This window comes from Mycobacterium sp. SMC-16, assembly GCF_046250085.1.
GTDB lineage: Bacteria > Actinomycetota > Actinomycetes > Mycobacteriales > Mycobacteriaceae > Mycobacterium > Mycobacterium phocaicum.
Map to the genome: position 1 here is coordinate 3637409 of NZ_CP176427.1, position 56998 is coordinate 3694406.

Annotated in this window: 54 protein-coding genes, 1 tRNA gene and 1 pseudogene (2 of these 56 cut by a window edge); 25 read left to right on the forward strand and 31 right to left on the reverse strand. The window is 67.3% G+C overall.

Annotation, left to right across the window (positions count from 1 at the left end; translation table 11 throughout):
• On the forward strand, positions 1-306 hold the final stretch of the coding sequence (locus tag ACJEIK_RS17605) for a LysE family translocator (protein ID WP_133427713.1). 327 nt of this gene lie to the left of the window's left edge; the window shows 306 of its 633 coding nt (coding positions 328-633); the start codon falls outside the window, past its left edge; the stop codon is at positions 304-306.
• 2 nt (positions 307-308) lie between these two features.
• Here the strand turns inward: ACJEIK_RS17605 and polA are convergent, their stop codons facing one another.
• Both polA and ACJEIK_RS17615 read right to left on the reverse strand, forming a co-directional pair.
• Entirely contained in the window at positions 309-2969 is a 2661-nt protein-coding gene (gene polA / locus ACJEIK_RS17610) for a DNA polymerase I (RefSeq protein WP_163693098.1), read from the reverse strand.
• 58 nt (positions 2970-3027) lie between these two features.
• The gene (locus ACJEIK_RS17615; protein ID WP_406802416.1) at positions 3028-3915 is read right to left on the reverse strand and encodes a LysR family transcriptional regulator; all 888 of its coding nucleotides are present in this window, start codon (positions 3913-3915) and stop codon (positions 3028-3030) included.
• Positions 3916-3985: 70 nt separating this feature from the next.
• Here ACJEIK_RS17615 and ACJEIK_RS17620 point away from each other — a divergent pair, with 70 nt between their 5' ends.
• A complete protein-coding gene (locus tag ACJEIK_RS17620; protein WP_406802415.1) occupies positions 3986-5125 on the forward strand; it encodes an FAD-dependent monooxygenase in 1140 nt (379 codons plus the stop codon).
• Here the strand turns inward: ACJEIK_RS17620 and ACJEIK_RS17625 are convergent.
• A pseudogene (locus tag ACJEIK_RS17625) lies at positions 5120-6338 on the reverse strand (FAD-dependent monooxygenase). The gene ACJEIK_RS17620 and the pseudogene ACJEIK_RS17625 sit on opposite strands and share 6 nt — an antisense overlap.
• Entirely contained in the window at positions 6335-6901 is a 567-nt protein-coding gene (locus ACJEIK_RS17630; RefSeq protein WP_406802414.1) for a TetR/AcrR family transcriptional regulator, read from the reverse strand. Before ACJEIK_RS17630 ends, ACJEIK_RS17625 begins: the two are co-directional and overlap by 4 nt.
• Positions 6902-7019: 118 nt before the next feature.
• On the opposite strand from ACJEIK_RS17630, the gene ACJEIK_RS17635 reads away from it, so the two are divergent.
• From ACJEIK_RS17635 to ACJEIK_RS17675, 9 genes are all read left to right on the forward strand, one after another.
• Complete coding sequence (locus tag ACJEIK_RS17635) at positions 7020-7460, forward strand: Zn-ribbon domain-containing OB-fold protein (protein WP_406784329.1); 441 nt, start codon at positions 7020-7022, stop codon at positions 7458-7460.
• A gap of 35 nt (positions 7461-7495) precedes the next feature.
• Positions 7496-8659, forward strand: coding sequence for a lipid-transfer protein (locus ACJEIK_RS17640; RefSeq protein WP_166428135.1), 1164 nt, complete (start codon positions 7496-7498; stop codon positions 8657-8659).
• 78 nt (positions 8660-8737) lie between these two features.
• Positions 8738-8959, forward strand: coding sequence for a DUF167 domain-containing protein (locus tag ACJEIK_RS17645; protein WP_406784328.1), 222 nt, complete (start codon positions 8738-8740; stop codon positions 8957-8959).
• 144 nt (positions 8960-9103) lie between these two features.
• The gene (locus ACJEIK_RS17650; RefSeq protein WP_406784314.1) at positions 9104-9796 is read left to right on the forward strand and encodes a hypothetical protein; all 693 of its coding nucleotides are present in this window, start codon (positions 9104-9106) and stop codon (positions 9794-9796) included.
• Entirely contained in the window at positions 9793-10314 is a 522-nt protein-coding gene (locus tag ACJEIK_RS17655) for a hypothetical protein (protein WP_406784313.1), read from the forward strand. The genes ACJEIK_RS17650 and ACJEIK_RS17655 overlap by 4 nt, the downstream gene beginning before the upstream one ends.
• Positions 10311-10784: a hypothetical protein gene (locus tag ACJEIK_RS17660; protein WP_406784312.1), complete on the forward strand. Its 474-nt coding sequence runs from the start codon at positions 10311-10313 to the stop codon at positions 10782-10784. Before ACJEIK_RS17655 ends, ACJEIK_RS17660 begins: the two co-directional genes overlap by 4 nt.
• Before the next feature lie 13 nt (positions 10785-10797).
• Entirely contained in the window at positions 10798-11589 is a 792-nt protein-coding gene (locus ACJEIK_RS17665) for a hypothetical protein (RefSeq protein WP_406784311.1), read from the forward strand.
• 101 nt (positions 11590-11690) lie between these two features.
• Positions 11691-13043, forward strand: a complete 1353-nt coding sequence (locus tag ACJEIK_RS17670) for a hypothetical protein (protein ID WP_406784310.1) — start codon at positions 11691-11693, stop codon at positions 13041-13043.
• Positions 13044-13101: 58 nt separating this feature from the next.
• The gene (locus tag ACJEIK_RS17675; RefSeq protein WP_406784309.1) at positions 13102-13611 is read left to right on the forward strand and encodes an O-acetyl-ADP-ribose deacetylase; all 510 of its coding nucleotides are present in this window, start codon (positions 13102-13104) and stop codon (positions 13609-13611) included.
• Between the two features lie 177 nt (positions 13612-13788).
• On the opposite strand, the gene ACJEIK_RS17680 is transcribed toward ACJEIK_RS17675, so the two are convergent.
• The 6 genes from ACJEIK_RS17680 to ACJEIK_RS17705 all read right to left on the reverse strand — a co-directional run bounded on the left by ACJEIK_RS17680 (position 13789) and on the right by ACJEIK_RS17705 (position 19748).
• On the reverse strand, positions 13789-14544 hold the full coding sequence (locus ACJEIK_RS17680) for an ABC transporter ATP-binding protein (RefSeq protein WP_133427719.1): 756 nt from the start codon (positions 14542-14544) through the stop codon (positions 13789-13791).
• Positions 14531-15376: an ABC transporter ATP-binding protein gene (locus ACJEIK_RS17685; RefSeq protein WP_061006305.1), complete on the reverse strand. Its 846-nt coding sequence runs from the start codon at positions 15374-15376 to the stop codon at positions 14531-14533. The genes ACJEIK_RS17680 and ACJEIK_RS17685 overlap by 14 nt, the downstream gene beginning before the upstream one ends.
• Complete coding sequence (locus ACJEIK_RS17690) at positions 15373-16566, reverse strand: branched-chain amino acid ABC transporter permease (protein ID WP_061006304.1); 1194 nt, start codon at positions 16564-16566, stop codon at positions 15373-15375. The genes ACJEIK_RS17685 and ACJEIK_RS17690 overlap by 4 nt, the downstream gene beginning before the upstream one ends.
• The gene (locus tag ACJEIK_RS17695; protein WP_061006303.1) at positions 16563-17600 is read right to left on the reverse strand and encodes a branched-chain amino acid ABC transporter permease; all 1038 of its coding nucleotides are present in this window, start codon (positions 17598-17600) and stop codon (positions 16563-16565) included. Before ACJEIK_RS17695 ends, ACJEIK_RS17690 begins: the two co-directional genes overlap by 4 nt.
• A gap of 92 nt (positions 17601-17692) precedes the next feature.
• Positions 17693-18907: a branched-chain amino acid ABC transporter substrate-binding protein gene (locus tag ACJEIK_RS17700; protein ID WP_061006302.1), complete on the reverse strand. Its 1215-nt coding sequence runs from the start codon at positions 18905-18907 to the stop codon at positions 17693-17695.
• Positions 18908-19115: 208 nt separating this feature from the next.
• Positions 19116-19748: an ANTAR domain-containing response regulator gene (locus ACJEIK_RS17705; protein WP_061006301.1), complete on the reverse strand. Its 633-nt coding sequence runs from the start codon at positions 19746-19748 to the stop codon at positions 19116-19118.
• A gap of 107 nt (positions 19749-19855) precedes the next feature.
• Here ACJEIK_RS17705 and ACJEIK_RS17710 point away from each other — a divergent pair.
• The 3 genes from ACJEIK_RS17710 to ACJEIK_RS17720 all read left to right on the forward strand — a co-directional run bounded on the left by ACJEIK_RS17710 (position 19856) and on the right by ACJEIK_RS17720 (position 20770).
• Positions 19856-19932: transfer RNA gene (locus tag ACJEIK_RS17710), tRNA-Leu, on the forward strand.
• Between the two features lie 23 nt (positions 19933-19955).
• Entirely contained in the window at positions 19956-20228 is a 273-nt protein-coding gene (locus ACJEIK_RS17715) for a hypothetical protein (protein WP_064860627.1), read from the forward strand.
• Between the two features lie 2 nt (positions 20229-20230).
• Complete coding sequence (locus ACJEIK_RS17720) at positions 20231-20770, forward strand: hypothetical protein (protein WP_409430050.1); 540 nt, start codon at positions 20231-20233, stop codon at positions 20768-20770.
• 64 nt (positions 20771-20834) lie between these two features.
• On the opposite strand, the gene ACJEIK_RS17725 is transcribed toward ACJEIK_RS17720, so the two are convergent.
• Positions 20835-22838: a cellulase family glycosylhydrolase gene (locus ACJEIK_RS17725; RefSeq protein ID WP_409430051.1), complete on the reverse strand. Its 2004-nt coding sequence runs from the start codon at positions 22836-22838 to the stop codon at positions 20835-20837.
• A gap of 555 nt (positions 22839-23393) precedes the next feature.
• On the opposite strand from ACJEIK_RS17725, the gene ACJEIK_RS17730 reads away from it, so the two are divergent.
• A complete protein-coding gene (locus ACJEIK_RS17730; RefSeq protein ID WP_138249716.1) occupies positions 23394-24752 on the forward strand; it encodes an adenylate/guanylate cyclase domain-containing protein in 1359 nt (452 codons plus the stop codon).
• Here ACJEIK_RS17730 and ACJEIK_RS17735 read toward each other — a convergent pair.
• The 5 genes from ACJEIK_RS17735 to ACJEIK_RS17755 are packed head-to-tail and all read right to left on the reverse strand — an operon-like array spanning position 24725 to position 29128.
• The gene (locus ACJEIK_RS17735) at positions 24725-25348 is read right to left on the reverse strand and encodes a response regulator (RefSeq protein ID WP_082934892.1); all 624 of its coding nucleotides are present in this window, start codon (positions 25346-25348) and stop codon (positions 24725-24727) included. The genes ACJEIK_RS17730 and ACJEIK_RS17735 overlap by 28 nt on opposite strands.
• Before the next feature lie 16 nt (positions 25349-25364).
• A complete protein-coding gene (macS, locus tag ACJEIK_RS17740) occupies positions 25365-26522 on the reverse strand; it encodes a MacS family sensor histidine kinase (RefSeq protein WP_064860631.1) in 1158 nt (385 codons plus the stop codon).
• Complete coding sequence (locus ACJEIK_RS17745; protein WP_174814008.1) at positions 26522-27274, reverse strand: amino acid ABC transporter ATP-binding protein; 753 nt, start codon at positions 27272-27274, stop codon at positions 26522-26524. The genes macS and ACJEIK_RS17745 overlap by 1 nt, the downstream gene beginning before the upstream one ends.
• A gap of 5 nt (positions 27275-27279) precedes the next feature.
• On the reverse strand, positions 27280-28233 hold the full coding sequence (locus ACJEIK_RS17750; RefSeq protein ID WP_061006294.1) for an amino acid ABC transporter permease: 954 nt from the start codon (positions 28231-28233) through the stop codon (positions 27280-27282).
• Positions 28217-29128, reverse strand: a complete 912-nt coding sequence (locus ACJEIK_RS17755) for an ABC transporter substrate-binding protein (protein ID WP_110767662.1) — start codon at positions 29126-29128, stop codon at positions 28217-28219. Before ACJEIK_RS17755 ends, ACJEIK_RS17750 begins: the two co-directional genes overlap by 17 nt.
• 203 nt (positions 29129-29331) lie before the next feature.
• On the opposite strand from ACJEIK_RS17755, the gene ACJEIK_RS17760 reads away from it, so the two are divergent.
• The 6 genes from ACJEIK_RS17760 to ACJEIK_RS17785 all read left to right on the forward strand — a co-directional run bounded on the left by ACJEIK_RS17760 (position 29332) and on the right by ACJEIK_RS17785 (position 36193).
• Entirely contained in the window at positions 29332-29937 is a 606-nt protein-coding gene (locus tag ACJEIK_RS17760; RefSeq protein ID WP_064860637.1) for an HdeD family acid-resistance protein, read from the forward strand.
• A gap of 135 nt (positions 29938-30072) precedes the next feature.
• A complete protein-coding gene (locus tag ACJEIK_RS17765) occupies positions 30073-31521 on the forward strand; it encodes a cytochrome ubiquinol oxidase subunit I (RefSeq protein WP_133427724.1) in 1449 nt (482 codons plus the stop codon).
• An 11-nt stretch (positions 31522-31532) separates the two neighbouring features.
• The gene (gene cydB, locus ACJEIK_RS17770) at positions 31533-32588 is read left to right on the forward strand and encodes a cytochrome d ubiquinol oxidase subunit II (protein WP_135357898.1); all 1056 of its coding nucleotides are present in this window, start codon (positions 31533-31535) and stop codon (positions 32586-32588) included.
• Between the two features lie 35 nt (positions 32589-32623).
• Positions 32624-34231 carry a thiol reductant ABC exporter subunit CydD gene (gene cydD / locus ACJEIK_RS17775; protein WP_409431717.1) on the forward strand — a complete coding sequence of 536 codons (1608 nt, stop codon included), beginning with the start codon at positions 32624-32626 and terminating at the stop codon, positions 34229-34231.
• On the forward strand, positions 34188-35744 hold the full coding sequence (locus ACJEIK_RS17780; protein WP_409431718.1) for an ATP-binding cassette domain-containing protein: 1557 nt from the start codon (positions 34188-34190) through the stop codon (positions 35742-35744). Before cydD ends, ACJEIK_RS17780 begins: the two co-directional genes overlap by 44 nt.
• The gene (locus ACJEIK_RS17785) at positions 35741-36193 is read left to right on the forward strand and encodes a DUF4190 domain-containing protein (protein ID WP_133427728.1); all 453 of its coding nucleotides are present in this window, start codon (positions 35741-35743) and stop codon (positions 36191-36193) included. Before ACJEIK_RS17780 ends, ACJEIK_RS17785 begins: the two co-directional genes overlap by 4 nt.
• A gap of 16 nt (positions 36194-36209) precedes the next feature.
• Here the strand turns inward: ACJEIK_RS17785 and ACJEIK_RS17790 are convergent, their stop codons facing one another.
• From ACJEIK_RS17790 to ACJEIK_RS17800, 3 genes are all read right to left on the reverse strand, one after another.
• Positions 36210-37070 (reverse strand): acyl-CoA thioesterase II, encoded by an 861-nt coding sequence (locus ACJEIK_RS17790; RefSeq protein ID WP_133427729.1) that lies wholly within the window; start codon positions 37068-37070, stop codon positions 36210-36212.
• A 14-nt stretch (positions 37071-37084) separates the two neighbouring features.
• Positions 37085-38503, reverse strand: coding sequence for a pyruvate kinase (gene pyk / locus ACJEIK_RS17795; protein WP_064859560.1), 1419 nt, complete (start codon positions 38501-38503; stop codon positions 37085-37087).
• A gap of 111 nt (positions 38504-38614) precedes the next feature.
• On the reverse strand, positions 38615-39013 hold the full coding sequence (locus tag ACJEIK_RS17800; RefSeq protein ID WP_061007347.1) for a DUF2752 domain-containing protein: 399 nt from the start codon (positions 39011-39013) through the stop codon (positions 38615-38617).
• A gap of 122 nt (positions 39014-39135) precedes the next feature.
• Here ACJEIK_RS17800 and ACJEIK_RS17805 point away from each other — a divergent pair, with 122 nt between their 5' ends.
• Entirely contained in the window at positions 39136-40290 is a 1155-nt protein-coding gene (locus ACJEIK_RS17805; protein WP_406784302.1) for an LLM class flavin-dependent oxidoreductase, read from the forward strand.
• Between the two features lie 97 nt (positions 40291-40387).
• On the opposite strand, the gene ACJEIK_RS17810 is transcribed toward ACJEIK_RS17805, so the two are convergent.
• From ACJEIK_RS17810 to ACJEIK_RS17855, 10 genes are all read right to left on the reverse strand, one after another.
• On the reverse strand, positions 40388-40621 hold the full coding sequence (locus ACJEIK_RS17810) for a hypothetical protein (protein WP_409430052.1): 234 nt from the start codon (positions 40619-40621) through the stop codon (positions 40388-40390).
• Between the two features lie 50 nt (positions 40622-40671).
• Positions 40672-41607 carry an IS3 family transposase gene (locus tag ACJEIK_RS17815; RefSeq protein WP_409430053.1) on the reverse strand — a complete coding sequence of 312 codons (936 nt, stop codon included), beginning with the start codon at positions 41605-41607 and terminating at the stop codon, positions 40672-40674.
• Positions 41604-41894 carry a transposase gene (locus ACJEIK_RS17820; RefSeq protein ID WP_409430054.1) on the reverse strand — a complete coding sequence of 97 codons (291 nt, stop codon included), beginning with the start codon at positions 41892-41894 and terminating at the stop codon, positions 41604-41606. Before ACJEIK_RS17820 ends, ACJEIK_RS17815 begins: the two co-directional genes overlap by 4 nt.
• Positions 41895-41903: 9 nt before the next feature.
• Entirely contained in the window at positions 41904-42281 is a 378-nt protein-coding gene (locus ACJEIK_RS17825; RefSeq protein ID WP_409430055.1) for a TetR/AcrR family transcriptional regulator, read from the reverse strand.
• A 762-nt stretch (positions 42282-43043) separates the two neighbouring features.
• Positions 43044-44816 carry a prolipoprotein diacylglyceryl transferase gene (gene lgt / locus ACJEIK_RS17830; protein ID WP_409430056.1) on the reverse strand — a complete coding sequence of 591 codons (1773 nt, stop codon included), beginning with the start codon at positions 44814-44816 and terminating at the stop codon, positions 43044-43046.
• Positions 44813-45604 carry a tryptophan synthase subunit alpha gene (trpA, locus tag ACJEIK_RS17835; protein ID WP_060999605.1) on the reverse strand — a complete coding sequence of 264 codons (792 nt, stop codon included), beginning with the start codon at positions 45602-45604 and terminating at the stop codon, positions 44813-44815. The genes lgt and trpA overlap by 4 nt, the downstream gene beginning before the upstream one ends.
• Entirely contained in the window at positions 45601-46872 is a 1272-nt protein-coding gene (gene trpB / locus ACJEIK_RS17840) for a tryptophan synthase subunit beta (RefSeq protein ID WP_060999607.1), read from the reverse strand. The genes trpA and trpB overlap by 4 nt, the downstream gene beginning before the upstream one ends.
• A gap of 38 nt (positions 46873-46910) precedes the next feature.
• Positions 46911-47729 carry an indole-3-glycerol phosphate synthase TrpC gene (gene trpC / locus ACJEIK_RS17845; RefSeq protein ID WP_060999609.1) on the reverse strand — a complete coding sequence of 273 codons (819 nt, stop codon included), beginning with the start codon at positions 47727-47729 and terminating at the stop codon, positions 46911-46913.
• Between the two features lie 94 nt (positions 47730-47823).
• Positions 47824-48402: a TIGR02234 family membrane protein gene (locus ACJEIK_RS17850; protein WP_060999626.1), complete on the reverse strand. Its 579-nt coding sequence runs from the start codon at positions 48400-48402 to the stop codon at positions 47824-47826.
• Positions 48403-48446: 44 nt separating this feature from the next.
• Complete coding sequence (locus ACJEIK_RS17855; RefSeq protein ID WP_409430057.1) at positions 48447-49952, reverse strand: anthranilate synthase component I; 1506 nt, start codon at positions 49950-49952, stop codon at positions 48447-48449.
• A gap of 44 nt (positions 49953-49996) precedes the next feature.
• On the opposite strand from ACJEIK_RS17855, the gene ACJEIK_RS17860 reads away from it, so the two are divergent.
• On the forward strand, positions 49997-50452 hold the full coding sequence (locus ACJEIK_RS17860) for a peroxiredoxin (protein WP_409431719.1): 456 nt from the start codon (positions 49997-49999) through the stop codon (positions 50450-50452).
• A 19-nt stretch (positions 50453-50471) separates the two neighbouring features.
• On the opposite strand, the gene ACJEIK_RS17865 is transcribed toward ACJEIK_RS17860, so the two are convergent.
• Entirely contained in the window at positions 50472-51500 is a 1029-nt protein-coding gene (locus ACJEIK_RS17865) for an XdhC family protein (RefSeq protein WP_409430058.1), read from the reverse strand.
• 189 nt (positions 51501-51689) lie between these two features.
• Here ACJEIK_RS17865 and ACJEIK_RS17870 point away from each other — a divergent pair, with 189 nt between their 5' ends.
• Both ACJEIK_RS17870 and ACJEIK_RS17875 read left to right on the forward strand, forming a co-directional pair.
• The gene (locus ACJEIK_RS17870) at positions 51690-53294 is read left to right on the forward strand and encodes a glutamate synthase-related protein (protein ID WP_234785403.1); all 1605 of its coding nucleotides are present in this window, start codon (positions 51690-51692) and stop codon (positions 53292-53294) included.
• Positions 53291-55234 (forward strand): thiamine pyrophosphate-dependent enzyme, encoded by a 1944-nt coding sequence (locus ACJEIK_RS17875; protein ID WP_409430059.1) that lies wholly within the window; start codon positions 53291-53293, stop codon positions 55232-55234. Before ACJEIK_RS17870 ends, ACJEIK_RS17875 begins: the two co-directional genes overlap by 4 nt.
• Here ACJEIK_RS17875 and ACJEIK_RS17880 read toward each other — a convergent pair.
• Positions 55231-56998, reverse strand: partial view of an AAA family ATPase gene (locus ACJEIK_RS17880; protein WP_409430060.1) — the 3' portion only. It continues 1019 nt past the right edge of the window; the window shows 1768 of its 2787 coding nt (coding positions 1020-2787); its start codon lies off the right edge, out of view; it ends in the stop codon at positions 55231-55233. The genes ACJEIK_RS17875 and ACJEIK_RS17880 overlap by 4 nt on opposite strands.

Consider the following 56998-nt stretch of genomic DNA (forward strand, 5'->3'; position numbering starts at 1 on the left):
CGCGGCCGCACCCCGGGCGCGGCGTTCCGTGCCGCACTCGTGTCGATCGCCGCCAACCCGAAGGCCGCGGCCTTCGGGATCGTGGTGCTCCCCCAGTTCCTGCCGGCCGGCGGCCCCGTGCTGCCGACGCTGCTGGTGCTCGCCGCCATCCAACTCGTCATCGACACCTCGTGGTGCGTCGGTGTCGTCCTGGCGGCCGACCGGGCGCGGAACATCTTGAGCCGCACCCACGTTCGTCAGCGCATCGAACGCGCCATGGGCGCGATCCTCGTTGCGCTCGGGATCGGGTTGGCGGCCGACGCCTAGCCCTAGTGGGCGGCGGCGTCCCAACTCGGGCCGTATCCGACCGACACCTCGAGCGGCACGTCCAGCGGGTAGGCGCTGCCCATCTGCTCACGCACCAAGGTCTCGAGCGCATCCCGCTCGCCCTCGGCCACCTCGAACAGCAATTCGTCGTGCACCTGAAGCAGGATGCGTGACTTCAGCCCGGCGTCCTCCATCGCGCGGTCGACGTTGGTCATCGCGACCTTGATGATGTCGGCGGCACTGCCCTGGATGGGCGCGTTGAGCGCGGCCCGCTCGGCCGCCTCGCGGACGTTGCGGTTGCTGCTGTCGAGTTCCGGCAGGTAGCGCCGGCGCCCCAGCACCGTCGAGGTGTAGCCGTCCTTGCGGGCCTGTTCGACCACCGAGTGCAGGTAGTCGCGTACCCCGCCGAACCGGTCGAAGTACTGGTCCATCTGCTGCTTGGCTTCTTCGGTCGAGATCTTCAGCTGCGAGGCCAGGCCATACGCCGACAACCCGTAGGCCAGGCCGTATGACATGGCCTTGACCCGGCGGCGCAGTTCCGCGGTCACCTCTTCGCTCGGCACGCCGAAGGCCCGCGACGCGACGAAGGTGTGCAGGTCCTCGCCGGTGTTGAAGGCTTCGATGAGGCCTGCATCGCCCGACAGGTGCGCCATGATGCGCATCTCGATCTGGCTGTAGTCGGCGGTCATGAGCTCGGTGAAGCCCTTGCCGACGACGAACGCCTCACGGATCTGCCGGCCCGCTTCGGTGCGGATCGGGATGTTCTGCAGGTTCGGCTCGGTCGACGACAAGCGACCGGTGGCGGCGATGGTCTGGTTGAAGGTGGTGTGGATGCGGCCGTCGGACGCGACCGCGTTCAGCAGTCCGTCGACGGTGACCTTGAGCCGGGTCGCGTCACGATGCGCCAGCAGATGCTGCAGGAACGGGTGGCCCGTCTTGTCCAGAAGTGATTGCAGCGCATCGGCATCCGTGGTGTAGCCGGTCTTGGTGCGCTTGGTCTTCGGCATCTCGAGCTTGTCGAACAGCACCACCTGCAGCTGCTTGGGCGAGCCCAGGTTGATCTGCTCACCGATCGCCGCGTAGGCCGCCTCGGCGGCGTCGCGAATCTGGTCGGAGAACTGGCTCTGCAGCCGGCCGAGCAGTTCGATGTCGACGGCGATGCCGGCGTTCTCCATCTCGGCGAGGGCGCGCTGTACCGGAAGCTCCATCTGCCCGAGCAGCGCCAGCGAGTCGATCTTGGCGAGTTCCACGTCGAGCGCGTCGGCCAGATCGCCGACCGCCGCGGCACGCACGATCAGCGCCTGGACCGCGGCGTCGTCGACCTCATCGGGGTCGTCGAGCAGCGAAAGCTGTTGCTCCTCTTTGGTTTCCGCCCGTAGCTCGCGGCCCAGGTACCGCACCGACAGGTCGTCGAGGGCGAAGCTGCGCTGCCCCGGACGGACCAGATACGCCGCCAGTGCCGTGTCGGAAGTGACACCGGCGAGCGGCCAGCCGCGGCCGAGCAGGTCGTGCCACGCCAGCTTCGCCTCGTGCAGCGCCTTCGGCGGACCCGGATCGGCCAACCACGACGCCAGCGCCGCTTCATCCTCGGCGTCCAGCCGCGCGGTGTCGATGTAGACGCCTTCGCCGCTGGCCGACACGATCGCCACCGCGGTCGCGTCGGCGTCGAAGGCCTTGTGCGTGCCCGCGACGGCCATGCCGAAGCGGCTGCCGTTGCTGTGCTCGGCGAGCCAGGCCGCCAGGGTGCCCGGTTCGAGCAGTCCGCCGCGGACGTCGAAACCGAGCTCGACCTCGGGCTCCACGGGCGACAGCGTGTCGAACAGCCGGTCCCGCAGGACCCGGAACTCCAGGTCGTCGAACAGCTGGTGGATGCGGTCGCGGTCCCACGGCTGCACCCGTAGGGCCTCCGGGGTGTGTGCCAGCGGCACGTTCCGGACCAGGTCGGTCAGCTCACGGTTGAGGATGACGCTGGAGAGATTGGCCCGCAGCGAGTCGCCGACCTTGCCTTTGACCTCATCGACATGGTCGACCAGCGCCTGCAGCGAGCCGTACTGGTTGATCCATTTGGACGCCGTCTTCTCCCCCACACCGGGGATACCGGGCAGGTTGTCACTCGGGTCGCCGCGCAGGGCCGCGAAATCCGGGTACTGCGTCGGAGTGAGGCCGTACTTCTCCACCACGGCGTCGGGGGTGAAGCGGTGCAGGTCGCTGACGCCCTTCTTCGGGTACAGCACCGTCACGTCGTCGGTGACGAGCTGCAGCGAGTCGCGGTCGCCGGTGACGACCAGCACGCGGAAATCCTCCGCCTCGGCCTGCGTGGCCAGCGTGGCGATCAGGTCGTCGGCCTCGAACCCGTCTTCGGCCAGCACCGTGATGCCGAGCGCCCCCAGCACCTCTTTGGTGATGTCGATCTGGCCGCGGAACTCGTCGGGCGTGGCGGCCCGCCCCTCCTTGTACTCCGGGTACTTCTCTTTGCGGAACGTCTGGCGGGACACGTCGAAAGCCGCCGCGACGTGCGTCGGCTTCTCGTCGCGCAGCAGATTGATGAGCATGGCGGTGAAGCCGTACACCGCGTTGGTGGTCAGCCCGCCCTGCGTCTTGAAGTTCTCGGCGGGCAGCGCGTAGAACGCTCGGAACGCCAGTGAATTGCCGTCCAGCAGCATCAATGTGGGCTTGGTGGTGGGCGGGGCGTCCGTTGCGGTGGGGCTCACGGCTCTAACTCTATTCAGCCCCACCGACAGCCAGTAACCGCCGCGCCATGTTCACCAACTCCCGGGCCGCCGGGCTCATCGGCCCACCGGCCCGCCACGCGAACACCAGCCGACCCCGCAGTGCCGGTGTCAGCTTGATCAAGTGCAGATCGGTACGCGACCGCACCATCGCTTGCGGCAACACGGCGACCCCCAGACCCCGCGCGGCGAGGTCGGCCAGCGCCTGCGGTGTGCTCGCCTCGAAGGCGACGTGCACGTCGACGCCGACGGCGGCGCATGCGCCGTCGAACTGGTGCCGGATGCCGGTGCCGACGGGCAGCGCGATGACGGCGCGGCCGGCCAGCTCCGCCAGCCGCAGGGCCCGCCGCGTGTGCCAAGGATCGTCGAGGGCGACGGCGGCCACGATCGGCTGGTCGGTCACGACGACGGCTGCGAGCCCCGACGGCAGCGCGGCGCCGACCGACACGATGGCGGCGTCCAGCTGCCCGGTGCGTATCCCCTCGATCAACGCGTCCGAATTGGCGGTGCCGAGGGTGATGTCGACGTGTGGATGGGCCTCATGGAACCGGGCCAGCAGGCTCGGCACGTCGACGTCATGCGCGGCGACCGTGCCGATGGTCACGGAGCCGCGCACGAGGTCGCTCAATTCGGCGACCGCGGTCCGCGCATCGGCCGCCGCCGCGAGGGCCGCCCGCGCGTGCGGCAGCACCGCCTCTCCCGCGGCCGTCAACCGAACCTCTCGCCGGGCGCGGTCGAACAGCGGCTCGCCCAATTCGCGCTCCAGCCGGGCGATCTGGGCGCTGACCGCGGGTTGCGCGACGTGGATGCGCTCGGCGGCGCGGGTGAAGTTGGCTTCCTCGGCGACGGCGACGAAGTACTCGAACTGCCGCAGTTCCATAAGCAATGATTATAGTTTGTGGACCAGATCGATATTGGACTTATGGTTTTGGCGCGCTGAGGCTGGAGACATGACACCAGTACTCATCGCCGGCGCCGGTATCGGCGGACTCACCACAGCCTTGACCCTGCAAACGCGCGGATTCGACGCACTCGTGCTGGAACGCGCAAATGACCTGCAGCCGTTGGGCGTTGGAATCAATCTGCTGCCGCACGCGGTCCGCGAACTCACCGAGCTCGGCCTCGGTGACGCGTTGACCGCCATGGCCGTGGCCCCGTCAGCGATCCGCTTCTACACCCGTCGCGGCGATCTGTTGTTCACCGAACCCCGCGGACTGGCTGCGGGCGACGCCCACCCGCAGCTGTCGGTGCACCGTGGGCGGTTGCAGATGATGCTGCTCGACGCGGTGCGGGAACGTCTCGGCGCCGACGCGGTCCGCACCGGCAGCGGCGTCACCGGATTCCGGCAGCGCGCCGACGGTGTCGTCGTGGACACCGCGGCCGGCCCGGTCGCGGGCTCGGCCCTCGTCGGCGCCGACGGCATCAACTCCGTCGTGCGCGCGGCGCTGCATCGCGGCCCCGATCCCTTGCTCTCGTCCGGTATCACCATGTACCGCGGGGCCAGTGACATCACGCCGTTCCTCGACGGGCATACCATGGCAATCGTCAAGGCCGACAACGGGGTTGACCTCATCACGTATCCCATCGGCGGCGGTCAGGTGAACTGGGTACTGCAGGTGCCCACCGGGCTGCCCGGCCCGGTGGACGGCGACGCCAGGTGGAACGCACCCGCGACCGCCGACGATGTCCTGCCGCACGTCGCCGACTGGGATCTCGACTGGCTCGACATGAGTGCGCTGATCGGCCACAGCCCGGCGCTGTTCAGTTACCCCATGGTCGACAAGGACCCGCTGCCACACTGGGGCGCGGGTCTGGTGACGCTGCTCGGCGACGCCGCGCACCCGATGTACCCCGTCGGGGCCAACGGTGCGTCGCAGTCGATCGTGGACGCGCGGGTGCTCGCCGACGAACTGGCGGCCCACGGCTTCGACGGGCTCCGGAGTTACGAGCAGGCCCGGCGCGCCGAGACCGCCGATGTCATCGCCGCCAACCGCGAGATGCACGTCGCGGGGGCATCGCGGGCGCCGGCGGATCTGGCGCGGGTCACCACCCGGTACCGGGCCGAGACCGCGACGAGCACCCGGTCATGACGGGCTGCCCGCCCGCACCGGATCGAAGCGACGCAGCTGTTCGCGGATCGCTTCCGGCTGATCGGTGATCGCCGCGATGTGGCCGTCGGGCCGAACCAAGACGTAGGAGCCGTCCGGCACGTCGTAGTCCGGCCCGGAGCTCAGGCGGGCTTGCGGAACGCCGAAATCGGCTGCAGCTCTCCCGAATTCGAGCACCGTCCAGTGCGGTCCACGGAAGACGTCGAACAGCTGGCGACCGTCGGGCAACAGGCCGTCGGGTGCGCGGTCGCCGGCCTGCGAGGTTGTAGGCGTCCTGCACGCCGGTGTTGACGCCCTGTCCCCCGGCCGGTGAATGCACGTGGGCCGCGTCGCCGGCCAGCAGCACCCGGCCCATCCGGAACTGTTGCGCCATCAACAGATTCACGCGGTACTCCGAAATCCACCGCAGGTCCGACAGCACCACATCAGTCCGGCCCGAGCGCTGTTCGAGCAGTTCCTGCATCGCGGCAAGCGTCAGCGCCGGCGGTTGCTCACCTGGCGCCATCGTCACCACAAGCTGAAAGTGCTCGCTGCCCGGCAGGTTCCACAGCGAGAACCGCTTGGCCTGGTCACCGTCACGCGTCAGCAGGTGACAGCACCTGCCGTCGAGCCCGGTCACCCGGACGTCGCCCACGATGATGCGTTCCTCGGTCAACGCACCGCCGAGAAAATCGACGCCGGACACCTTGCGCACCGTGCTACGACCGCCGTCGGCGCCCACGAGGTAGGCGGCACGGATCGGGCCGCGACCGGTCTGTACGGTCACACCCTCGTCGTTCTGCGCGAAACCTGTTACCTCGGTATCGAATTCGATGGTCCCACCGAGTTCGGCGAACCGTGCCGCCAGGATCTGGTCGGTCCGCCATTGCGGGATCAGCCACGTGAAGGGATACGGCACGGCCGGCGTGGCCGCCACTTCGGGCAGGCCCAGCAGCTCGTAGATCGGTTTGGTCCAGACCACCTCCGCGCCGCGGTACAGCCGCATGGGCGGAAACGTCTCACCGGCCGCCAGTACCGCACCGATGACACCCAGGTCGTCAAACACCTCGAGGGTGCGCGGTTGCAGTCCTTTGCCGCGCGAGCCGGGAAACAACGCCCGCGCCCGGTCCAGCACGCGAACCGGTACGCCGCGGCGCGCCAGCTCGATGGCGAGGGTCAGTCCGGTCGGCCCGGCGCCGGCGATCACCACGCTCATCGGGCACCGCCCAACAGGGGCAGCAGCACGTCGTCGATGAGCCGCGCACTGAAGGCGGCGTCGACGGGGCGGTCGAGGTGCATTTGCCGCAGGATCATCGCCTCGGCGACATCGTGGATCAGTTCGACGTCGGCGCAGGCGGCGATGTCGCCCCGCGCGATGGCGCGTTGCAGCGCGTCATGGAACGGCGACAGCTCCTCTTTGTCGAGGTGTTGGCGGATGGCCTCGGCGAGCTGTTCGTCGTGGCGCATGAGCGTCGCGAGTTCCGCCGTGACCCGGGTCAACGGGTCGGCGACATTCGCGGCGACGGCTTCCATCACGGCGAACAGGTCACTGCGCAGCGCCCCGGTATCGGGCATCGACGCGTTCCGGGCGGCGTCCGCGGCGTCGAGCGTGGCCCGGACGAGTTGCGCCTTGTTCGGCCAGCGGCGATAGATGGTCGCCTTGCTGGCACCCGCCCGCACCGCCACCGCGTCGGTGGTCAATGCCGCGTAACCCCGCTCGACGAGCAACTCGGCCGTCGCTGCGAGCACCGCCTGTTCCCGCGCCATCCCTCGAACCATGGCAGAAGTGTACGAAACCGTTTCGTACACTACAATGGGTTTTCCCGGCTGCCGGGATAAAACTGCAACACGTTTCAGTTTCGGGCCTATTGGCAGCTACGCTGAGCTCGTGCCAGGAGTGACGGAAGCCGGGAGTCAGCCGGCAATTGAAGGTTGGTGGGATACCGACGAAAACGGTGCGCCACACCTGATCGGGGCCAAGTGCCCGCAGTGCGGGACCTACGTTTTCCCGCCTCGCGCCAACAACTGCCCCAGCCCGGCGTGTGACAGCGACGTGCTCGAGCCCGTCGCGTTGTCGCGCCGCGGCACGGTGTGGAGCTACACCGAGAACCGCTATCCCCCGCCGGCGCCGTACCCGGCAGCCGACCCGTTCGAGCCGTTCGCCATCGCCGCTGTCCAGTTGGAGGCCGAGGGCCTCATCGTGCTGGGCAAGGTCGTCGAGGGCACACTCGCCGCGGATCTCAAGGTCGGCATGGAGATGGAACTGACCACCATGCCGCTGTACACCGATGCCGACGGTGTCGAGCGCACCACCTATGCCTGGGAGATTGCGAAGTGAGCACGCCTGAGCCTCTGTACATCCTCGGTGCGGGCATGCACCCGTGGGGCAAATGGGGCCGCGACTTCACCGAGTACGGCGTCGTCGCTGCCCGCGCCGCACTGGCCGAGGCCGGCCTCGACTGGCGTCAGATCCAGCTGGTCGCCGGTGCCGACACCATCCGCAACGGCTACCCCGGCTTCATCGCCGGGTCGACGTTCGCCCAGAAGCTGGGCTGGAACGGCGTGCCGGTGTCCTCGTCCTACGCCGCGTGCGCCAGCGGTTCGCAGGCTCTGCAGAGCGCCCGCGCCCACATCCTGGCCGGCTTCTGCGACGTCGCGCTGGTCATCGGCGCCGACACCACGCCCAAGGGTGCCTTCGCCCCGGTCGGCGGCGAGCGCAAGAACGACCCCGACTGGCAGCGCTTCCACCTGCTGGGCGCCATGAATCCGGTGTACTTCGCCCTGCTGGCCCGCCGCCGCATGGACCTGTACGGCGCCACCTCCGAAGACTTCGCCCAGATCAAGGTGAAGAACTCCAAGCACGGCCTGAACAACCCGAATGCCCGCTACCACAAGGAGGCTTCGGTCGAGGACGTGCTGGCCAGCCCGGTCGTCTCCGACCCGCTGCGGCAGCTGGACATCTGCGCCACCTCGGACGGCGCGGCCGCGCTGATCGTGGCCAGCGCCGACTTCGCACGCAAGCATCTCGGCTCGCTCGACGGTGTGCCGTCGGTGCGCGCGATCAGCACCGTCACCCCGCAGTACCCGCAGCACCTGCCCGAATTGCCGGACATCGCAACGGATTCCACCGCGGCCATCGCCGGACCGGAACGGGTGTTCAAGGACCAGATCCTCGATGCGGCGTACGCCGAGGCCGGCATCGGTCCCGACGACGTCAACCTCGCGGAGGTCTACGACCTGTCGACCGCGCTGGAGCTCGACTGGTACGAGCACCTGGGCCTGTGCGCCAAGGGTGAAGGCGAGCAGCTGCTGCGCTCGGGTGCCACCACCATCGGGGGTCGCGTGCCGGTCAACCCCTCGGGTGGTCTGGCATGCTTCGGTGAGGCCATCCCGGCCCAGGCCATCGCGCAGGTGTGTGAGCTGACCTGGCAGCTGAAGGGTCAGGCCACCGGCCGCCAGGTCGAAGGTGCCCGCGTGGGCGTGACCGCGAACCAGGGCCTGTTCGGGCACGGTTCGTCGGTGATCGTCGCGCGCTGACGTTTCCGAGCCGCTGAACGTGAAGAAGATCCCGGGGAATTTCCGATTCCCCGGGATTTTCTGCACGCTGGGGCGGTGATGATCTCGGTCCGGGTCAAGCCGGGCAGCCGCAAGGGGCCGTTGGTCGAGACCGACGACGACGGCACGCTGGTCGTCTACGTCCGCGAACCGGCGGTCGACGGCAAGGCAAACACCGCGGTGATCCGCGTGCTGGCCGAGCATTTCGAGGTGCCGAAGTCACGGGTCGAGTTGGTGTCCGGCGGCGCGGCCCGCATCAAGCGGTTTCGGATCGACGAGTAACTGCGTAGTCCCAGGACATCGAGTCGCCGATTACCGGTAGCCTGCTGACAGCAAGTCTGAGTGGGTCGGGCCACCGGACAGTGCGGGGCGCTTCAGCACGCCCTGACCGGGGAGGGTCGCAGTGGGAGCAGGGGTGGACGACAGATGAGTGACGCCCAGCCATCAGCGGATTTCCAGCAGCCGGTCGAGTTGGGCAGCATCGAGCAGGCCGACCGGACGTTGGTGCGGTTCCTCCCGGTGCTTGTGATGATGGCGGCCGGGGTATTGATTCTGGCTCTGCTGATCCTGGGGCTGTTGATGCCACACTCGCCGGCCATCTACTACCCGTTGAGCATGCTGGCGGCCGTCGCGGTACCGACCCTGATGTATCGGCAGAAGCGGCGGCAGCTGAACACCGAGTACCGGCAACACAAGCGCCTGACGCTCTCCCCTGCCGGTCTGCGTCGCGTCGACGGAGCCACGGTGGTCGACATCCCTTGGGGCGGCATCACCCGAATCGATTTGGAACCGGTCAGTTTCGCTGCACAGTCGAAGGGTCCGATCGTCTCGCCGGTAGCCGGCGTCGCCAATGCGGCCAAGGCCATCGCGCATTCGGTGCGCGCGTGGGGCATCCTCGGCGACGGCACGGTGGCGGCCGCACCGGGCGCGTCGCCGCGGGTGCTGAAGATGCACGATGACCGTAACGGGTCCCGGCTGGCCGCCGGCGAGGTTGCCCACACCCCCAACGCCCTGATCTTCCCGTCTGAGTTCGAACGCGACTGGATCGACGGCACCATCGGCGCCTGGCTTCGGCACTACCGCCCGGACATCGGGCTCGACGCATTCCGCAACCGATGAGCAGCGACGCAGAATTGCCTGGGTCGGCCGGCGCGAGCCGGGCCGGCCGTTGGGCGCTGTGGGCGGTGGCCGTGGTGGCGTTGATCGCGGCCATCGTGGTGGTGGCAGTGACGGTATGGCCGGCGCCGCGCGCTGGACTCACCCCGACACCCGCGCCGTCGGCCGACCAGCTGCACGCCCAGCAGGTGGTGACCGCGTGGCTTCAGGCCGCCGACAGTGGCGACGCGGCGAAGGTGCGGCAGCTGACGTGCGCCAACCCCACCGGCACCATCGCCCGGGACCTGCCGACGATCCTCGACCCAACCGGGTATCGGGTCGAGGCCCGCGACCACATCGACGGGTTCTTCCGGTATGCCAAGACCCGCGACGGCGCCCAGATCGACGTGATGTACCGGCAGATCGGGCTCTCCCCGACCGGACGACAGCACGCCGCGATCGGCGCCAACAACTTCTTCGGCGATACGTACGTGCTGGTGTACGAGGACGATGAGCTCAAGGTATGTGGGGCGATCTCATGACACCCCGACCGGCCGGGTACCGCTGGCCGCTGCTGACCGCGATCGTCGCGGTGGTAATGCTTTGTGCGGCAGTCGGATTCACACTGACCCACGAGCGGGTGACGGTGCGGCCCATCGCCGCGGCGGCGGCGATGCCGCGCGAGCAAGGTGAAGCCGTCGCTCAGAGCACCGTGCGGTTGTGGGCGCATCAGGTCGGCGACCGCCAGGGCGCGAACGTGCGTGCGCTGACGTGCGCGGCGTCCGGTCGGGACACCGACGCCGGTAAACGCCTGGCCCAGGTCGGAGCGCCCGGCTCGCCGATCGAGATTCTCGGGTTCGGCGACTTCACCGAGGACACCGCCTCCGGCTGGTCGATGTTGGTGTTCTTCTTCCGTCCGGGCGCCAGCGACAACGGCAAGGTGTTCCACTTCGCCGTCGAAGACGAGGAACTTCGCTTGTGCGACATCACCGACCCACCGTCGCTGGGTTGACAGGGCGGTAATGATGAAGGCGATCGAAGGCCCCGTCGACCGCGCGAAGGTTCACGCGCTCGCGGTGGACTGGGCAGATGATCCATCGTCGGTCGTGGAGGTGACCCACGACGAGTTCAACGATGATGAACTCAACGGCGGCTACGCATTTCGCTGCGACCGCGGGATGTTCATCTGCAACATCCATGGCGGCCGCACGTGGACGATCGATCCGGGAACTACCGCAGGCAGACGGGCGAAAATCGAGGAATTCTGGCGTCACACCCAGCACCAGCATCGACCACTTCGGCCGGAAGATGTCAGCGAGTGGCATCGCGCTGCCATCGCCGCCCTGGTGCGCGGCGCCGTGAGTGTCGGCGACTTACCCGAGTCGGAGCGTCTCGGCGTCGCCAATATCCCGAGAGCCGATACGGTGCTCATCCGATTGCGAAGGTGTACAAGCGAATCCACCGAGGCTGCGGCGCTGCGAAGTCTGGCTGCCGCGGACTGGCTGACTGCGATACCCGCGGAACACGAAGCGGCACATCCATGTCCGCTCTGCAAGCTTCCCGCGATCGGAACGTACCGGCAGTACACCAGCGTTTGCGACGACTGCTACGCCAAGACCGTCTGCACGGATGGCCGAATCGTCAGCGGCTACAACACGCGCTGGTCGGGCGGATTTGAGGCGGTGCACGCGGATGACCGCAGCGTCTGCGCACAAGTCACCCATGATGGCCTGGTCTCGGTCGACGGCCGGCCCTGCCACATGGGCGAAGCCAGGTTCGGCGGCGTATTTGTCGGAGTCGAAGGTTTGCGCTGCTAGCGCTGCCGACGCTGGTGTCGGCCGAATTGTCCATGTGGCAAGCAATTTTCACGTTCGCGGTGCAATACTCGAAATCACGAAACATCCAGAGGGGGGATGGTGTGAGAGGTCGTGCGGTCGTCGGGATTCTGGCGGCGTTGGTTCTCGCCGGTTGCGGCACTTCGGGAAACGGTTCCGGTCGCTCATCCGCGCCGACGGTGGGGACTCCGGCGGACCTGCTGGTCGCGATCCCCACCACGACGCCGAAACCGTCGTGGACGATCAAACTCGCCGAAGTGGTCCACGCCCCGGACCTGAAGCAGGGCATCCTGCCCGGCAGCGTCGAGGACCGGGCGTTCGCGCTGGCCTACCCCGCCCACCCGGACCCAGCCGGACCTGGCACCTCCTGGGTCTACTCGTTCACCCCCCGCACCGGCGCGATCCTGTTCAGTGGCGTCGAATTATCGGGCAGCGTGGCGGGCTGCTACATCAACGGCCCAGACCAGCTCACCTGCCTCGGCCGACAGAACGCCGCCGTGGCCGATTCACATCCGTGGGCGTGGGTGCTCGACAGCCACACCGGCAACGTGACCTACAACGGCCCCACCGACATCGTCAACGGCGACACGATGAGCGTGTACAAGGTCGGCCAATACCCGGTGGTCGCCGTACCCGGCACCGGCTGGTACGGCATCGGCTCCTCCGGGGAGAAGACCTGGTTCGTGCCCGGCAGCGGCAAGGCCAGCGACGACACCTTCTGGTCCCGCGACATCCCCCCGCAGCGGCTGGTGGTCGGTGACCGACCCGATGGAACCTACCTGGTGTACTCGGTCAGTGACGGCGCGGTCATCGTCGACAAACTGACCGCCCGGCCGTGGGTATACGACGGCGGTTACGCGGTACCGGGCCGCAGCGCCAGCGATCCCGAGGGCCGAATCACGTTCTACGACAACGCTGGAAAAGAACTGTCGCACTTCACCGTTGGCGCCGGTCGCGGCGCTTGGCAGGTCATCAGCCGCGGCGCGCTGCTGGTCGTCCAGTACGGCAACCCCAAGGCCCCGGACCAGATGCGGTGGCTGGTCTTCGACGCCACCGGCAAGAAGATCGCCGATCTGCCCTCGCAAGGCGAGCCAAGTAAGACCCGGACGATGATCATCGGCGACAAGATGTACGTCTCGGACACCGCCGGCATCGAGAACACCGCCAAAGAAAACCCGTGGAAGCAGATCGATCTGGCCACCGCCAGCATTCTGCGCACCTGCGCCGACCTGAACCTGCGCGGCTACGTCGCCTCCGACGGCAAAACCATCCTGTCAGGCACCATGGGCGAGGCCGGGCACATCACCGAAAACGCTGTCGACCCGTCCAGCTGCCAGACCCTGTGGTCGATGGACTCCAGAGACGGCGGCGTCGTCAAAGTCAACACCTCACTGGTGCAGTACTCGGACACCCAACTCAACGGTGTAACCGCCTGAAGGCACCATATTCGCGAATCCTCAACAATGCCGGTAGTCGCGGCAGGACAGTAGGGTCATGCCCCGCATCACCGCCGTCCTCGGCGACATCACGCAGCAGGATGTCGACGCGATCGTCAACGCCGCCAACAACGCGATGCGCGGTGGCGGCGGCGTGGACGGCGCCATTCACCGGGCCGGCGGGCCCGCGGTACTCCAGGACTGCATCGAGCGCTTCCCGCACGGCCTGGCGACCGGCGACGCCGGCTGGACCACCGCGGGCAATCTCCCGGCCCGGTGGGTGATCCACACCGTCGGGCCGAATTACCGCGCGGGCCAACGCGATCCGGAGTTGCTGCGGTCCTGCTACCGGCGTTCCCTCGATGTCGCCGACGAGCTGGGTACGCAGAGCGTGGCGTTCCCGTTGATCAGCGCGGGTATCTACGGCTGGCCGCTGGACGACGCGATCGCGATTGCGGTCGAGACAGTTGCTGCGAGCCCCGCTCAGGTGGCCGACGTCAGATTCGTGGCATTTAACGACAGCATTTTCGCGCGGATCAACGGACGGCTGGCGTCAGACTCGAGGTAGTCGTCCGGGCCCGGTGGTTGCGTTGACATTGCGCTGGCGCACCAAGACTCCGAGTAGCGAAGACCCTCAGCGCAGGGTCAACTCAAGTTCAGCGCCCAGAACCGTTGACCCCTACGTGACGGCGCACCTCACTCGAACAAATGCGCCCTGGATACAGAATCAAGGCGGGGCGGACATTCAGGCGACGCCGAGGTAGGCGGCTCGGATGCTGTCGTCCTTCAGCAGATCGCGGGCATTGCCGCTACGGGTGACGGCGCCGGTCTCCAGGATGTAGGCCCGATCGGACCGGCTCAGCGCCTGTTGCGCGTTCTGCTCGACCAACAGCACCGTGGTGCCCTGGCTGTTGATCTCGGAGATGATCCGGAAGATCTGCGAGATGACCATGGGCGCCAGCCCCATCGACGGTTCGTCGAGCAGCAGCACCTTGGGCCGGGCCATCAACGCGCGGCCGATCGCCAGCATCTGCTGCTCGCCACCGGACAGCGTGCCGCCGGCCTGCGTCCGCCGTTCGGCCAGCCGCGGGAACGTCGTCAGCACCCAGTCGAGCCGCTCGTCGTGGTCGTGCTTGGACTCGAATTTGCGTCCGTAACAGCCCATTTCCAGGTTCTCGACCACCGTCATGCCGGGGAAGACCCCGCGGCCCTCGGGGGCCTGGATGAGACCCTTCGTGACCCGTTGGTGCGCCTTGACCTTGGAGACGTCCTGACCGTCGAACCACACCGAACCCGACGTCAGTGGCCGCAGGCCGGAGATGGCCCGCATCATGGTGGTCTTGCCCGCACCGTTGGAGCCGAGCAGGGTGACGAGTTCGCCCTCCCGCACGACCAGCGAAACACCATGCAGCGCTTGAATTCTGCCGTAGTGGACGACGGCGTCGCGGACCTCCAGCAACACCGGCCGCGGGTCGAGGTCGACGGATTCAGAGCTCGTCATCGGGCACCCCCAGGTAAGCGGCGATGACCTTCGGGTCCTCGCGGATCTCGGCCGGCAGGCCTTCGGCGATCTTGCGACCGAACTCCAGCACCACGATCCGGTCGGTGACGCCCATGACCAGTCGCATGTCGTGTTCGATCAGCAGCACGGTGTAGCCGTCCTCCCGGATCGCGTGGATCAGTTCGATGAGTGCGGACTTCTCGCTCGGGTTGAAGCCGGCGGCGGGCTCGTCCAGACACAGCAGTTTCGGCTCGGTGGCCAGCGCCCGGGCGATCTCAAGCCGGCGCTGGTCGCCGTACGACAGGTTCCGCGCTTTTTCCTCGCCGCGGTGCGCGATCCCGACGAATTGCAGCAGCGCCGCGGCACGTTCGATGGCGTCGCGTTCCTCGCGGCGGTGCCGGGCGGTGCGCAGCAGTGCGCCCGGGACCGACGTCTTGTGCCGGGCGTCGGTGCCGACGACGACGTTCTCCAGCGCCGTCATCTCGCCCCACAGCCGGATGTTCTGGAAGGTGCGCGCGATGCCGCGCCGGGTGATCTCGTGGCGCTTGATCTTGCCGAGCGGCGCGCCGTCGAACATCACCGAGCCGGACGACGGCCGGTACACACCGGTGATCGCGTTGAAGCAGGTGGTCTTGCCGGCGCCGTTGGGGCCGATGAGACCGAGAATCTCGCCGCGCCGGATATCGAACGTCACCGCATCGAGCGCGGTGAGCCCGCCGAACTTGACCGTGAGATCGGTTGTGGCCAAGAGCTTCTCGCCCTCGGCGACCTGTACGTCACGGTGCAGGGCGGCCAGTTCCTCGTCTGGCGCGGGCTCGAAGATGTCGCTCATGCCGCCGCCTTCGATTCGTCGGCATTGCGCAACAACGCCCGCGCCGACTTGCCGTACGACAGCAGCTGCTGGCGCACCGGGAACAGACCCTGCGGCCGGAAGATCATCAGCACCACCAGAGCCAGGCCGAAGAACAGGTACTTTAGGTCGCCGAGATTGATGCCGAGCACATGCACCCCGAGCAGCCGGTTGGGCAGGTACACGATGATGAACGCACCGACGATCACGCCGAGTTTGTTGCCCTGCCCGCCGAGGACCACCGCGCACAGGAACAGCATCGAGTTGATGATGTTGAAGGTGGGCGGCGCGACATACTGCACCTGGCCGGCATACAGCGCGCCCGACAGACCGCCGATGCCCGCGCCGATGACGAACGCCCACAGCTTGAACTTGAAAGTGTTGACGCCCATGACTTCCGCGGCGTCCTCGTCCTCGCGGATGGCGACCCACGCCCGCCCGACGCGGCTGCGTTCCAGGTTGCCGACGAGCAACAGGATGCCGACCATGAGCGCCAGCCCCAGCCAGAACCACCACGTGCCGTAGTTGGCGGTGCCGGCGGAGTTGCCGCTGGAGAACACCCCCGTGGGCAGTTTGTCGGTCTCCCCCAGCCGCGGATAAGCGATCTGGTTGAGGCCGCGAGCGCCGTTGGTCAGGTCGGAGAGATTGTCGGCGAGGAGCCGGATGATCTCGCCGAATCCCAGCGTGACGATGGCGAGGTAGTCACCGCGTAGCCGCAGCGTCGGAATACCCAGCACCAGGCCGGCCATCGCGGTGACCGCCATGGCCAGCGGCACGCAGGCCAGCCAGGCCCAGTCCTTGTCGAGGAAGCCGTCGACGCCGACCTGGTTCCACGGGCTGTCCGGGCTGGTCAGCAGCGCGACGGTATAGGCACCGACGGCGTAGAACCCGACATAGCCGAGGTCGAGCAATCCGGCCTGCCCCACAACGACATTGAGGCCGATCGCGATGATCGCCACCATCGCGAACTGCGCCATGGTGCCGCCGAAGCTGATGCCGGGTGTGTTGAGGAACGACGGGGTGTGCAGCGGCAGGTACGCCACCAGAAGGAACACGAAGACACCGAAGACCCACTTCGCGGGCCTCGACTGCTGGTCCCACCACTGGCGGATCTGGTCACCGGGTGCCAGCAGGTACCGGGCGCGGCCCTCGTTTTGATGCTGCCCGCTCATGCGCGTGCCTTCCCGAGACTTTCACCGAGTATCCCGGTGGGACGGATCAACAGCACCAGCACGAGGAGGACGAAAGCCACCACGTCGCGCCATTGGGTGCCGAAGAACGCCTGGCCGTAGTTCTCCATGATGCCGAGGATCAAGCCACCGAGGAGCGCGCCCCGCAGGTTGCCGATGCCGCCGAGCACCGCGGCCGAGAATGCCTTGATTCCCAACAGGAATCCGCCCGAGTAGATGATGCCCTGCGGCACCTTCAGGGTGTAGAGCAGCGCGGCGGCGCCCGCGAGCAGGCCGCCGATGAGGAACGTCGTCATGATGATGCGCTCCCGGGACACGCCCATGAGGGTGGCGGTCGTCGGGTCCTGCGCGACGGCGCGGATGCCGCGGCCGAACTTGGTGCGGTTGAGCGCGATATCGGTGAGCAGTGCCAGCACGATGGCCGCCACCACGATGACGATGGTGACGTTCGAGATGTTCGCGCTGAACAGCGTGAACTGAGTCTTGGGTTGCACCAGGATGATCGGCTGCTGCGCGTTGCTGCCGCCGAAACCCTTGAGGATTTTCGGGAGCACGAAGTGCACGAATTCCTGCAGGACGAACGACATGCCGATGGCGGTGATCAGGAATGTCAGCCCGCGTGCATTGCGGCGGCGCAGCGGCCGGTAGGCCACCACCTCCAGGCCGACGGCCGCGGCGCCGGAGACCAGCATCGCGACCACCATGGCGACGCCCAGGTAGAAGATCGTCAACCCGACGCCCAGGTTGTAGGCATTTCCGCTGGGCTTGAAGCCGAGGATGACCTCCAGCGCGAAGTAGGCGCCGAACATGCCGAGCATGAAGATTTCCGAGTGCGCGAAGTTGATCAGTCGCAGGACGCCGAACACCAGGGTGTAGCCGACGGCGACGAGGGCATAGATGGCGCCCCACGACAAGCCGTCAATCGTCAACTGCCAGAACCCGTTCACCAGGTTGTCGACGTTGAAATTGATGTTGGCCGCGGTGCACACGTAGTGGCCGACGCAGTCGGATGTCATCGGGTGGCGGCTCCTCGGTATCGCGGTGGTGAGAGTCCAGGAACGACGACGCGCCCGGCACTGGGTCCGGACGCGTCGTCGCCTGCAGGTTCCTACTGGACCTTGTAGATCCAGATGAGGTTGGTGGTCAGCTCACCCTTGTTGTTCCACTGGTACTTGCGCGCCACGCCCTGGCCTTCGTACTTGGTCACGAAGTCCAGCAGTGCGGGCCGGGTGACGGCGCCCGAGTCGATGCCCTTGACCAGGATGGTGCCCAGGTCGTAGCCCTCGGTGCTGTAGGTGCCGGGCTCCTGGCCGAACTTCTTGGTGTACTCCTCGGCGAACTGCTTGCTCGCCGGGCCGCACGGGCAGGACAGGATGGCGCCCTTGGTCGCCTCGCCGCCCTGCTTGACGAACTCTGGGTCCTTCGTGCCGTCGGCGCTGGCGAACGTCGCGGTCACGCCGCCGTCCTTGAGCTGCTGAGCGAACGTCGCGGCCTCGGCGTAGTACCCGCTGTAGAAGATCGCGTCCGGCGCAGCACCCTTGATCTGGGTGACCGCGGCCGAGAAGTCCTTGTCGCCCTTCTTGACCGAGATGTTGCACGCCGAGTCCGCGACCGGTCCGAGCGTGGTGCGCACGGCGGTGGCCAGGCCCAGGCCGTAGTCGGTGCTGTCGTCGACGACGCACACCTTCTTGTACTTGAGGGTGTTCTTCAGGTAGTTCGCGACCGACGGGCCCTGCACACCGTCGTTGGCGAGGCCGCGGAAGAAGGTCTTCCAGCCGTTCTCGCTCAGCGTCACGTTGGTGGCCGAGGCGGTGGCCGCGACCAGGCCGGCCTGGTCGAAGACCGTGCCGGTGGCCTTGGTCTCGCCGGAGAAGGCGGGGCCCACCAGACCGATGGTGAACTTGTCGTCGACGATCTGCGGCGCGATGCCCGTCGCCTTCTGCGGGTCGCCCTCGGTGTCGAAGGTCTTGAGCGTCACCTGGCAGCCGGGGTTCGCCGCGTTGTGCTTGTCGATGGCGAGCTGCACGCCGTCCTTGATGTTGATGCCCAGTGCGGCATCGGGGCCGTTCAGCGCGCCGGCCATCGCGATGGACACCGGCGGGCACGTGGCCTTGCCGTCACCGGCGGGATCGGCCGGAGTGGCGCCGGCGGCACCCTTGACCTCGGCACCGTTCTCGTCGATCTGCACCTGTTCGACGATCTTGAGATTCGAGCCGGCCGCGCCGCTCTGCTTCGGATCAGACTGGCTGCATCCCGCCAGACCGAACACGATCAGACCGGCACTGCCGACTGCAAGAGCATTCCGAGCTACGCGACTGCGCACGCTTCACCTCCGGGTCATGGTTACGTGGCACCGGATGCGGCCTGCACTCTTCGCAGGTGGGGCCGACGTCCGCTGCTTCGCGTAGACAGTAACCAACAGGGCGCGGCTATACGCGCTGTTGAGCGATGCTGGCCGACGTTGTCTTCATCGGACCTGTGTAAACGCTGCGGCCGGAAACACAGAGTTAACGCCGGCGCGCCTGCGCGACTCAGCCCGCTGACGGTTCCGTCGCTTCTGCGGCCGGCGGATCCAGCGTCTCGACGACGACCTCGGCGACCCGTTTCATCGTGGTGCGACGGTCCATCGCCGCCCGCTGAATCCACTTGAACGCCTCGGGTTCGGTCATGCCCTGCTTGGTCTGCAGGATGCCCTTGGCGCGCTCGACGAGCTTGCGCGTCTCCAGCCGGTCGGACAGCGAGAGGACTTCCTTCTCCAGCGCCGTCAGCTCGCCGAAGCGGCTGACCGCGACCTCGATGGCCGGCACCAGGTCGGTGATGGAGAACGGCTTGACCAGATAGGCCATGGCACCCGCGTCACGTGCCCGTTCGACCAGCTCACGCTGGGAAAACGCGGTCAGGATCACGATGGGCGCGATGCGCTTGGCGGCGATCTCGGAAGCGGCATCGATGCCGTCACGGCGCGGCATCTTCACATCCATGATCACCAGGTCAGGCTTCAACTGCTCGGCGAGTTCGACGGCCTCCTGGCCGTCGCCGGCCTCGCCGACGATCTCGTAGCCCTCCTCGCGGAGCATCTCCGCCAGGTCCAGCCGGATGAGCGCCTCATCCTCGGCCACGAGAACACGGCGCGGTGCGACGACATCAGATGTTGACCCGGTCATCCCCATATTGTCGCGTGAGCCGTCCAAAGAGGCGACCTCGGGGCGCGACGGGCCCCCAGAATCACATCAACTATGGTGGTACACCGCCACCCAACAACCGGTGCGACGCCCTCGTATCCCAACTGGCAGAGGAAACGGATTCAAAACCCGTGCAGTGTGAGTTCGAATCTCACCGAGGGCACCAAAGCTCGCCGCTAAACTGCAGGCATGGGGGCACTGCGAGTCACTGCGGATGGACTGTTCGCCGTTGCCGGCCAACTCGAGCAGCATGCCCAAGAGCTGTCGGCACACACCATCAGCGGCGTGCTGCTGCCCGCCGGCCAGTCCACCGCGGAAGTCGTCGCCGACATCCAGTCGCGCGTTGATGCCGCGTCCGCCGCACACGCCGAACGGATCTGGTCGGTTGCCTCCACGCTGACGGCCGCCGGACGCGCTTATACCGACTCCGACAGCGCCGCCTCGGCAGCACTGGCGGAATAGTCATGATGGCCGAATTGGAATTGCCGACGCTGGCGCAGATCACCGATTGGGATGTGCAACACCTGGTCGACGCTGCCGCGCAATGGAACAAGACCGCCGACCTGTGGGAGAACTCGTTCCACGAGGTCTGGCAGGGCACCCTGCGCCCCGGCGGCACCACGTGGGAAGGCAGCGCAGCGGAGAACGCGCAGGACATCGCCTGGCGTGATCTGGTCAAGGTCCGCGGATCGGCCGACGCGCTGCGGGCCGCCGCCAGTATCGCGCACACGGGCGCAGCGTCGCTCTCTGATGTCAAGCGTCTGGCGCTCAATGCAATTGATGAAGCACGCACCAACGAGTTCACCGTCGCCGAAGACCTGTCGGTGACCGAGGTCAGGTACCGGTTCGTGGCCCGCGAACGCGAGTCACGCGAGTCGATGGCCGACGACCACTCCGCCGACATCCGGCACTTCGCCGCGAATCTCGTTGCGCTGGACCAGGATATCGCACACCGCCTCCGGGCGACGATGTCCGGGATCGGCGCCCCGATCTACTCGGTCTGAGCCGCAGAAACTGCGCGGCCTCCCCGGCGCATGACACGCCAGGGAGGCCTCGCTCAGACCCGGGCTAGGCGCCCTGGTGCTGCTGCGACTTGCCGTCCGTCGCCGAGGTCTTGCCACCGGTGTCGCCGTTGGACCGCCCCGTCGGCTTCGACGGCTCGCTTGCAGCAGGGGCCGGCTTCTTCGTCTTGCCCGGCTTCTTACCCGGCTTGCCCTTGACGCCCGTCTTGTCACCGGCCGTACCCTGGGTCGACTTATCCTGGCCCGCACCGTCTTTGGCCGGCTTCTTGGACTCGTTCGCGGCCTTCGGCTCCGTCGATGCAGGCGAATCGGTCTGCGGCGTCTCCGCCTTGGGCTGCTCGGCCTTCGGGGTTTCGGCCTTCGGCTCTTCCGCCTTGGGAGTTTCCGCCTTGGGCTCTTCCGCCGGGGTCTCGGCCTTCGGCGTCTCCGCCTTGGGCTGCTCGGCCTTCGGGGTTTCCGCCTTCGGCTCTTCCTCCTTGGGGGTCTCGGCCTTCGGATCCTCGGTCTTGGGAGTTTCGGCCTTGGGATCGTCGACCTTGGTCTCCACGGTCTTCGGATCGACCGCGCCGGCGGCTTCGTGCTCAGCGGCGTCGACGACCTTGACGTCACCCGATTCCGACTTGTCGCCGGCCTTCACGTGGTCGGCAGCGTCCTTCGTACCGCCCACCTGAGACTTCAGCTCCGTCGCGGCCCGGTTGGCCTCCGAAAGCGTGTCCGCGCTGATCGACGCGGCGGCAGGCGCCAGGCTCGCTGTGGTAGTCGGTTGCGCCGCAGCGGGTTTGAAGATGCCCGACAGCAGGCTCTGGAACGCCTTGACGGCGTTGGAGAACGCGGTCTGCAGTGACGCGGTGAACGATGTGAACGCCTTCTGGAACTGCGCCACCGCCTTCTGGATCAATTCGGCCAGGGCCACGATCGGCGAGACGATGACGGGTGGCAGACCGATGGCGTCCGAGATCACCTTCACCGCCAGCTTCGCCGTCCAGTCGGCCTGGAAGATGCCGTAGCCGGTGTCCGTGCCGGGCACGCCGTCGCGCGTGGTGTAGATGAACATCGGGCCGGTGTAGGTCAGCGCCCGCCACGCAGTGATGAAGTCCTGGATGAAGTCGGCCTGCAACTGGTTGCTCGTGGGGTCGACGACGCCGAGTTGATCCAGCACGGTCTGGAAGCCGTACTCGGTGGCCCAGATCAGCTTCTCGCCGTCACCGTTCTGCACCATGATCGCCCGCATCTGCTGCAGCTGGTACAGCGGCGCGAATGGGTTCAAGGAGCCCTGCGAGAACTTCAGTACTTGGTTGAACTCGTACGGATGGAACGAGATGGCGTCGAAAAAGCCTTTCGCGCCGGCGGCATACATCGCGGCCAGGAAAGTCTGCGGAGACGAGGTGAGACCGAAGAAGTCCTGAATCGGAGCCAGTGCGCCCGCGATGACCGTGGCCGTCGGGTCCACGCCTCCGGTCCCGTCGACACCTTTCAGCGTGGTGTAGACGGCCTTTAGGATGGCGGTGTACTTCGCGGCATCCATCGGCTGGAAGAACGTGAAACTGTTGGGCTCGTTCCAGACTTCGTACGCGGAGATGACGTCGCCGTAGCGCGTGGCCACCTGTTTCACGAAGTCCGCGTAGACCGCGGGATCGGGTGCGCCCGCACCCGGGGTGGTCCCGCTGGGCGCCGCCCACAGGGGCGTGTGGCTGATGACCGCCAGCACGCCCATGTTGTGCGCTTTGGCCGCTTCCATCACGTTGTTCATCAGCGTCCAGTTGGCGTCATTCGCCAGATCATTCGGGCCCGTCATCTTGATCAACGCCCACGGGACGAAGACCCGGATGTTCTGCACCCCGATGGACTGCAGCTGGGTCAGGGTCTTGTCGATCTCCGCCGGAGACAGTCCGTAAAGGCTCGAGTCGGCGATGCCGATTGTCGAATGTGTGTCATCGATCTCGGCGGTGGGGATGACGTCGACCGCGAGCGACCGGGGCGGCGCCGGGGTGACGTGACTGTAGGTGCAGATGACTGCCAACGGCATCAATACGACAACGACTCTCAGCATGAGAGCACGGACCAGACGGTTCACCGCAGTCCCCTTTCCGCCCTGGTCGTCGCCACTCAGCGACGACGCGTGGCAGTTAATTTACTGCTCCGACAACAATTAAAGGAGCGCAAATCCGAAATCTGATCGAAATAGTCCGATCATGCGTTTCAGGCAAATATAGAGGTGTCCTAAATACTTCTGGTATGTACGTATGTAGCTAATCAATATCGGTTTGCATAATTGCAGTAGACAAGTATTTTTCGCATATATCTGCAGTTCACAGCACTTGCCAGTCTCGCCAGCTCGCCATTCGACGCAACTGCAGAATATTTGGCAATTTTGATATTGATCCGTGCCATACGTACTTTTCGGCTGCAGCGAAGGGACGCCCAGTACCAACGAATATCCCACTCAGCGAGCGCCTCTAATTGGCCAGAGCAACTGGCCATTAGGGGTCCCGCAACCGCTCCGGACGGCCTCACCAGAGGTACCGCGGCGACCCGCTGTTTCGCCGTCAGCGGAGTATCCGCAGCCGGGCACCAAACGCGGCCGTGCGCGTCTACCCTTTAGTCCATGGCGATCATGGATGACGCTCGCCTCGCCGGTGGCACCGCGACCCCGGCCAGCGCCGAGTTGGTCGCCGCCGTGCGCCGTTCGGTGTGTGTACCGACCGCGACCGTCCGCGAGTGCCTGCACCCGGACGCCGACATCCTGAGCCCGACCGTCGCCCGCAGCCGCCGGATCCTGACCCGCACCAGCCGCCTCGGCGCGATGCTCAGCGTCTTCTTCGCCTTCCAGGCGTTGTCCACCGGCCCGTACACGATGTGGATCGGTGCGGTGAACATCGTCAGCGCCGCACTGTTCCTGCTCGTCCCGGCGCTCTACCGCTTCGGCGAACTCGTCGCGCCAGCGGCATTCGTGCTCATCGCCTACACCTCGGTCACCGTCGTGACCATCAATGTCGGCACGGGCTCCGGCATTCTGCTGTATTTCGCCGTGGCAGGCGCCATCACGCTGTTGATCGTGGGTCTCGAACACGTGGGATTCGCGGCCGCCGTCGCCGCCGTCGGCATCGTCACCGCGAGCGTCCTGGAATTCACCGTGCCGGCGTACACCGGAGCGCAGACCGAGATGGAAGGCCGGGTGTCGTTCGTCATCACGGCGGTGTCCGGCTGCCTGATCGTGATGGCGACCGTCTGGTCCGTCCTGCGCGAGAACGCCATCGCCCAGCGCGCCATCCAGGCGGAGTACCTCCGGTCCGAGACGCTGCTGGCGAACATCCTCCCGGAGTCCATCGCACAGCGCCTCAAGGATCCCGCGCACACGGTGATCGCCGACAAATTCGACGATGCCTCAATCCTTTTCGCCGACATCGCCGGCTACACCCAACGCGCCAGCGACACCACGCCCGCCGACCTGGTCCAGTTCCTGGACACGCTCTACACCGGCCTGGACGCGCTCGTCGACCGGCACGGCCTGGAGAAGGTCAAGACGAGCGGGGACTCCTACATGGTCGTCAGCGGTATACCGCACGGCCGCGCCGATCATCTCGAGGCACTGGCCTGCCTGGCCCTGGACTTCGCCGACGAAGTCCGCGAACTGACCGATCCGAAGGGTCGCCCAGTGCCGGTGCGCATCGGGATCGCCGCGGGCCCCGTGGTGGCCGGCGTGGTGGGGTCACGCAAGTTCTTCTACGACGTCTGGGGCGACGCGGTGAACGTCGCGTCCCGAATGGAGAGCACCGACGTGGCCGGGCGAATCCAGGTGCCGCACAACGTGTATGAGCGCCTGCAGCACGCCTACCAATTCGAGGAGCGCGGCGAGATCGACGTCAAGGGCAAGGGCCTGATGCGCACCTGGTACCTGGTCGGGCGGACCTCAGGCGCGTCGCGCGCCGACGGCGCTCAGTCCAGCCCGTGCTCGATGGCATAGCGCGCCGCTTCCACCCGATTGGCCACCTCCAGCTTGCGGAACGTCGCCTGCACGTGGTTCTCCACGGTGCGGTGACTCAGGGTCAGCCGTTCGGCGATCTGCTTGGCGGTCAGGCCTTTTGCCACGTAACGGAGGATCTCCGTCTCCCGCTCCGTCAGGCCCGCGGCCGGGTCCGCGCCCGGCGTCTTGGCCATGCGCCGGTGCTCCCCCAGCACCAGCCCGGCCAGACCCGGGGTGAACACCGCACGCCCCTCGCCCGTCGCCCGCACCGCGTCGGCCAGCTCGGCCTTGGACGCGCTCTTCACCAGATACCCGGTGGCACCGGCCTTTACGGCCTCCAGCACGTCGTCGCGCTCGTCGGACGCCGACAACACCAGCACCCGGCTCGCCGGCGAGACCGCCAGCACCTGTGTGGTCGCCTCGACACCGCTGCCGTCGGACAGCCGCATGTCCATCACGACCACCTGCGGCTTCACCACCGCGGCCCGGCGTCCCGCGGCGGCGACGCCGTCGGCGGTGGCCACCACGGTGAAGCCGGAGTCCTCGAGGTCACGGGCGACGGCGTCCCGCCAGATCGGGTGGTCGTCGACCACCATGACCGTCAGCTGTGGCTCAGACACCGGTTGCCTTCCGGGGTACCGTCAGCTCCCACTCGGTGCCCGCGCCCGGCGACGTCGTCAGCTCCGCCGCACCGCCCAGTGATTCCAGCCGTCCCACAATGGATTTCGTCACGCCCATATGCCCCTCCGCAGCCGCCTGCGCCAACCGTCCGTCGGCAATGCCCACCCCATCGTCGCGGACGCTCACCACGACCTGCTCGCCGAGGTCTTCGACGAGGACGTAAGCCCGGGCCTCCTGTCCCGCGTGGGCGGCGGTGTTACCCAGCACATTGGCCACCGCGGCATCGAGTTCGCCCGCCACGGCGGCGTCGAGCAGCACCGGGTCCGGCGGCACACTGACCGCGACGCGCTCACCCGCGCGGGCCCGGAGCATCTCCCCGATGTCGACCAGACCACCCGGCGCCTCGTCCAGACCGGAACTGACCAGCCGCCGCAGCGCTCGTTCCTGCTCGCCCGCCAGCTGCGCGAGTGCCGTTGTCTCACCGCCGATTTCCCGGCCCTTCCGGGCCACCAGCGCCAGCACCTGGATGGCGCCGTCGTGCACCTGCCGCGACAGCCGCTCACGCTCCGCGGTCGCCGCCGCCAACCGGATGGCGCGCTGCAACTCCGCGTGGGCACGGCGGGCGGTCTGCGCGGCCATCCCGACGGCGAGTCCCACCGCCAACTCGATGACCAGTGTCGCCTGTCTGCCGAGGTTGGGGTCGAAGTAGCCCTTGAGCACCGCGCCGGTCGCCGTCACGAGCAGCCCGACGCCCATGCCGGCCAGCGGACCCAGCTGGATGGCCGCCGACAACGTCGCGTTGGTGGCCCACAACGTGGTCGGCCACGACTGGTTGCCGGCGATCCACGCCGGAGAAGCCACCAGATCGGTCGACAACACCAGCAGGACGACGGCGAGCACCTCTGCCAGCACCCAGGCGCGCCGCCGTCCGAAGCCCTTCAGGTACGCCACCGCACACACCACGCTCCAGGCGATGAGGAGCCCGAACAGCGCCCAGGTGACGGCCGGGTGCAGCAGATCGTCATTGACCGCGAGCTGAAAACCCAAGGCGTACAGGCAGCTGAGCAGCCGGAAACCCTGCGCCGCCCGCCACAGCGGGGCGGCCGGGTCCGGTTCTGATTCCGGCTTCGAAGCGGGGTGAACAGCCACTACATCACTTTGGACAGAAAAGCCTTCGTGCGTTCATGTTTCGGGTCGGCCATCACCTCACGCGGGGCGCCGCGCTCGACCACCACGCCGCCGTCCATGAACACCAGCTCGTCGGCCACCTCGCGCGCGAAGCCCATCTCGTGGGTGACCACGATCATCGTCATGCCCTGCTGGGCAAGCTTTTTCATGACCGCGAGGACGTCGCCGACCAGTTCCGGGTCCAGAGCCGAGGTCGGTTCGTCGAACAGCATCAGTTTGGGTTCCATCGCCAGCGCGCGGGCGATCGCCACGCGCTGCTGCTGGCCTCCGGACAGCTGGGCCGGATACGCATCGGCTTTGCTGGACAGCCCAACCTGGTCGAGCAGATCCCGCGCACGCTTGACCGCCGCATCACGCTTGACGCCCTTGACGTGCACCGGCGCCTCGACGATGTTCTCCAGCGCGGTCCGGTGCGGGAACAGATTGAAATGCTGAAAGACCATGCCGACGTCGCGGCGCTGGCGGGCGGCCTCCTTGGGCGGGAGTTCGTGCAGCTTGCCGCCGCGTTCGCGGTAACCGACCAACTCCTCATCGACGTACAGCCGCCCGGCACTGACCTGCTCCAGGTGGTTGATGCACCGCAGGAACGTCGACTTGCCGGACCCAGAGGGCCCGACCAGCACGAGGACCTGTCCCCGCTGGACTTCCAGCGAGACGCCCTTGAGTACGTTAAGGGCACCGAAGCTCTTGCACACCTGCTCGGCGCGCACCATCGGGGTCATGCGGGCACACCCCCGTGGTCGCCCATCTGCGCCAGGGCGAGGGCCTCGAGCTGTTTGGTCGTCAGCTTGCGCGACGCGCCCCGGGAGAAGTACCGCTCCAGGTAGAACTGGCCGACCATCAGCACGCTGGTGATGACGAGGTACCAGGTGGCGGCGACCAGCAGCAGCGGGATGGGCTGGAAGATCACGGCCGAGATGTCGCGGGTGCGGGTGTAGAGCTCGAGCGTGTACGGCACGGCCGTGACCAGCGACGTGGTTTTCAGCATGCTGATCAGCTCGTTGCCGGTGGGTGGCACGATGACCCGCATCGCCTGCGGAAGAACGGTGCGCCGCATGGTCATCCACCACGACATGCCCAGGGCGACCGACGCTTCGGTCTGCCCCTCGGGGACGGAAATGATTCCGGCACGGATGATCTCGGCCATATAGGCGGCTTCGTTGAGGCCCAGGCCGATGAATGCCATCTCGAACGCGAGAGACAGACCCTGCAGCTGGATGTGGAACAGCGACGGACCGAACGGCACCCCGATCTGGATGTTCTGGTAGATCGACGGGAACAGGCCCCAGAACACCAGCTGCACGTACACCGGAGTACCGCGGAAAATCCACAGATAGCCCCACGCGACGGCACGGAACACCGGGTTCGGTGACAGCCGCATCACGGCCAGGACCACGCCCAGCACCAAGCCGATCGCCATCGCATAGATGGTGAGCTGCACGGTGTTCCACGCTGCCTCGGCCACCCGCTCGTCGAGCAGGTACTTGAGATAGGTGTCCCAGCCGTAGGCGGGATTGGTCGCGGCGCCGTAAAGGAACAGCCCGGCAACAACGATGATCGCGATGGCTCCGACCCACCGCCAGGGATGCCGCAGCGGTACCGCGTGGATGGCAGCTGGACCGTGCGGGTCTGCCGCCGACTCAGCTTTCGTCACGTCAGCTGGTGGCCCCATTGACGACCGGCTTGTCGATCATTCCGGCCTGCACGCCCCAGTTGGTGGCGATCTGCTTGTACGTGCCGTTGTCGATCAGGTGCTGCAGCGCCTGCAGCAGCGACTGCGCCAGCGGTGAGCCCTTTTTCACCGGCCAGCCGTAGGGCGCCGAATCGAACACCTCGCCCGCCTGCACCAGCTTGCCGCCCGCCTGCTTGATCGCCCACAGCGTCACGGGCGAGTCCGCGGACATGGCGTCGGCCTGGCCGACGACGACGGCGTTGGCGGCCTGGTCCTGGTTGTCGAACTTCACGACGTCGATGGGCGGCTTGCCGGCGTCGGTGCACGCCTTGGTCTTGGCGGGCAGTTCCTCGGTGTCCTGCACCGTGGTCGACTCGACAGCGACCTTCTTGCCGCAGGCGTTGGCGGGATCGACATGGTCACCGGCACGCTGCGCCCACAGGCTGCCTGCCGAGAAGTAGGTGACGAAATCGACCTGCTGCTCACGCTGCTTGCTGTCGGTGAAGGACGACATCCCGACGTTGTAAGTGCCGGCCTGGATCGCCGGGATGATCTTGGAGAAGTCCGACTCTTCGCGGTAGTCGACGGTCAGACCGAGCGTCTGGGCGATGGCGTTCATCAGGTCGACGTCGAATCCGACGACCTTGCCGCTGGGGTCCTTGTATTCGTTGGGCGCGTACGGGATGTTCACGCCGACGATCAGCTTGCCGCTGGACTTGATGGCCTCCGGCACCGTGTTCGCGATGGACTCGACCTTGGCGGCCGGAGCCGCCGACGAACTCGATGCGGGCGAACTGGATTCGGTGTTCTTGGTGCAACCCGACAGCGCCAACGCGCTGCTTGCCGCCACCACCACCGCGATGCGCCACGCCGTGCCCCGACGGCTCTGACTCACATCTGACACGTTGCCTCTTCCTTCGTGCTCAACTCTGCCCGAACGACAGCTGCCATGACACACCGTCAGCGCGCATCGGTGAGCGTGCTGCGTTGGAGAGCACCTTATCGGCACGCTGGTCCCCAAGCAGCCCAATCGCCCGTTGTCCACATCTGGAACCATCGAAAAACCGGGTTGTCCGAATTCTGCGCAGCCTCCGTCAAATATGTGAGACTGCGTCAATGACGACCCCAACTCCGCCAAGTCTGTTGCAGCACCTGTGGAAAGCCGAGCTCATCGCGGGCCTGATCTCCGTGGTTCTGGGCGCCGCCGTGCTGGCTCAGCCCGGTATCTCGGTCGCGGTGGCGGCCATCTTCTTCGGTGCGTATCTGCTCGTCACCGGCATCGGCCAGGTGGTATTCGCTTTCAGCCTGCACGTCGCGGCCGGTGGTCGGGTGCTGGCCTTCATCAGCGGCGCGGCGTCCCTGGTGCTCGCGGTGCTGGCGTTTCGCCACATCGGTGATGCCGTACTGCTGCTGGCCATCTGGATCGGCATCGGCTTCATCTTCCGCGGCGTGGCCACCACGGTGTCGGCGATCAGCGATCCCGGCCTGCCCGGCCGCGGCTGGAACATCTTCCTCGGCATCATCAGTCTGATCGCCGGCTTCGTGGTGCTGGGTTCGCCGATCGAGTCGATCGGCACGCTGGCGCTGGTGACGGGCATCTGGCTCGTGGTCACCGGTGTCGCCGAAGTGATCACCGCGTTCGGAATCCGTAAGGGCGCCAAGGCCGTTGACAAGGCCATCAACGGGGCGGCGACGAACGTCTGAGTACGCCGGCAGGCTGAACTGTGTGGCCGGGCGCACGTGTGCGCCTGGCCACACAATTCGGTGTGGACCGTCGCCCACATGAACTACTACAGTAAGTCGTAGACGAATCCCTCCGGCTCGGGGAAGGCCCACCCAATGGACGCACTGGACGTATCGAGGTGGCAGTTCGGGATCACCACCGTCTACCACTTCATCCTGGTCCCGCTGACCATCGGCCTGGCGCCGCTGCTGGCCGTCATGCAGACCGTCTGGGTGGTGACGGGCAATCCGGCCTGGTACCGGCTGACCAAGTTCTTCGGCAAGCTGTTCCTCATCAACTTCGCTCTCGGCGTGGCCACGGGCATCGTGCAGGAATTCCAGTTCGGGATGAACTGGAGTGAGTACTCACGATTCGTCGGCGACGTCTTCGGCGCACCGCTGGCCCTGGAGGGCCTCGCGGCGTTCTTCTTCGAATCCACCTTCATCGGGCTGTGGATCTTCGGCTGGACCAAGCTGCCCCGCCTGGTGCACCTGGCGTGTATCTGGATCGTCGCGTTCGGCGTGAACGCGTCGGCGTTCTTCATCATCTCGGCCAACTCGTTCATGCAGCATCCCGTTGGCGCGCACTACAACCCGGAGACCGGCCGGGCTGAGCTGACGAGCATCTGGGAGCTGCTGACCAACAACACCGGCATCGCGGCGTTCACGCACACGGTCGGCGGCGCCATCCTGACGGCCTCCACCTTCGTCGCGGCGATCAGCGCGTGGTGGATGGTGCGCAGCGGCAACACCGAGGAATCGCGCACCATGTTCCGCCCCGCGGCCCTGCTGGGCTGTTCCGTCGCCTTGGTCGCGGCCGCCTCGCTCACGCTCACCGGGGACGCCCAGGGCAAGCTGATGTTCGTCCAGCAGCCCATGAAGATGGCGTCGGCAGAATCGTTGTGTCACACCGAAACCGACCCGGATTTCTCGGTGCTGACGATCGGCACCCACAACAACTGTGACAGCGTCATGCACGTCATCGAGGTGCCGTACGTGCTGCCGTTCCTCGCCGAGAGCAAGTTCGAGGGTGTTCGGCTCGAGGGCGTGCAGGACCTGCAGAAGGCGTACGAAGCCAAGTACGGTCCGGGTGACTACCGGCCCAACCTGTTCGTGACCTACTGGTCGTTCCGCATGATGATCGGATTGCTCGCGTTCCCAGGGCTTTTCGCGCTCACCACGCTGTGGTTGACCCGCAAGGGCCGCATCCCCACGCAACGCTGGCTGAGCCTGTTCGCACTGGTGACGCTGCCCATGCCGTTCCTCGCCAACAGCGCGGGCTGGGTCTTCACCGAGATGGGCCGGCAGCCCTGGGTGGTCGCCACCAACCCGACCGGCGACCCGAACCTGCACCTGACCATCCGGCAGGGCGTGTCGGCACACAGCGCGGGCACGGTCTGGATCTCACTGATCACCTTCACCGTGCTCTATGCGCTGCTCGCCGTCATCTGGTTCTGGCTGATCCGCCGCTACACGCTGGAAGGGCCACTCGAACACGATGCCGAACCGGCGCCGCCCACCCCACCCGGTAGCGACGACGTCGCCCCACTGTCGTTCGCGTACTAGGAGGAGCAGCCATGGCACTTCAGCACCTCTGGTTCATCATCCTGGCCGCGCTGTTCCTGGGCTTCTTCGTCCTGGAGGGGTTCGATTTCGGTGTCGGCATGCTCATGGAGTTCTTCGGCCGCGCCGCCGACGGTGACGAGGGCGACGCCGAGCAGTACCGCCGCGCCGCGCTCAACACCATCGGACCGGTGTGGGACGGCAACGAGGTCTGGATCATCACCGCGGGTGCGGCGATGTTCGCGGCGTTCCCCGGCATGTACGCGACGCTGTTCTCGGGCCTCTATCTGCCGCTGCTGGCGATCCTGGTCGGCATGATCGTGCGGGTCTGCGCCATCGAATGGCGCGGCAAGATCGACGATCCGCAGTGGCGCCGGTGGGCCGACATCGGCATCGCCATGGGTTCCTGGCTGCCGGCCGTGCTGTGGGGCGTGGCCTTCGCCTCCATCCTGCGCGGCCTCCCCGTCGACGCCCACCACCAGATACAGCTGTCCTTCGGTGACGTGCTGAACCCGTACTCCCTGCTCGGCGGTATCGCCACGGCCGGCCTCTTCGCCTTCCACGGCGCGGTGTTCGTGACACTCAAAACCGAAGGGGCCGTGCACGATACCGCGCGCCGGTTCGCCAGCCGCCTGACCGTTCCGGTGACCGTGATCGTCGCCGTGTTCGGTATCTGGACACAGGTGGCGTACGGCAACGACGTCACCTGGATAGCACTGGGCGTCGCCGTGGTGGCCCAGTTCTCGGCGGTCCGGCTGGTGTGGACGCGCCGCGCCGACGGGTGGGCGTTCGCCGCGACGGCCATCGTCGTCGCCGCCGTGGTCGCCCTGCTGTTCAGCTGCCTGTACCCGAATCTCGTTCCCTCGACCCTCGATCCGGCGTGGAGCCTGACCATCCACAACGCGTCGTCGACGCCGTACACGCTCAAGGTGATGACCTGGGCCGCGCTGCTGCTCACCCCGTTGGTGATCTGCTACCAGGGTTGGACGTACTGGGTTTTCCGGCAACGGATTTCGGCCGCGCACATCCCGGCATCCATCGGGTTGTCCCGAAACGGCGGATCGCACTGACCCGATCGTCGGCCAGCCCCCGCATGACCGCCGGTCTGCGGCGGCACCTGGCGGCCACGGTCGGCAGTGGCGTGGTCATCACCGCGGCGGCGCTCGCCGCAGCGGTGATGACCGCACAGGTCGTGGCCGGGGTCATCACCACCCGGGCACCGCTGTCGCACTGGATACCCCAGCTGTTCATGCTCGCCGGGCTCTGGTCGCTGCGTGCCGGCGCCCAGTGGTGGCAGGCCAGGCTCAGCCAGCACGGCGCCACAGCCATGATCGCCGACCTCGACGCACAGGTTCTCACCGCCGTCACCGCGCTGCCGCCGCAACGTCGGCAGGCGGTGCACGACGAGGCCGCGATCCTGCTGACCCGCGGACTCGACGGGCTGCGACCGTACTTCACCCGATACCTGCCGGCCGTCGTGATGTCCGTGCTGCTGACCCCGGCGGCCGTCATCGTGATCGCCTGGTACGACGTGAAATCCGCCCTCGTCGTGCTGATCGCGCTGCCTCTCATCCCGCTGTTCATGGTGCTGATCGGTGTCATGACGACCGAGCGGTCGGCGGCCGCGCTGGCCGCCATGGCCACGCTGCAGTCGCGTCTGCTCGACCTGATCGCGGGTATCCCGACGCTGCGGGCCCTCGGCCGCGCCGAGGGCGCCGCGCCGCACATCACCGAACTGTCCGACGCCCACCGGCATTCGGCCCTGGCGACGTTGCGCATCGCGTTCCTGTCGGCGCTCGTCCTCGAACTGCTGGCGACGCTCGGGGTGGCGCTGGTCGCCGTCGGTGTCGGGCTGCGACTGGTCAGCGGCGGGGTCACCCTGCCGGTCGCGCTGACGGTGCTGCTCCTGGCGCCCGAGGTGTTCTGGCCACTGCGCCGCGTCGGCGTCGAATTCCATGCCGCACAGGACGGCAAGGTCGCGTTCGGGCACGCCTACCGGCTGCTCGAGGACGCCGGGCAACCGGAACCGGGCAGCGCACAGATCGGGGTACGGCCGACCATCGAACTGGAGCACGTGAGCATCGACGGCCGGGACGGGCCGGCGCCGCACGATCTGACGCTGCGGGCCACGCCCGGCTCGGTGACGGTTCTGACCGGCCCCAACGGCAGCGGGAAAAGCACCGCGCTGCAAGCAATTCTGGGGCTGACGGTGCCTGACGCCGGCCGCGTGCGGGTCGGCGACGACGAACAGCGCTGCGACATCGGCGCCCTGGACCGGCAGCACTGGTGGCACCAGATCGGCTGGCTGCCGCAACGGCCCGCCCTCATCCCGGGGACGGTGCGGGAGAACCTGGAGTTGCTCGGCACCCTCCCCGACCTCGACGGGGCTTGCCGCGCATCGGGATTCGACGAGGTGCTGGCCACCTTGCCCGCCGGGCTGGACACCGTGCTGGGCCGCGGCGGCTCCGGGCTGTCGCTGGGTCAGCGGCAGCGCCTCGCGCTGGCGCGGGTACTCGGCCGGCCGAGCCCGGTGCTGCTGCTCGACGAACCGACCTCACATCTGAATGCCGAGCTGGAAACCCGGGTCCTCCAGGCGATCCGAACCCGCGCCGCGGCCGGCGCGACCGTCATCGTCGTCGGACACCGTGACGCCGTGCTGGCCATCGGTGATGAGATCGTCCGGGCGGGAGGTGCTTCCCGTGTCCACAGTTAGATTCGCGATCGACCTGCTCCGGCCCCGGCTCCCCCGCCTGGCGCTGGCCGTCTTCCTCGGTTCCGCGGCACTCGGCAGCGCCCTCGCCCTGGCCGGGGTGTCGGCGTGGCTGATCACCCGGGCCTGGCAGCAACCGCCGATCCTGCAGCTGTCGGTCGCGGTGGTGGCGGTGCGGCTGTTCGGCATTTCCCGTGGGGTGCTGGGCTATTGCGAGCGCCTGGCATCGCACGACGTGGCGCTGCGCGCCGCCGGCCGGGCCCGCACCGAGCTGTACGGGCGGCTGTCCGCGGCGCCACCGGCGACGGTGCTGCGGCTGAGCAGCGGTGAATTGGTCTCGCGCGCAGGCGCTTCCGTCGACGACCTGGCCGAAACCCTGGTGCGGTCGGTGCTGCCCGTCGCCGTCGCGACGGTGCTGTCGACCGCCACGGTGATCGTCATCGCCGTCATCTCACCCGCCGCCGCACTCGCCCTTGCCGCCGGGCTGGTGGTCGCCGGAGTCTGGGCACCGTGGCAGGCCGCGCGCGCCGCGGAAGCCACCGAAAACCTGGCGGCAGTACACCATTCGGACCGCGACGCGGCCGTCATGCTGGCGCTCGACCATGCCGCCGAACTGGCCGTGGCCGGCCGCCTCGGCGGTGTCATCGCTCAGGCCACCGCGGACCACCGCCGCTGGGGCGACGCCGCCGACCGTGCCGCGCGGCCCGCTGCCCTGGCCGGTGCGGTGCCGATCCTGGCCACCGGCGCCAGCGCCATCGCCGCGATCGTCGCCGCCATCTCGCTCACGTCGACCGTCGCTCCCACGACATTGGCGATCCTCATGCTGCTGCCGCTGTCGGCGTTCGAGGCCACCGGCGCGCTGCCGGGCGCGGCGGTGCAGTTGACCCGGGCCCGCATCGCCATCGCGCGGCTCACCGCAATGCTGGCCGAGCACCCCGACGACCGGGTGGTCATGGCCGTCCCGCCGCTACAGGTCGCACCCGGAGACCGGGTCGCCGTGCTGGGCGCCAGCGGCCGAGGCAAGACGACCCTGCTGCTGTCCACCGCCGACCGCTTCAACGAAACCGATTCACCGGCAGGGTTTTTCGCCGAGGATGCGCACCTGTTCGACACCACGCTGCGCGACAACCTCCTGGTGGCCCGCGGCGACGCCACCGACGGCGAACTCACCGCCGCCCTGACACGGGTCGGCCTGGCCCCCTGGCTGGGGACGCTGCCGGACGGGTTGTCCACCCTGCTCTCCGGTGGGGCCGCCGCCGTCTCCGCCGGCCAGCGGCGCCGACTGCTGCTTGCTCGCGCCCTACTGACCGACTTCCCCGTCGTGCTCCTCGACGAACCGACCGAGCACCTCGATGCGGCGGACAGTCACCGCTTGCTCGCCGAACTCCTCACTCCGGGCACGATGTTCGGCGCCGACCGCGCGGTGGTCGTGGCCACGCACCAGCTGCCGCCGGACGTGCCCTGCACGGTGCTGAACCTCGATTCCAGCAACGACGGGTACCCTGCGCAGTCATGAGCATGTATCCCGGTGGCGGGTATCCGCCGCCGCCACCACCGCCGTACGCCGACCAGGGGTACGGGGCGTACACGTCGACTCCGCGCAACGGTATGGGGACCGCCGCGCTGGTTCTGGGCATCGTGGGACTGCTGACCTCGTGGTCGGTGATCGGTGGGCTGCTGTTCGGGCTGGGTGCCGTCGCGTGCGGCATCCTCGGCCGCGGCCGGGTCAAGCAGGGACTCGCCGACAACGGCGTGGTGGCCGGCGCGGGCATCGTGCTCGGCGCGCTGGCGACCGTGCTCGCGGTGGTGTTCGTGTTCGTCGTGATCGGCTTCTACCGCCAGGTCGGTTTCAGCGACTACACCGACTGCATGACGCGCGCCGGGCAGGACCAGAACGCACAGAGCACCTGTGTCCAGGACTTCCGCGGCCGTATCGAGAAGGAATTCGGCGTAAAGGTCGACTGAGCCGACCCCAAAACCGTTAGCCCGGAAAGTGTTTGACGATGCCTTCCTGGGTAACCGTCGCCAGCACCTGACCGGCGCGATCGAAGAAATGGCCGGATGCCAGGCCCCGGGAGTCCGCGGCCACCGGCGACGTCGTCGAATACAGCACCCACTCGTCGAATTTGATGGGCTGGTGAAACCACACGGTGTGGTTCATGGTCACCGCGAAAATCCGGTCGTGCCCCCATGACAGCCCGTGGGTGGTGATGATCGAGTCGAGCAGCGTCGTGTCCGACGAGTAGACCAGCGCCGCGGCGTGCAGCACCGGGTCGTCGGGCATGGCGCCCATGGTCTTGAGCCACACGCGGTTGTGGTCGAGCTTGCCACCCTTGTCCCGCATCACCCAGGCCGGGTCATTGGTGTAGCGCCATTCGATGGGCTTGAGTGCCTCGACGAACAGCGGAACGGTCTCCTCGTAGCCCTTCAGCAGGTCGTCGATCGTGGGCAGCGACAACGGATCCGGCACCACCGGCGCCTTGACCGAGTGCTCGAGGCTGCGCCCACCCGCCAGATGGGACACCAGCGCCGTCGCCAACAGCGTGTCGCCCTGCATGACGTCGACGCGGCGGTTCGCGAAGCGACGTTCGTCGCGCAGCCGGACCACCTTGAACTCGAGGTCGCGCTCCGGGTCGCCACCGGCGATGAAGTGCGTCGACAGCGTCGTCGGCGGCAGCTTGGGCGGCACGGTACGGCTGGCGGCGACGAACGCCTGCGCCATCATCTGACCACCGAAGGTGCGAACCGGGTTCCGGCTCGGATGACCACCGGTGAAGGTGTCGTCGTCGACCTGGGTGACGTCGAGAACCTTGAGCAGTTCCTCGAAATCCGCAGTCGTCACGCGCTACCCCCGGCTCAGTGGTCTTCCTCCCCGATCCGGTGCACGTGGATCAGGTTGGTCGAGCCTACTGTGCCCGGCGGCGCGCCCGCGACGATGACCACCAGGTCACCGCGCTTGTAGCGGTCGAGCTCCAGCAGCGCCTTGTCGACCTCCTGGATCATGCCGTCGGTGCTGTCCATCTGCGGGACGATGAACGTCTCGGTCCCCCAGGTCAGCGCCAGCTGGCTGCGCACCTCCGGCAGGTCGGTGAACGCCAGCAGCGGCAGCGGTGTGTGCAGGCGGGACAGCCGGCGCACAGTGTCGCCCGACTGGGTGAAGGCGACCAGCGCCTTGGCATCCAGGCGCTCACCGATGTCACGGGCCGCGTAGGAGATGACGCCACGCTTGGTGCGCGGCACATGGGTCAGCGGAGGTGCGTCGGTGGAATTCGCCTCGACAGCTTTCACGATCCGAGCCATGGTCCGCACGGCCTCGAGCGGGTACTTGCCGACCGAGGTCTCACCGGAGAGCATCACGGCGTCGGCGCCGTCGAGAATCGCGTTGGCGACGTCCGAGGCCTCGGCCCGGGTGGGCCGGGAGTTCTCGATCATCGACTCCAGCATCTGGGTGGCGACGATGACCGGTTTGGCGTTCTCCCTGGCCATCTGGATGGCGCGCTTCTGCACCAGCGGCACTTCCTCGAGCGGCAGCTCGACGCCCAGGTCACCACGGGCGACCATGATCGCGTCGAAGGCCAGCACGATGGCCTCGAGGTTGTCGACGGCTTCGGGCTTCTCCAGCTTGGCGATCACCGGCACCCGGCGGCCCACCTCGTCCATCACCTCATGCACGAGTTCGATGTCGGCCGGTGACCGGACGAACGACAGCGCGATCAGGTCTACGCCGAGCTTCAGCGCGAACTTCAGATCGTCGATGTCCTTCTCGGACAACGCCGGAACGGACACGTTCATCCCCGGCAGGGACAGGCCCTTGTTGTTGCTGACCGGGCCGCCCTCGGTGACGGTGCAGACGACATCGTTGCCGTCGATCTTGTCGACCACGAGGCCGACCTTGCCGTCGTCGACGAGCAGCCGGTCACCGGCGCGGGCGTCTTCGGCCAGCTGCTTGTAGGTGGTCGACACGCGGTCGTGGCTGCCGTCGCAGTCGTCGACGGTGATCCGCACCGTTTCGCCGGTGCGCCACTCGGTGGGGCCGTCGGCGAAGCGACCGAGCCGGATCTTGGGGCCCTGCAGGTCGGCGAGAATGCCGACCGCGCGGCCGGCGGCATCGGACGCCGCTCGCACGCGCTTGTACGCCGTCTCATGATCGGCGTGCGCACCATGGCTGAAGTTCAGCCGCGCCACATCCATTCCAGCTTCGACCAGCGCCAGCACGGTTGCGTCGGTAGACGTAGCCGGGCCGAGCGTACAGACGATTTTTCCGCGCCTATTCACGGTGCATGAGCATAGTGGATCGATTCAGATAACGGCTTGCCGGGAGCGCTGTCGGCATCTCAACATCAGCCGAACAGCGAGTTGCCTCGTGGTGTCCCCAGCTCAGCGGCGCTAGGACTGCGTGAACGTCGGCACCAACGGAAATCCCGGCAGATTGCGGACCACCGTCCACAACACCATCGCCACCAGTGCGGTCACCAACGGCGGCGCCACCGACAGCCGCCGTCTCCAGCACACCACGAGCCAGACGGTCAGCAGCGGCAACCCCACGAGCGCGAAGACGTTGTCGACGACGGCTGCTGACAAGTCACCGTGCAAGACGTCGTGGGTCATCCGCAGCCCGCCGCACAGTGGACAGTTCCAGCCGGTGAGGGCCTTGAACGGACACGGCGGAAACCCGAATCCGGGGCGATGCGGGTCGGCGACGCCGATATACGTCAGAGTCGCCACCGCCACGGCCCCGGTGCCGGCTACTCCCGCCACACGCGCGACCCTGGCGGCTGACGTCATGCGTCCATGATGCCCGGCGACGACGCCGATCGCCGATTTACGCCGTTCGGCTGATGCTCAGGGAGACCTCGCACCGGACAGTGGAAAGGACCGACTCCGAACGAGGCCACTCGAGGAGCAGCATGGGAAGCAAGACCGGATTTCGCGTCGGCGTCGCCGATCCCATCATCGCGGCTCGCCCAGCAGCCGATACGTTCACCCGAGCCAGCTACCTCGGTGCGGTGGCGAATCGCGCCGACTCCTTCTGGGTGCCGGACCACCTCAACCAACTGTTCCCGCGCTCGTTGTGGAAACCGGAGTATTGCGGCTCCACCAGAGTTGTCCCGACGCTGGACGCCACCATGGAACCGTGGACCATGTTGGGGCACATCGCAGCTCGCAATCGAGTCGGTCGGATGCGACTGGGCGTAGGGGTGACCGATACGGGCCGGCGCAACCCGGCGGTCACCGCACAAGCCGCGGCGACACTGCACCTACTGACGCGGGGACGGGCGATCCTCGGCATCGGCCCCGGCGAGCGAGAAGGCAACGAACCCTACGGAGTCGACTGGTCCAAACCCGTCGCGCGGTTCGAGGAAGCGATGGCCACCATCCGCGCGCTCTGGGATTCGGGCGGCGAACTGGTCAACCGCGATTCGCCATATTTCCCTTTGCGCAACGCGCTTTTCGCGCTACCGCCATATAAAGGCAGGTGGCCTGAGATTTGGGTCGCGGCACATGGTCCACGGATGTTGCGGGCCGCGGGTCGCTACGGTGACGCCTATTTTCCGGGGTTCGCGCATCGGCCGAAAGACTTCGCCCAACGACTGGAGGTCGTCCGGACCGCGGCGTCGGACGCCGGACGCGATCCGATCGCCATCCTCCCGGCCCTCATGATATTCGTCGTGACCGGCCGAACCAGGGACGACGTCGATGCGGCGCTCGAATCCGAGATGGTGAAGTCAGTGGCGCTCAACGCCAGCGACGAGGTGTTCGGCCGCCACGGCGCCGAACATCCACTGGGGCCCGGCTTCGCCGGCGCGCAGGACATCCTGCCGCATGGCATGGACGAGGAAACGGCACTGTCCCACGTGGCTGCAGTCCCGCCCTCACTGATGCGGGAAATTGTCCTCAATGGCACGCCAGACGAGGTCGTCGAGCAGGCAGCGCTGTGGCGTGACTGCGGCGTCCGCTACATGGTGGTGGTGAACATCAGCGTCATGCAGCGCAACCTGCGGAAAGGCCTGGCCTCGATCCAGCCGTTCAACCAGATCGTCCGACGGCTCAAGAGGCTCTGATGGCGCACGAACGTCGGTGACCCCTCGACACCGACGTTCGCCGCGAATCAGCGACAATATTGCCGTATTGTAACGGTTCGGGCAAACGCAGCGGGAGTTATTGGCGCAACTGACCGTGCCGGATCAGCTCGTTGACGGACTCTTCCCACCTGGCCAACTCGGGGTCAGAGGTGAACGACGCCGGCAGGTGCCGGTCGAGGTGCCGGCGCAAGATGACCGAGCCCAGAGTCAGCACCAACGGATTCAGCCCGGCCCAGACCGCGTCGAGCCCCTCGGCGGCGTCCCCGGTGTCGATCATGCGCTGCCACCGGTCGATGCCGATCCGCGCCATAGCGTCGAATATTGCGATACTGTGGTTCCCCCGAAATCGTGGAGGGTTTCCTATGCCGCCTCCGGCTTGGTCTTGGATTCCCTGATCTCGTAGTTGACGGGTGAGAGCCCGTCGGCGGCACTGTGCCGGCGTTGGTGATTGTAGAAGGTGTAGCACCAGTCGATAACCACAGCCTGCGCGTGGATGGTATCACGGAAATGATTGCGGGACAGCACTTCCCATTCCAACGAGGAGAAGAACGCCTCCGCGGCAGCATTATCGAAACACGAGCCGACCCGGCCCATCGACTGCCGAATTCCCAACTGCCGGCACAACTTGGTGAACGAATTCGCGGTGTAGGTGCTACCGCGGTCGGTATGGAATATGACCCGTTCGGACTCCTCATCCCGCCAGATCGCCTGGCGGCCACCGCGCGCGGCCACAGCCATTTTGATCGCCGCACACGCCAAATCGGCATCCGGATGCAGGCCCATGGCCGCCCCCAGCAACCGGCGGCTATAGAGGTCGATCACGGTCGCCAGATACAGTTTCCGCCCGGACTCGGTGGGAATCTCGGTCATGTCACCGACCCATTTGCGGTTCGGCGCAGCCGCGGTGAAGTCCCGTTTGACCAGGTCAGGGAACTTCGGTGCCGTCTTGTCCTGCTTGGTGAGCCCATTACGGCGCTTGATGCGGCGCGCCACCAAACCCTGGCGGCGCATCGAGTCGGCCACCGTCTTCTCCGACACCTCCCAACCCAAATCACGCAGGTCGGCGATCAGCCGCGGCGAACCATGCAGCCCCTTGGCCTTGACGAACGCCGTGGCGACCGCCGCATCCAACTGCGCGCGACGCCGATCGGTGTCGGTATGCACCCCATCGGTATTGTCAGCACGGGTGATCCACTTGTAGAACCACGACACACTGACACCCAATAGAACGCACGTAAACGCATGCGGCACTCGGTATTTGGCCCTCTGGTCGGCGATGAAGCGTGCCACGCTCACTTCGTCGCCTCCTTCACCCACAGGACCACGGATCGCTTGAGGACATCACGCTCCATCCGCAACTCGGCGACCTCGCTGCGAAGGCGTTTGAGTTCCTCGAGGTCATCGCGGGTCACATCGCCGCGGCCTTCGCGAGCCTCACGGGCACGAGTCACCCAATTTCCCAGCGTGCCCTCGTTGACCCCCAGATCACGCGCGACCTGGGCGATGGGCTTCCCCGTCTCCTCGACGATCCGAACCGCTCCCTCACGGAACTCCCGGTCGTACTTCTTCCGTTTCTCTGACATCGCTACTCCTTATAGCTGATGCCTCCACAGTCTTGGGGGAATGCCAATACCGCTTGGGGTTTCAGAAGCCACCGCCCGGCCCAGATAGTCCATCACCACCAGGTGGTCGGTGAGCAGGCCGTGCACCGCCCGGCCGATCGCGGCAACCGAGTCGGGCCCCGGACTTTCCAGCGCAGCGAACATGGTCGAGCTGATGAGTTTCATCGCCACATCGTCGACGGCCTTGATCAAACCGTCCTTGGTGCCGAAATGGTGCTGCACCAACCCGACTGAAACACCCGCGGTATCGGCCACCATCTGCAACGTCGCATCGGACGTGCCCCGCTGCGCAAACACGTTCAGCGCCGCATTGAGGATGCGGTCCTGCCGAGACTGCTGCAACTGCACTCCGTCGGCTATGTCATCCACAGGAGACATCCAACCACCGCACAACCGATCAGGACCGGCGAGTGAGGAACATACCGTTCGCATGAAAGTGCAGCTTGTGCGCACTTTTGCCGTGGGCGGAATCTGAGGCCGCGGTGGCCCTGCGCCTACGGTCCTGGTGTCACGCCCTCAGTGCAGGGTCAGCGACGAGGGCTTCCCGCTATGCATCGACGCTGCAACCACGGCCTTTGCCACTCGTACTTCTGCGCCCAGGATTCAGGCTCAACGACAACGGCCCGCTCGACCGCGTTCACCCTGCAACCACGGCCTGCGCCACTCACACTTCAGCGCCCAGGATTCAGGCTCAACGCCAAAGACCCCCCACGCCGCGTTCACCCTGCAACCACGGCCTGCGCCACTCACACTTCAGCGCCCAGGATTCAGGCTCAACGCCAAAGACCCCCAACGCCGCGTTCACCCTGCAACCACGGCCTGCGCCACTCGTACTTCTGCGCCCAGGATTCAGGGTCGACGACAACGGCCCGCTCGACCGCGTTCACCCTGCAACCACGGCACGCGCCACTCACACTTCAGCGCCCTGGATTCAGGGTCGACGCCAAAGACCCCCCACGCCGCGTTCACCCTGCAACCACGGCCTGCGCCACTCACACTTCAGCGCCCAGGATTCAGGCTCAACGACAAGGGCCGCCGAGCGTGCGCGCAGTGCGTGCTCCTTGCGGGATCCGTGGTCTGCCCGCACATTCGCGGCCTCGTAGGCCAGACTCAGCCCTGTCGGCGCCACCAACGACGACGCGGGGCGGGCGGCTCCCAAACGGGAACCCCAACGGGCTCAACCCTTTCGGTGGCGTCGCCCTTCGGCGCGGGTGCTTCAGCCGGTTCAGCGTCGGCATCGTCTTCTGCGGCTTCGGCGTCAGCGTCTTCGGCCTCAGCGTTCTCGGCCTCAGCCTCTTCGGCCTCGGCGTCTTCGGACTCAGCCTCCGCAGACTCGGAATCCGTTGCCTCTTCGGACTCGTCGACAGCCTCGACCTCCGCGGCCTCCTCGGCTTCGGGTTCCTCGGCGGCCTCGGACTCCTCGTCCTCCACGGCGTCCTCAACGTCAGCGCTGTCGTCGGCGTCCGCAACCTCCGTCTCGACGGCGGCCTCGTCAGCGTCGGATTCCGTTGTCCCTTCGGCCTCTTCTGCCTCGTCAGCGGCTTCCGCAGAATCCACGGCCTCCGCAGACTCTTCGGCCTCCGCAGACTCTTCGGCCTCCGCGGCGTCCTCGACGTCAGCGCTGTCGTCGCCGTCGGCAACGTCCGTCTCGGCGGCAGCCTCCTCAGCGGCTTCGTCGGACTCCGTTGTGCCCTCGGACTCCTCGGCCACCTCGACGGCTTCGGCCTCATCGGCATCCAGGTCTTCGGCTTCGGCGTCGGACTCGTCTGCTTCCTCGACCTCGTCGGAATCGACTGACTCACTACCGGATTCGTCGGCAGCCGTCTCGGCATCGGCGGCCTGTTCGGCGAGCGCCACGGGTTCGTCGGATTGGGTCTCGACGGCGTCGGCCTCGTCGGCGACGTCGGCATCGCCGCCCGATGCGGCAGTGGCAGCAGCACCGGCGGCGACGACCGCGGGCACCTTCACGGCAACTCCGGTGTCGAAATCGAGAACGTCGCCGGCGTCGTCGACCTGTCGGCCACCGAGCGTCGCCGGATCCTCACGGCCCCGCGGCGCGACCATCATGTAGACCACGGCACCGATGAACACGAACGTCGACGTGAACGAGTTGACGCGGATACCGGCGATCAGCGTCGCGGTGTCGCTGCGCATCAACTCGACGCCGAAGCGGCCGACGCAGTAGGCGGCGACGTACAGCGCGAACAGCCGGCCGTGGCCCAGCCGGAACCGGCGGTCCGCCCACAGCAGGAAGAAGAAAACCACGAGGTTCCACAGCAATTCGTAGAGGAACGTCGGATGCACGACCTCATAGACCTGCCCGGTCGAGACGCCGTTGAGCAGGTGCGGGTTCACCACACCGGAGCCGTCACTCCGCTGGAAGATCTGCAGGCCCCACGGCAGATCCGTGGGCCGGCCGTACAGCTCCTGGTTGAAGTAGTTGCCCAGCCGGCCGATGGCCTGGGCCAGGATGATGCCGGGCGCGATGGCGTCGCCGAACGCGGGCAACGGGATTCCGTGTCGGCGGCAGCCGATCCAGGCGCCGACGCCACCGAGCGCGACCGCGCCCCAGATGCCGAGGCCGCCATCCCAGATCCGCACGGCCGCACCGATGCCGGCGCCGCCCTCGGCGAAGTACGTCCGCCAGTCGGTCATCAGGTGGTACAGCCGGCCACCGATGAGGCCGAACGGCACCGTCCACAGTGCGATGTCGTAGATGACGCCCGCCTCACCACCGCGCGCGACCCAGCGGCGATCGCCGATGATCAGCGCGGCGATGATGCCGGTGATGATGCAGAGCGCGTAGGCCCGGATCGGTACTGGCCCCAAGTGCCAGACGCCCTGGGCCGGACTCGGGATGTATGCCAGCAACGATGTGGTCACGCGGAAACTTTCTGTCGTACTCCGTGGGCCAGTTCTTCGGACAATGCTCGTACCGCGGGGATACCGCCGTCGCCGAGCGCAGATACCAACGCCGAGCCGACGATGACGCCGTCGGCGTAGGCCGCTATCTCCGCGGCCTGTTCCCGCGACCGCACACCGAGGCCGACACCCACCGGGATGTCCGACACGGCACGCACCCGGGACACCAACTCGGGCGCCATGTTCGACACCGCGTCGCGCGCACCGGTGACGCCCATGGTCGAGGCGGCGTAGACGAACCCGCGCGAGGCCGCCGCCGTGGCGGCCAGCCGCTCCGGGGTGGACGACGGTGCCACAAGGAAGATGCGGTCGAGGTTGTGGGCGTCGGAGACGCCGAACCATTCGTCGGCCTCGTCGGGGATGAGGTCGGGCGTGATCAGTCCGAGCCCGCCCGCCGACGCCAGGTCACGCGCGAAAGCGTCGACGCCCCAACGCAACACCGGATTCCAGTAGGTCATGACGACGGCGTGCCCGCCGGCGTTGCTGATGGCCTCGACGGCCTTCAGCGCGTCGCGGACCCGCACCCCACCCTGCAGGGCGGTGTTGGTGGCGGCGGCGATAACCGGCCCGTCCATGCCCGGGTCGGAGTAGGCGACGCCGACTTCGATTATGTCGCAACCGGATTCGGTCATCGCGACCATCGCGTCGATCGAGGTCTGCACGTCCGGGTAGCCGGTCGGCAGGTACCCGATCAGCGCCGAACGCCCTTCGGCCCGGCACGATTCGAACAATCCAGCCAGTCGGCTCATGACGCTTCCCCAGTCTCACCGTCCAGTAGACCGAACCATTTCGCGGCGGTCTCGACGTCCTTGTCGCCGCGGCCGGACAGGTTCACGACGATCACCGAACCCGACCCCAGTTCGCTGCCGAGTTTCAGCGCGCCCGCGACGGCGTGCGCCGATTCGATCGCCGGGATGATGCCCTCGGTGCGGCACAGCAGGCCGAACGCTTCCATGGCCTCGGTGTCCGTCACCGGCCGGTACTCGGCGCGGCCGACGTCCTTGAGGTACGCATGTTCCGGACCGACGCCCGGGTAGTCCAAACCGGCTGAGATGGAATGCGATTCGATGGTCTGGCCGTCCTCGTCCTGCAGCAGGTACGAGAACGAGCCCTGGAACGCGCCTGGCGATCCGCCGGTGAAAGTGGCTGCGTGCCTTCCGGTTTCGACTCCGTCGCCGGCCGCTTCAAAACCGACCAGGCGCACACCCGGATCGTCGATGAAGGCGTGGAAGACGCCGATGGCGTTCGATCCGCCGCCGACGCATGCCGTGACCGCGTCGGGCAGCCGGCCGGCCTGCTGCTGTATCTGGACCCGCGCTTCCAAACCGATGACGCGCTGGAAATCGCGCACCATGACGGGGAACGGGTGCGGTCCGGCCGCGGTGCCGAAGCAGTAGTAGGTGTCGTCCGCGTTGGTGACCCAGTCGCGGAAGGCTTCGTTGATGGCGTCCTTGAGGGTCGCCGAACCGGCCTCGACCGACACCACGGTGCCACCGAGCAGCCGCATCCGGGCCACGTTCAGCGCCTGCCGGGCGGTGTCGACCGCACCCATGTAGACGACGCACTCCAGGCCGAGCAGCGCGCAGGCCGTCGCGGTGGCGACGCCGTGCTGGCCGGCGCCGGTCTCGGCGATGACGCGGGTCTTGCCCATGCGCTTGGCCAGCAGCGCCTGCCCGAGCACGTTGTTGATCTTGTGAGAACCGGTGTGGTTCAGGTCTTCTCGTTTGAGGAACAGCCGCGCGCCGCCGGCGTGTTCGGACAGTCGCGTCGCTTCGTACAGCGGCGACGGCCGGCCGGTGTAGTGCTGCTGCAGCCGATCGAGCTCGTCGAGGAACGTCTGGTCGGTGCGGACCTTGTCGTAGGCCGCGGTGACTTCGTCGATGACGGCCATCAGAGCCTCGGGCACCAGCCGGCCGCCGTAGGCACCGAAGTGCCCCTTGGCGTCGGGGTCGTGGCTTGTGGCTTCGGCGACCGCCGCGCTCATCCGCGGCAATTCGGTACCAGTGCGATCAGACATAAGAACTCGGGCTGCTTCTTCGCGCAGGAGCCCGCAATTCAGCGGGCTGGTTTCGGGCAGGACGGGTGCGTGCCGGCAGTTACCAGGTCGGCGACGGCGCTCCGCGGATCGCCACTTGTCACCAGGCCCTCGCCGACCAGGACGGCGTCGGCGCCGGCACCGGCGTAGGCCAGCAGGTCGGCGGTGCCACGCACCCCCGACTCGGCGATCCGGATGATGTTGCTCGGCAGGCCTGGCGCGATGCGGCCGAAGCAGTCGCGGTCGACCTCGAGGGTCTTGAGGTCCCGGGCGTTGACGCCGATGACCTTGGCACCGGCCTGGATGGCCCGGTCCGCTTCCTCTTCGGTGTGCACCTCGACCAGCGGGGTCATCCCGAGCGACTCGGTCCGGTCGATCATCGAGGTCAGCACCGACTGCTCCAACGCGGCCACGATCAGCAGCAGCATGTCGGCGCCGTGGGCCCGGGCCTCGTGAATCTGGTACGGCGTGACGATGAAGTCCTTGCGCAGCACCGGAATCGACACCGCGGCACGCACGGCATCCAGGTCCGCCAGCGAACCGTTGAAGCGACGCTCCTCGGTCAGCACACTGATCACCCGCGCGCCGCCGGACTCGTAGGCCTTGGCCAGCTTGGCGGGATCGTCGATCTGCGCCAACGCCCCCTTGCTGGGGCTCGCCCGCTTCACCTCGGCGATGACGCCGATGCCCGGCTCCCGCAGCGCGGCGAGAGCATCCTTGGCCGTCGGCGCCTTCTTGGCCCGCTCCTTGACCTCGGTCAGACTCAGCGCGGCTTCGCGGGCGGCAACATCAGCGCGAACTCCCTCGATGATGGAGTCGAGCACGGTCCCCGAAGTCATAACGCGTCGTCGTCCTTCCGTGCCGGTTCGGCAAGCCAGATGATCATCTCGAAGGGTAGTCGCCAGGGCGGCGCAGACTGCCACCGGGCCACGCTCATTTCCCGCCGCCGTCGTTCTGGGAGGGATCAGGTCCCTCGTTCCGGGTCGGATCATGGCCTTCGTCCAAGGCGTCCCAGATCATCCGTTCGGACATGCCGTCGGCGGCTTCTTCCTGTGCCGCCTCGCGCCGCGCGCCCGGCGCGGCGTATTTGGCGGTGGCCGCCGTGGCGGCTCCCCGGCCCGCCGAGCGCATCAGCAAAACGGCTCCGACCAGCGTCAACACCGCGGCCGCCAGCGTCACACCGGCACCCCAGTAGTGCCGCTGGGTGCCCACCAGGAACATGACCGCGATCTGTGCCATGTCGGCGGCGCGCACCGAGACGTCGGTGACCGCCCACAGGCTGATGGCCAGATATCCCATCCCGGCGCTCGCGACGGCCACCAGCAGCGCCAGCAGCCGCAGCGCCCAGCCGCGCACGGCCAGTGCCGCCACCGCGGCGGCGCCCGCCAATAGCGCCAGCGGGATGAGGGCCGTGGACCAGGCCGCGCCGGACAGCGTCGTCGTCTTCGGCTGGCCGAGCCCGTCGAACGACGACACGTCGACCCAGGGCAGCCGGGAGGCGCCCCACAGCATCAGTGCGGCGACGAGCAGCAGCACCTGAGCGGTGCGGGTGGTCCTCACGGCTCGCTCAGGGTCTCGGCGGCCGCGATCGCCGCCAGCACGGCCTTGGCCTTGTTGGACGACTCGTTGTACTCGTACGGCCCGTTGGAGTCGGCGACAACGCCGCCACCGGCCTGCACGTAGGCGGTGCCGCCGCGCATCAGCGCGGTGCGGATCGCGATGGCGAAGTCGGCGTTGCCGGCGAAATCGAGGTACCCGAGCACGCCGCCGTACAGGCCGCGGCGAGTCAGCTCGACCTCTTCGATCAGCTCCATGGCGCGGACCTTGGGCGCCCCCGACAGCGTCCCGGCCGGGAAGCAGGCGGTGACGGCGTCCAGCGCGGTCTTGTCGTCGGCGAGCTGGCCGGTGACGGTGGAGACCAGGTGCATGACGTGGCTGTAGCGCTCGATGTGGCTGTAATCCTCGACGCGCACGGTGCCGGGCGTGCAGACGCGGCCGAGATCGTTGCGGCCCAGGTCGACGAGCATCAGGTGCTCGGAGCGCTCCTTGTCGTCGGCGAGCAGCTCCTTCTCGAGCAGAATGTCGTCCTCTTCGGTGGCGCCGCGCCACCGGGTCCCGGCGATCGGGTGCGTGGTCGCCACGCCGTCCTTCACCGTGACGAGCGCCTCCGGGCTGGAGCCGACGACCGAGAAATCAAGTCCGCCTTCGGCATTGGGCACGTTCAGCAGGTACATGTACGGGCTGGGGTTGGTCACCCGAAGCACCCGGTAGACGTCGATGGGATCGGCGGCGGTGTCCATCTCGAAGCGCTGCGAGGGCACCACCTGGAACGCCTCGCCGGCCTCGATGTCGCCCACCAGCTTCTCGACGATCGCCGTGTACTCCTCGACCGTGCGCTGCTGGCGTGGCTGCGGCTGCGGCCGGCTGAAGGTCGCGATGCTCGACGGCAACGGCTCCCCCAGCGCCTTCGTCATGACGTCGAGGCGCGCGACGGCATCGTCGTAGGCCCAGTCGACGCGCTCGTCGGTGCCGTTCCAGTTGACCGCGTTGGCGATGAGCGTGATGGTGCCCTCATGGTGGTCGACGGCGGCCATGTCGGTGGCCAGCAGCAACACCATGTCGGGCAGTTTGAGGTCGTCGACCGCCAATTCCGGCAGCCGTTCCAGCCGACGCACCATGTCGTAGGCGAAGTACCCCACCAGCCCGCTCGACAGCGGCGGCAGCCCCGGCACCGGCGCGGTCTGCAGCAGCGCCAAGGTGTCGCGCACGGCCTGCAGCGGATCGCCGCCGCGGGGTGCGTCCTGCGGGGTGCTGCCGAGCCAGACGGCTTCACCGTCCCGGACCGTCAGCGCCGACGGGGCGCCGGCCCCGATGAACGACCATCGCGACCAGGACCGCCCGTTCTCCGCCGATTCCAGCAGAAAGGTGCCGGGTCGGTTGGCGGCCAGCTTGCGGTAGGCCGACAACGGCGTCTCGCTGTCGGCGAGCACCTTGCGCGTCACCGGGACGACTCGGTGCTCGGCGGCCAGCGCCTGGAATTCCTCACGTGAGGTCGTCTTCACGCGGTCATCCTCCCAGAAGTAGCGTGGTGCCCATGAACGGTGCTATCAAGACGGGCGACGTGGTTCCGGATTTCTCACTCCCCGACCAGACCGGAACGAACCGCAGCCTTTCCGAATTGTTGGCCGATGGGCCGATCGTGCTGTTCTTCTACCCCGCCGCGATGACGCCGGGCTGCACCATGGAGGCCTGCCACTTCCGGGATCTGGCGGCCGAGTTCGCCGCGGTCGGTGCCTCCCGCGTCGGGATCAGCATGGACGCGGTCGAGAAGCAGGACAAATTCGCCGAGAAGCACAGCTTCGACTACCCGCTGCTGTCGGACACCTCCGGTGCGGTGGCCGAGGCGTTCGGCGTGAAACGTGGCCTGCTCGGCAAGCTGATGCCGGTCAAGCGGACGACGTTCGTCATCGACACCGACCGCAGGGTTCTCGAGGTCATCGCCTCTGAGATCAGCATGGACTCCCACGCCGACAAGGCGCTCGAGGTGCTGCGCTCGCGTTGAGCGCCGGGGCGGTCCGCCATCAGCCGACCAACCGGCTGCGTGGCGCGCCGCTCCCGCCTTCCTTGGCCGCCACCACCTGGGCAAGGATCGACAAGGTGATGTGCGGCGGCTCTCGGCCGCCGAGGTCCAGCCCGATCGGCGCCTGGAGACGGTCGACGTCGCCCGGTGCCAATCCGTACTGGAGGAGGGCGGCACGCTTGGCCGACGCGCGGGCTCGCGACGCCAGTGCGCCGACGAATGCCGGCTGTGCGCTGCCGGTCCAACACCGCGAATCGAGGGCTTCGATGAGCAACGGAACCGAGAATCGATCGTCATGCGTCAGATCCACGATCGCGGTATCCGCGTTGATGCGGCCCGCTTCTCGTTCCTGGCGCAAGTACCGATGCGGCCAATCGCGAACCAGCGCCGCCGCTGGAAAACGTTCCTCCTGCACGAATGCGGGCCGGGCGTCGCACACGGTGACGGCATAGCCCAGTGGCAGCGCCAGGGCAGCGAGCCCGGTCGCGACGTCACTGGTCCCGAAAATCAGCATGCGCGGCGGCGGTTCGTATTGGGTGACGAACATCGGTGCACCGTCCGTCTGCGTCAGCGACGTCTGCCCCGAGCGCAAATTCAGGAAGGTGGCGGCGGGCAGGCCCTGCTGCACCATCGACATCAGCGTCGCCAGCTCCGGGAAATGCTGTGGCGTCACCGGGTGCATGGCGATGCGGAGAGTTCCGCGGCATGGCCCTGGTGGGGCGAACGGATCGCCATCGGACCGATGCGCATCAAAATCGATTATCCGGCAACCGATCCCGGTCAAGGCAGCGGGATGCTCGGCGAACACGGCCCGGGCACGCTCGTACAGCTCCGCCTCGACACAGCCCGATGACACGCTGCCTTCGAAACGCTCGTGTCGATCGAAGGCCATCATCGACCCGGGTGGGTACGGAGAGCGATCGAAGGTGCCGAGAACGGTGGCTGCGACGACGTTCTCATTGCGCCGGAATCTCTCGTAAATCCATTGCAGGACAGCCCTGTTTTTCATCGACGTCCACTCGGCCGGCACGATCTCACCGTTCCACAGCCTTGAGCTTCAGGCTTCGATACGCATCAGTCAGGTGACTGATGCGTATCGGCCGTCAATCACAGAGAGTTCAACAGGCAGTGTTGACCACAGTGCCCATCTGCCCGCACGTGTGCCACCGGATCAGGAGTGACATGACCAGACCCCGCACCAATGACGTCTGATTCGCCTATGGGGGTACGGGTCGCGTCGCTCGATGAGCTCACCGAGGACACACCGCACACGGTGCGCGTCTCCGGTGTGGACCTGGTGCTCGTCCGGCAGCACGACGACGTCAGAGCGCTGTACGGGCGCTGCGCCCACCGCGGTGCCCTGATGTCTGACGGTCGCATCGAGGGTGACCTGCTGGTGTGTGGTCTGCACGGCTGGCGGTACGAAATCCAGACCGGGGTCGCGCCGGTCAATCCCGCCGTGACGCTGGCGACCTTCCCGGCCTGGGTATCTGAAGGTTCGGTCTACGTTGATCAAGCTGCCGTTGAGGCGTACGCCCTGACCAACCCGCAGACCTATGACGACGATGGTTACCAGGGCCAGTGGATAAAGCCGGCCGACAGCGCAGAGGAACCGTTCGTCACGCAGATCCATCAGTGGGCCGCGCATGGATTGAACAGCGAACACGGTCCGACGGCAGCCATGGGCGTCCCGCGCGACGAACTCCCGTCATGGGACTCGATCCAGGTGCTCACCGCCCAACTGGCGCGGCTGCCACTGCTCGACGACGAACCGGTGAACACCCGGACAGTGATCGGGCCGGCAGCGCGGCGGCCGTTGGTCCTCGATATCCCGTTGTTCGTCAGCGACATGAGCTTCGGCGCCCTGTCTCAGGAAGCCAAGACTGCGCTGGCCGCCGGTGCGGAGCTGGCCGGAACGGGCATCTGCTCGGGCGAGGGCGGCATGCTTCCCGAAGAGCAGCAACAGAATTCGAGGTACTTCTATGAGCTCGCGTCGGGCAGATTCGGCTGGAGCCTCGACCGGGTCCGCCAGGTGCAGGCCTTCCATTTCAAGGGCGGGCAGGGCGCCAAGACCGGCACAGGCGGTCATCTCCCAGGCAACAAGGTGATCGGCCGGATCGCGGAAGTTCGCGGGCTCCCCCCGGGGACGGCGGCTGTCTCCCCCGCCCGGTTCCCGGACTGGACGTCCTTGCAGCCGTTCGAAGAATGCGCTGCGCAAGTGCGCGACGTCTCCGGCGGCATCCCGGTGGGATACAAGATGAGCGCCCAGCACATCGAACGTGACATCGACGCTGCGCTGCAGATCGGGGTCGACTACATCATTCTCGACGGCCGGGGTGGTGGAACCGGCGCCGCTCCAACGATTTTCCGTGACAACATCTCCGTACCCACCATCCCGGCACTGGCGCGTGCGCGCAGGCACCTCGACCGTTCACAAGCCGACCAGGTCACGTTGGTCATCACCGGCGGTATCCGCACTCCGGCCGACATGGTCAAGGCATTGGCGCTGGGGGCCGACGCCATTGCGCTGTCCAACGCCGCGCTGCAAGCCATCGGATGCGTCGGCATGCGCGCCTGCAACACCAACAGCTGTCCGGCCGGCATCGCCACCCAAGATCCGCGCCTGCGCGCGCGGCTGCCGGTACCGGCGGGGGCGGAACGACTGAACCGGTTCCTGCGCTCGACCGTCGATCTGATGGTCGTCCTGGCCCGCGCCTGCGGGCACCGGAATCTGGCGGACTTCAACGTCGATGACATCGTCACCTTTGATCGCGATTTCGCCTACCTGAGCGGAGTCCCCTACGCAGGAGCCATCCCACTGTGAACGATGAGAACCTCAACTGGCACAAAGCAGTCGATGCCGGCCAACTCGACGACGGCGAGGTGGCCATGTGTCCGGTCGGCCTCAAGACCGTCGCGCTCACCAAGCTCGACGGCCGCTACGGAGCCATCGACAACCGGTGCCCCCACCAGGGTGGTCCGCTTGGTCAGGGCACCGTGGAGAACGACAAAATCCGTTGCCCCTGGCACGGTTTCGACTTCGATCCGTTCACCGGAGAGGCTGCGGGCGGCCCCGATTTCAACGTGCGCACGTATCCGGTGGAGGTGCGTGAGGACGGCGTCTACGTCGGCACCCCGCCTCCCAGCACACACCCACGCACAGTGAGCGATGTGCTCGTGGAGACCATGACCAACTGGGGTGTCGACACCGTGTTCGGCATGGTCGGTCACTCGAATCTCGGGCTCGCCGAGGCGATGCACCGAGCCGAAACCGATGGCAAACTGCGGTATTTCGGTATCCGCCACGAAGGTGCCGCGGCGTTCGCCGCGGCCGCCTACGGCAAGCTCACCGGTCGGCCCGCCGCGTGTTTTGGTATCGCCGGCCCGGGCTCGACCAACCTGCTGACCGGCTTGTACGACGCCAAATCGGACCGCGCTCCGGTCCTGGCCTTGTCGGGCAACGTGGACTCCTCGGTCGCCGGCAAAGGCGCATTCCAGGACATCGACCTGCTCGCGGCATTCGCCGATGTCTCAGCTTACTCGGACATGGTGCGCTCCGGTTCCGACCACGCCGAACTGATGACCATGGCCCTCAAGCACGCGATCCTCGAACGCGGCGTGGGCCATCTGGTCCTCCCCGACGAGGTACAGATTCTGGAGGCCCCGGACCAGAAAGCCTCTGGGCCCCAAGGACGTATGCCCGACCTTCGGGTATCGCCTCCGGCGGCCGCACTCGACCAGGCACTCGAGCTCATCGGCACGGCGACCCGACCGCTGATCATCGTCGGCGCCGGCGCAAAGTTCGACATGCCGGCCGTCGTCGCACTGGCGGAGAGCTTGAACGCGCCCGTGCTGACCACGTTCAAGGCCAAGGGACAGATCTCCGACACGCATCCGCTCGCGGCCGGCGTGCTCGGCCGGTCCGGCACGCCTGTCGCGTCATGGATGATGAACAAGGCCGACCTCCTCCTGGTCTTTGGCGCATCGTTCTCCAACCACACCGGGATCTCGCCGTACAAGCCGATCATCCAGGTGGACACCGACCCCATGATGCTCGGCCGGTTCCGTCCGGTGACGGTCCCGGTACTGGGGGACGTGGGCGTCACCGCTACCGCCGTCCTGCATGGCCTTCGCCCGAACCCGGCGCTGGTCGACCAGCGCCCGGAGCTCGCCGACCGCTGGACGGTCTGGCGTACGGAGAAAACGCGTCGCGCCGTCAAGCATCCGGACGGACGGGTCGCTGCCGCAACTGTTTTCGAGGAGCTCAGCCGCCTGATGCCGGCGAATGCCGTCGTCACCGTCGATGTCGGCAATCACGCCTATTCATTCGGGCGCTATTTCGAAACCACGGAGCAGTCGGTGCTCATGTCCGGATACCTCGGTTCGATCGGCTTCGGGTTCCCGGCTGCCATGGGTGCGTGGGCGGCCGCACCGGACCGTCCGATCATCGCGATCACCGGCGACGGCGGCTTCGGTCAGTACCTTGCCGACTTCACGACGGCGGTCAAGTACGACATGAACATCACCCACGTCCTGCTCAACAACGGCGAACTCGCCAAGATCAGCGAGGAACAGCGCGGCGCCGAGTACGCGGTCTGGCAGACGTCACTGCGCAATCCGGACTTCGCCGAATACGCGAGGAGCTGTGGCGGCTACGGTCGCCGCGTCACCGATCCGGCGGACGTCGCCGTGGCCATCGCGGAAGCACTCGACCACCCGGGACCGGCCATGGTCGAAATCATCACCGACCCCGGTACCCACTAGTCCCCCAACAGATCCCGCAGTTGGTGACGCCGGCTGACGCCCAGTTTGGGATAGACGTTGTACAAGTGGGAGGCGATGGTTCGCGGCGACAGATTGAGCCGTCGGCCGATCTCCGGGTTGGTCAGTCCGGAGGCCGCCATCGACACGATCTGACGTTCTTGTGCCGTCAGCGAATCCAGGCCGGCAACGGCGCCGGCGGTCGGCGCCGTCACGCCGGCGGCGCGAAGTTCGGCGCGCGCGATCTGTGCGTACGGCACCGCACCCAGGCGATCGAAAACTTCGAGGGCAGCTGTGAGCTGGGTACGGGCTTCGGCGGGTCGGCGCACCCGGCGCAGCCATTCGCCGTAATGCAGCCGCGCCCGTGCGCGCTCCATCGGCCACTGATCGCCGGCCGGGTCGAAAATGGCGAGGCGGAAGTGCCGTTCCGACAGATGCGTGGTCGCGGTCAGCGCGAGCGCCTGGTGTCGCAGGAGACGCAGCCGGACAGGAGGATTCGACCCGAGCTGGCGCCCGATCGAGGCCACCAGAGGCCCGACCTCTGCCAAGCTGCCGCTGCGTGCGCCGGCCCAGGCCAGGTCGGCCATGGCGCGATGGGAGACGACGAAATGCGCCGGCTCCCCGTCGGCATCGAACATCTGCCGCAAGGCCCGATAGGCAGAATCGAACTCGCCGCGCGCCAGCGCGCTGCGTCCCATGGCCCACGTCAATGCGGTTCTGGTTGCGGTGCCACAATTTTCGCCGATCAGACGGGACGCCGCGTCGATGGCGGCGTCCGCCGGGTCCGTGTCACCACAGCCGGCCAACAGATGGGCACGCACGACGTTGCTCTCGGCGTGGAGCAACGCCAGGTCATAGACCGCGCACAAGGCCTCGGTCTCGTCGAGCAGTGCCCGCAGTTCCGACCACTGTCCGGTGTCGTGCAGTCCCCACGCCAGCGGCGCGATGGCGAAGGTGAAGCCGCGCAAACCCCCGGCGGCTTTGAGCTGCTCGACGGCTTCGCGTAATTCGGTGACCGCGAGGGCGCTGTCCTCCGTCGCATACGCCATTGCGCCCACCACCAGACGCCGAAACGGTTCGACGGGAGCCGGCATGGGATGCAACCAGCGCCGATCCCACGGCCCCGGACGATCGTGGGCGCTGCCCGCACTCTGCGCGTACATGGCGATATACGCTCGTTGCACAGGTCCGGCCTCGGCCGGGAAAGGCGTCGGAATGACACTCTCCCCCAATACATCCAGCGCAGAGTCCTGCAGCCAGTGGCCGAGGCGGGCCCGGTGCGCCAGTTCTCCGGAGTAGTAGGCCGCTGACGCGCCGGCGTACATCAACGCCAGTCGCAACCGCGAGTTGGACGGCGGCGCGCCGTCGAGCGCGCTGCGGATCAGTTCGGCCGCCTCCGCCGGACGCGCTGATTGCAGCAGCACCGAGGCGCGAGTCAACGCTGCGTGACCGACGATCTCCGGGTCCTCCGCACGCTGGACGGCACTGGCATTCAGCGACAGCGCCCAGGACGGGTCACCGCCGAAGTTGGCCGCCACCGAGGCCAGCGTGAACCGCCGAGCCGCATCGTCCGCACCAGGGCTCAATTCAGCAGACCGCTGCAGCGCCCTGGCCACCTCGAGGTAGCCGCCGCGCTGCCGCGAACGCTCCGCGCCCTGCTCCAGCAGGGATGCCACGGTCTCGTCCGGGCCGGCCGCCGCCGCTGCCAGATGCCAAGCGCGGCAAGCCACATCCAGTTGCGGCGAAGCAGCCAACGCGATGTGGGCA

Bases quoted from the DNA above. Each gene is read 5' to 3' on its own strand.
- polA (WP_163693098.1), bottom strand. From the start codon at position 2,969: ATGCTGCTGGACGGCAATTCACTGGCGTTCCGAGCGTTCTACGCGCTG.
- ACJEIK_RS17615 (WP_406802416.1), bottom strand. From the start codon at position 3,915: ATGGAACTGCGGCAGTTCGAGTACTTCGTCGCCGTCGCCGAGGAAGCC.
- ACJEIK_RS17620 (WP_406802415.1), top strand. From the start codon at position 3,986: ATGACACCAGTACTCATCGCCGGCGCCGGTATCGGCGGACTCACCACA.
- ACJEIK_RS17630 (WP_406802414.1), bottom strand. From the start codon at position 6,901: ATGGTTCGAGGGATGGCGCGGGAACAGGCGGTGCTCGCAGCGACGGCC.
- ACJEIK_RS17640 (WP_166428135.1), top strand. From the start codon at position 7,496: ATGCACCCGTGGGGCAAATGGGGCCGCGACTTCACCGAGTACGGCGTC.
- ACJEIK_RS17645 (WP_406784328.1), top strand. From the start codon at position 8,738: ATGATCTCGGTCCGGGTCAAGCCGGGCAGCCGCAAGGGGCCGTTGGTC.
- ACJEIK_RS17650 (WP_406784314.1), top strand. From the start codon at position 9,104: ATGAGTGACGCCCAGCCATCAGCGGATTTCCAGCAGCCGGTCGAGTTG.
- ACJEIK_RS17655 (WP_406784313.1), top strand. From the start codon at position 9,793: ATGAGCAGCGACGCAGAATTGCCTGGGTCGGCCGGCGCGAGCCGGGCC.
- ACJEIK_RS17660 (WP_406784312.1), top strand. From the start codon at position 10,311: ATGACACCCCGACCGGCCGGGTACCGCTGGCCGCTGCTGACCGCGATC.
- ACJEIK_RS17665 (WP_406784311.1), top strand. From the start codon at position 10,798: ATGAAGGCGATCGAAGGCCCCGTCGACCGCGCGAAGGTTCACGCGCTC.
- ACJEIK_RS17675 (WP_406784309.1), top strand. From the start codon at position 13,102: ATGCCCCGCATCACCGCCGTCCTCGGCGACATCACGCAGCAGGATGTC.
- ACJEIK_RS17680 (WP_133427719.1), bottom strand. From the start codon at position 14,544: ATGACGAGCTCTGAATCCGTCGACCTCGACCCGCGGCCGGTGTTGCTG.
- ACJEIK_RS17685 (WP_061006305.1), bottom strand. From the start codon at position 15,376: ATGAGCGACATCTTCGAGCCCGCGCCAGACGAGGAACTGGCCGCCCTG.
- ACJEIK_RS17690 (WP_061006304.1), bottom strand. From the start codon at position 16,566: ATGAGCGGGCAGCATCAAAACGAGGGCCGCGCCCGGTACCTGCTGGCA.
- ACJEIK_RS17695 (WP_061006303.1), bottom strand. From the start codon at position 17,600: ATGACATCCGACTGCGTCGGCCACTACGTGTGCACCGCGGCCAACATC.
- ACJEIK_RS17705 (WP_061006301.1), bottom strand. From the start codon at position 19,748: ATGACCGGGTCAACATCTGATGTCGTCGCACCGCGCCGTGTTCTCGTG.
- ACJEIK_RS17715 (WP_064860627.1), top strand. From the start codon at position 19,956: ATGGGGGCACTGCGAGTCACTGCGGATGGACTGTTCGCCGTTGCCGGC.
- ACJEIK_RS17720 (WP_409430050.1), top strand. From the start codon at position 20,231: ATGATGGCCGAATTGGAATTGCCGACGCTGGCGCAGATCACCGATTGG.
- ACJEIK_RS17725 (WP_409430051.1), bottom strand. From the start codon at position 22,838: ATGCTGAGAGTCGTTGTCGTATTGATGCCGTTGGCAGTCATCTGCACC.
- ACJEIK_RS17730 (WP_138249716.1), top strand. From the start codon at position 23,394: ATGGCGATCATGGATGACGCTCGCCTCGCCGGTGGCACCGCGACCCCG.
- ACJEIK_RS17735 (WP_082934892.1), bottom strand. From the start codon at position 25,348: ATGGTGGTCGACGACCACCCGATCTGGCGGGACGCCGTCGCCCGTGAC.
- ACJEIK_RS17745 (WP_174814008.1), bottom strand. From the start codon at position 27,274: ATGGTGCGCGCCGAGCAGGTGTGCAAGAGCTTCGGTGCCCTTAACGTA.
- ACJEIK_RS17750 (WP_061006294.1), bottom strand. From the start codon at position 28,233: ATGGGGCCACCAGCTGACGTGACGAAAGCTGAGTCGGCGGCAGACCCG.
- ACJEIK_RS17765 (WP_133427724.1), top strand. From the start codon at position 30,073: ATGGACGCACTGGACGTATCGAGGTGGCAGTTCGGGATCACCACCGTC.
- cydB (WP_135357898.1), top strand. From the start codon at position 31,533: ATGGCACTTCAGCACCTCTGGTTCATCATCCTGGCCGCGCTGTTCCTG.
- ACJEIK_RS17780 (WP_409431718.1), top strand. From the start codon at position 34,188: ATGAGATCGTCCGGGCGGGAGGTGCTTCCCGTGTCCACAGTTAGATTC.
- ACJEIK_RS17785 (WP_133427728.1), top strand. From the start codon at position 35,741: ATGAGCATGTATCCCGGTGGCGGGTATCCGCCGCCGCCACCACCGCCG.
- ACJEIK_RS17800 (WP_061007347.1), bottom strand. From the start codon at position 39,013: ATGACGTCAGCCGCCAGGGTCGCGCGTGTGGCGGGAGTAGCCGGCACC.
- ACJEIK_RS17805 (WP_406784302.1), top strand. From the start codon at position 39,136: ATGGGAAGCAAGACCGGATTTCGCGTCGGCGTCGCCGATCCCATCATC.
- ACJEIK_RS17810 (WP_409430052.1), bottom strand. From the start codon at position 40,621: ATGGCGCGGATCGGCATCGACCGGTGGCAGCGCATGATCGACACCGGG.
- ACJEIK_RS17820 (WP_409430054.1), bottom strand. From the start codon at position 41,894: ATGTCAGAGAAACGGAAGAAGTACGACCGGGAGTTCCGTGAGGGAGCG.
- trpA (WP_060999605.1), bottom strand. From the start codon at position 45,604: ATGAGCCGACTGGCTGGATTGTTCGAATCGTGCCGGGCCGAAGGGCGT.
- trpB (WP_060999607.1), bottom strand. From the start codon at position 46,872: ATGTCTGATCGCACTGGTACCGAATTGCCGCGGATGAGCGCGGCGGTC.
- trpC (WP_060999609.1), bottom strand. From the start codon at position 47,729: ATGACTTCGGGGACCGTGCTCGACTCCATCATCGAGGGAGTTCGCGCT.
- ACJEIK_RS17850 (WP_060999626.1), bottom strand. From the start codon at position 48,402: ATGCTGTGGGGCGCCTCCCGGCTGCCCTGGGTCGACGTGTCGTCGTTC.
- ACJEIK_RS17870 (WP_234785403.1), top strand. From the start codon at position 51,690: ATGGGGGTACGGGTCGCGTCGCTCGATGAGCTCACCGAGGACACACCG.